This is a genomic window from Pseudomonas sp. FW300-N2F2 (assembly GCF_017351655.1).
GTDB classification, from domain to species: Bacteria; Pseudomonadota; Gammaproteobacteria; order Pseudomonadales; family Pseudomonadaceae; genus Aquipseudomonas; species Aquipseudomonas fluorescens_AA.
The window spans coordinates 749,261-806,931 of sequence record NZ_JACNDQ010000003.1 but is presented as its reverse complement, the minus strand read 5'-3'; the positions used below and the strand labels follow the sequence as shown (position 1 = coordinate 806,931).

The following is a 57,671-nucleotide window of genomic DNA, read 5'->3' as shown; positions in this document are numbered from 1 at the left end:
GCTCCGCTGTAAGGCTGTCTAGGTAGCTCTTCTCATCGGGCTGCGTTGCGCAATGCTCTCGCAGCTTAGCCATGAGACCGAACGTACCCCGCGAATAGAAACGCACCTCTGCGTTCAAATCCCCCGCTAATAGACGGGACGCCTTTTCAAGCTCACTTGAAAGATCGACAACCGTCCACGGCTTGAAATCAGGCTGATTTTTTTTGCACTGACAGCAAATGATCGATCCATCGGCCTTTCCGATAACCACGTCATCAACTAACCAACGAGTGGAGTCAACCTCCAGCCATTGGTACTCGGCATCAGAGAGAATCGTTATAGCCCATCGCATAGCGATCAGTGTCTGATAGCTATCCCCTCGATTTGAACGAACACCGGCAAGACTCATTGGTTACCTAAGGAGTGCATTGATGAAAGACCCTGCATCAGAGGAGTGACCACAGTCGCCATAAAAAAGGTCTATCACGCGATGCAGCTTCAAGCCAAAACTCCGTACCTTTGCTTTTAAACATCGGTGCGGTCCTCAGCGGAGATCAGTATCAGAAAGCTATCACAGACAGCCCACAACGACCTATCATCGAGCGAAGCCCTGCATCACTCTTGCTGACACAAACCCTCCCCCATTGATGTCAGGAGGATAATTTGACGGGTTTTTATTCAGATAAAACTGCCGAATACGCGCTAGTCCCGAAGTTTGCTGAGCTACTCGCACCATTGGGGACCGTGGTTCCTATCGCCTTCTCTGGGCGACGTGAAAATACCCTTTTAGGTCTTGAGTCTATGACAGGTGAAAGCTTTCGCTTAGTCGCGTTCTTCGCTCGGAGACCGAAAATCGATAAGGTTGGATCTCGTCGAATTCACGGAACGATATACGAGAGATTTTTCTGGGTGTCCCACCAAGCAGCACTGATGGGCGTCCCAACCTTTTGCGGCATTTCGCTGACTAACAATATTTTTGATCAAGCCCGCGCTCAGTCGCTCTGGTTTGACATTACCGAATTGCCGCGTAGAGAGGATCAACACTTCATCTGTGAGGTTAACGAGAACCTACAGCTTGAGCGGTTCTGCGGCCAGATTCAGCCAGCAGAGCGAGCGACAATTCAGGCGCGTGTATTGGAGGGCCTAACGTTCGACTGGAAAGAAGCAACAAACATTATGGCTACGCTGCCTGGGATCGCCGATATGTACCCTCAACCCCGTTTCGGCTTTCATTCGCACAATTGGCGTTTGAGACCAGTGTATTTTGCTATTCGCATTACCTGAAAGCTACAACGCGCGTTTCAGAGCGCTGGGATTTTCCAAGGACTGCGCCCTCAATGACTTGAGTACCAAACGACTAGCTGAATGCCCTCCCCGGTACAGAAGTTACCCATACCAACACGCAGGTAGCGCAAGGAGGAAAAACCACGCACGATTTATGTGATACTGATATAGCATTTGGCCAGCCCAGGGAAGGATATGACTGCTAGACATCCGCAACATCCTCAATACATGCCGATTATTAAGTGGCAACAATTTGAGCAGTATGCTCTTCAAGGACTGGATGATCGATTCGTCGAGGCCACTCTCCCCTGCATCGAGGTCCGTAAAACGACTCAACACCTCGATCTTATGCAGGGCCTGGGCAAGTATTGGAGACACCCTGCACTGATCGACTACGCAGACCCTGAGGGCCGGCTCTCAAGCGCCCGAATGGTAGAGTTTGATGCTTTTCTCCGACACGCAGGTGCTCATAGCTATCCCGTCACGCCCGTAGTCGATTCCAGAGACATGACTGAGCTGTCTGATACGCTTCAGCAGGCGCTGAAGCCATTTCAGGTCATCGCGCTACGAGTCCGTGCTCCAGGGCTCGGAGAGGCAGCAGGCGTTCTCGAGCAAGCAAAGAAATCGCTGAGCCTAGCTAAAACATTAGGGGTTTCGGTCCGGCTGATTGTTGACTTGGGCATCACTCCGAGAGAGTGGACACGTAAGGATACTGATCGGCTCACAGGAGTCCTGCGCGAGCTGCAACACGAAGGACTACTAAGTCTGCACCTTGCCTCGGGAGCCTTTCCTATTTCACTAGCGAAAATTCAGGTCGGGGAGTTTGACCGGAGGGACTGGCAACTCTGGAAGGATATTCAGGATAACGCGGAGGACCTGGTAATCGGCTATTCCGACTATGGGGTGATATCACCGGAATGGACGGAGGAGACGCTAACAAAACGTGGGGGCTGGGTTGCTATACGCTACGCTCGCCCTGACGACTGGCTCGTACTGCGTGCTGATGGCAACAGTAAGAAGCACTCCGAAGAGTTATCGGTTCTGTTTTTGACAGTCTACGAAGATAGCTTCAAGGGAAAACGCTACTCAACAGGAGATCACATGATCGCAGTGAGGGCGGATAAATCCACTCCTGCTCGCCAAAAGAAGGCTGGTACCTATCACGTCACTGAAGGCTGGATTCACCACATTGCGGTGGTGATCATAGAACAGTATTGAACAGGTCTGGCTCAAAGTGCTCAATACCTTCCGCTCTGCGAATCAGGTAGCTCCGAACTTGGGTGCGTAGTTCTTCCACACTAAGCATGTCTGCGAGATGCGCGTGGATTAGGTAGAGGCTCTTGCTCTTCCACCCTCGGACCAACCCCAGCTCACCCAGTAGCCTCAACGCCTCGTCCCGCTTCAACAGACTGGCCAGAACCTGGGGCTCATGTCGCTTATTAGGCTTGGCGGCACGAATCATTTTAAACGCACCTTCCTCTGTGCCGGGAACCACCATGATGCCCCACCACAAGGGAAGAAGTGGGAGGGCCTTTTTTAAGTGACGCTCTGCGGTAACCAACGTAATGCGGTCAAAAACGCGCGCATACCGGGAACCTTGGCCGATCAAGCGCCTCAGCGAATCCGTTTCGCTTTTGATCTCATAGCAGTGCATCTCGTGCACATCCACCAAGTCTGCTCGGACCTCTCCACCATTGAGTTCCAACTCTTCCAAGAAAAGGTTGGCCATGCAGGCCTGGGTTGATCCGAGGTGGGTAGTTAGGGCTCGCTTGATCTCGGTTTCACGCATGGTTGATGCTCTTACGTAGTGTCTATGGCCATCCTGGGCAACGTAAAATTTTATATCAAAGCTGTCCAAGCCAGGGGAATAATATCCGCTTCAGGACTTTATAAAAAAATGCTAGGTTATGCGCTTGGAAAAGCACTAAACCCGTTGACAGATGGCAATTGAATTCCGACGCACCTTCGCAGGCCAATGCCTTAACCACCAGCGTAGACATCGTCAACGGTATAGGAATGGGCAGTCCACACCCCATCTGATCCTACTCAACAGGCGAAGGCGTGAAAGCAGGACGCTTCATTCATCACGCAAATATTGAGCTGAATGAGACTTCTCGGCCCCGCAGAGCGTAGGAGTTCTGATGAGCGGAGAGCACAGGCAAGCATGCACGGCGCCTAGCTGACCTGCTTTTTCCCCATACCGAAACCCGTATACGGAAATGAAGCATACCTGAGCAAAGGAGGGGTGTGATGCAAGATACAACTCCTATGTCAGCTAAGGCAGCTTTTGAAACACTAAAAGCCGCAGGTTATCCCCGAGCCTACGTGGAAAAGCTGCTCCCCGAATGGTGGGACAACAGCCTTTTTAAGTCTGCAGCGGGTGTTATGCAATTCGCGCTCATCCTCAAGCAGCGATTAGGTCTGAATGTGCATATCGATACCGGCGGCGGCCTAGTCATAAATGCGGAGCCCGCCCATTCCCGCTTCAAGCATCGCAGCGATACTCGTGAAGCCGAGTTGAATGTGGCTGCCAGTTTGGGAGTTGCCCTGAGCAAACTGGCCCTGTTCTGCACCAAACAGCCGTATTCCCAGTTACCGACCGATCCTCGGGCCGTTCGCGAAAAAATCTTGGCCATTTCGGGTAGAGATTATGTCGACTTCGCTGGCCTGCTCGATCTGTGCTGGATGTCCGGAATACCGGTACTCTTCTTGAGTAGCCTCCCGAAAACCAGCAAGCGAATAACTGGGATGGCTCTGAGCATCGAGGGGCGGCCAGCTATCGTGCTCGGTCTGCAGCATGGTCAGCACTCCCGCCAGCTCTTTGTTCTGGCCCATGAGCTCGGCCATATCCTCTGCGAGCATGTGAATGGAGATAGCGTGCTTATCGACGAGGATCTCATTGAGGTAACTGATACCTTAGCGGGCTCAAAATTTGGACGTAAGGACGCAGAAGAGAAACAAGCGGATACGTTTGCACTATTGCTGATCCGTAATTGCCACAGCGACACGACTGTGGCGATTCGTGCCGACTCCGCGGTGGCGCTGGCTTCAACTGCTGCTTTACGTGGTCGTGAACTCGGCATTGATCCTGGCCACCTCATCCTCTCCTATGCAAAGACTCATGATGACTGGATGCGGGCAAATATGGCACTCGGCTACAGCCGCTCACAAACCAATGCGCTGGAAGTGATTGAGGAAAGGTTTTTAGCCAATACAGATCTTCAGCGTCTCAGCGACGAGAATCGTGAGTACGCCTTGATCATTCAAGGCTTTCACGAGTAAAGCACTTGTATCTACTCGACAGTGATGCAGCCCGAAAGCTCTGCCAATATCTGCTACTGGATGAGTTTGCTGGATCCCTTGATTGCAGCTTCAGAGACTTCGCAATACTTCCCCAGCTAAAATTTCAGTTAGCCATTCAGCACGACCAGAAAGCGCTCAAAAAACTAGGCAGTCGAGAAGCGGTCTTGCTCGCACAAGCGTTAATTTGTGCTGCTGTGGAGATCAATCTAACACCCGACGCCGCTAACAACCTGCTTCAAATGGACCGTCCAGATATCGATTCTGGCGAGGCTGTTCTGTTCGCAGCCCTCTCGCAGGGCAACGACGACAAGATGGTAAGCGGGGATAAGCGGGCGTACATCGCCTTATCCGGTATTGAGGGGCATCCAGTGGTAGACGCGCTATGGCCTCGGCTGATCTGCCTCGAAGAAGCAGTACTGTTGATTTTAAGGCGCTATCCGTTCGAGCTGATCTCGGATCGGGTCAGGGCTCGAAGTGATGTGGATATATCTATGCGGATGGCGTTCGGGAGCTCCGCTGCAAATTCGCAGCAAGCAGTCACACAGGCACTCGAGAGCTACCTGGGAGATCTGAGACGTTCCACAAATGGGAAATACCGGTCTTTTTCAGATCCTCACCCATCTGAACGACTTGCTGGTCAATCTTGAGACGGAGGACTGAACGAACTCGAACGCCCTGCTGAATCAGATTAGGTAAAACAGGTGCTCAAATGTAAATCCAATTCAAACCGGTATTCCAATTGGTATTCCAAACAAAAACAATAAGTCATATTAGCCAATTAAATCAGTAGGTTAATAAGCAAATTCAGATTACCCCGGCCGCCACTTCATCATCTAAAGACGTCCACGGACGTCTTTTTTTGTGCCTGAGATTCAGTAAGCTTTCAGGGATACGGCACTAAACAAGGGTACCAACGCAACTCACTCCCGTGCGGGGACTCTACGCAAAATCAACATCGCAATGAAAACCGCACCCACGATCCCCACCGAGATCATCAGTCCATGCTCGCTGATGTATGACACTGTCGCACCTGTGGCGACGGGCCCCAATACGCTCCCCAAGGTGTAGAACATCGCAATCGCCGTCATTGCGGTGGACACTTGATGTTCGCCAACCCGGTCTCCCGCCTCGATCACGGCCAGGGTGTTCATGCCGCCAATGGCGCCCCCCCAGAGGAACACGATAATCGTCGCCAACCAAGGAAGCGGCTGGCTGAGCGGAATGGCCAGCGTGCCCAGCAAAAGTATCGAGCCGCAGACTAATTGACCGACTTTGTAGGAACTGCGGTCGGCCATCCAGCCGATAGGTAGTTGCAGAACGGTGCCTCCAATGCCGAACACCGATATCAGCAAGGTAGCGGCGGTCAACAGATAGCCGGCCGATAGGCTGTAGCCTGCAAGAAACGACACAGATGAGGTCTCCGAAAAACCTGCGATAAACGCGCCACACAGTGCCGTCGGAATGATGCTGAACAACTTGCCATGGCGTTTTTCCGCCGGGGTTTGCGGTTGCGTATCGTACGCGTTGAGGGTTAGTGCCAGCGCGCCCGACACCAACACGATCGCCGCACTGGCGTAGTAGGGCGCAGCGCTCCCCACGCCAAATACAACCAAAAGCAGCGGCCCGACAGCAATACCCAGGCCCATCAAGGTCTCATGTACGCCGATCGCACGCCCGCGCTCGTCTTTCGAGGCGACCGCGACGATCCACGTATCGCAGGCAATCCAGCGCAGGATCAAGCCAATACCGAGCACGAAGTTCAGCGAAAAAATCAGTACCAAATGGGTCGTCAAGGTCATACCGATCAACGCAGCAATCGTCAGCGCTGCGCTGAGGATATTCGCCTTGACGAGCCCCAGGCGGGCCAGAAAACGCGGAACCCATTTGTAGAGCAGCAGGATCGCCAACCACGAGGCACTGACAATCACCCCGATCTTTGCCGGCTCGACCCCTTGCTGCTCCAGCGAAAGCGACAGCAACGGAGTGACGGTACCAATCTGCACGATCTGCGACAGGGCCGAGAGCGTGTTTATCTTGGTGAGCGCAAACCAGCGTTGTTTGTCGGTGCACTCAATACTGGTATTTTCCATTCGTGCCCACCCGCGGTCCCCCCGGGACTCTCTGTGCCGAGCAGCCAGCTAGATGGCCAGATCAAATGTTTGTGCCGCGGCTAGATCGGTTGCAATGTAGGTGGCGTCGATACGGCCGATGGTTTCGATAACGTCCATAGCCCGCCTGGACAGTCGCCGGTCAGCCCGGTAAACCACTCCGAAACACGTACCACCGATCAGAAGCCCTTGCGGCGCATCGACGAAGCTCAAGCGTTCGACGATACCGTGCGACACGAGGTGGGCCACCACGTCTTCCGCCGCAATGCCCACCAAGTCGGAACTGGTCACCATCTGGATGAGGATATCGGTGTGTTTGCATTCCATATTGATCGGCAATAAATCTCTGCCGGCGCGTTCAGACAGCAGCACCCGTAGCTCGGCGGGCAGTGACGAACAGGCCAGCGGGTAGTCGGCCAGTGCGCGAAAAGACAGGTCATTCGCCGTCTGCAAGGGGTGATGCCGGCGGCAGAACAACTGGAAGCGCCTCGGGCGCAAGGCCTGAGTGACGTAGCCTTTGCTGGTTTCGATATGCCGCAGGTCGGCGATCAAGAATTCGATCTCACCGTTGTCCAGGCACTCCTTGAGCACGTCCGGCGCATCGACGCGTAGGTCTATGCGGGTATCGCGGTTGAGATCAACGAATTCAGCCAGAGCGGCAGGGACCAGGCGAGCGGCAGGTAACGGGCCGCAGCCCAGGCTCAGTAGCGGCGCCGGCTCCTGCTCCAGGCCGAGGATGTCGGCGCGCAAGCTGCTGACCTCGTCGATGATCTCGCGAGCACGGACGCGCAACGCTCGGCCCTGGGCCGTCAGTGCAAAACCACGACCGCCGGTGCCGCGCTCCACCAACTGACAGCCGAGGTTTTGCTCCAGCGCCTGAATGCTGCGACTGAATGCCGACTGGGTAATGAACGTGGCCTCTGCCGCCCGGGTGAAATTGCCATGCTCGGCAAGCGCAAGGAAGTGTCGAAGTTGATGCAGGTCCATGGCCAGTCTCATAGGGAATGACGGTGATGCATAGAATGCGTTTCACAAGGCGTAGGGGTGCGGGCTATATCCCTGACTACAGCAGGCGAGTAGAAAGTACATTAATAACTTTTTGACTTTAAATATCATTTTTTTATAACCATATCCCTCCTTGCCGATTCCGCCGCTTAAGGACCTTATCGACATGCCTTCCCCATTCCGTGCACTGGCGTTTCTGCTGAGCGCCTGCGCGTTACCCGTGGCTGCCGCGCAATCACCTTGGCTCGACCCATCCCACTCCCCGGCCACCCGAGCCCGGCAACTGCTCGGCGCCATGACCCTGGAAGAAAAGTCGGCGTTGCTCTACGGCTATGGCAGCAAAGTCGAGGGCAATCAGCAGTGGCAGGTCTACGTCGAAGGCAATCCGCGTCTAGGTATTCCAGCCATGACCCAGGGCGACACGCCCAGCGGGATCATGATTGGCAGCACGGCCGTGACCCAGATGCCGGCCTCGGTCGCCCTGGCGGCAACGTTTTCCCGACCTTTGGCGCTGGCTTATGGCGAGGTGATCGGTGGCGAAACCCGCGACCTCGGTTACGGCGTGATCCACGGCCCTAACGTCGATGTGCTGCGCGATCCACGTCATGGACGGGCCCACGAATCCTTCGGCGAAGACCCGGTGCTGGTCTCGGCGATGGCTACCGCGTATGTCCAGGGCGTGCAGCGCCATCAGGTACTGGCCGATGCCAAGCACTTCGCGGTCAATACCGTGGAAAAGGACCGGCTGACGGTCGACGCAAGAATTGATCGGCGCACCCTCAACGAGTTGTACCTGGCACCGTTTCAGGACGTGGTGCAGGACGGCAAGGTCGCGATGGTGATGTGTGCGTACAACAAGATCAACGGCGTACACGCCTGCGATGACCGGGACCTGATCGAGAAACTGTTGCGCACGCAGTGGGGCTTCAACGGCATTGTGCGCACAGACGCCGGCGCCAGCCACAGCATGGACTCGCTAAGGATCGGCGTGGATCAGGAGTTTCGCGTCGAGAGCCAATTCGGCCAGCGCCTGATCGCGGCGGTTCGCTCTGGACAATTCCCTGAATCAGCGGTGGACCGGGCGGTGTTGCGCATCCTCGAAACCATGATGCGCTACGGTATTTTCGACCACCCGCCGCAACGCACCGCCACCGATTTGCGAGCCCACGCCGTCCAGGCGCAACAGGTCGCCGAGCGCAGCATTGTGCTGCTGAAGAACAGTCACGATCTGCTGCCACTGGCATCGGACATCGGCACTTTGGCCGTGATCGGAGCCAGCGCCGCCGACACCCGCACGGCCGGTGGCCCGGCCAATCCAGCGGTGGAGGGCAAGGACACGCTGTTGCAAGCGCTGCGCGACAGGCTGCCGTCGACGCGCATTGTGTTCGAGCCGGGCACCGATGCGGTGTCTGCTGTGTCGGTGGCGCCGGGTTATCCGCCGCTGCCAACGGCCATGCTTCAGGCCGACACGCAGGGCACGCCGGGGATTCAGGCGATCTACCGCACGACGGACAAGCAGACGCTGAAACGGATTGACACTTGCCTGTGTTTCACCCCGTCACGGGGGTTTGAGGATTTCGCTTTATCCAGCGTGTCCCGTTATCAACTGCCGCCCGCCAATGTCCGCTCAGTTCAGTGGCAAGGATGGCTGCGGATCAGCGCCGATGGCGACTATGGCGTGGACCTGGTCGGGGCGGGGCAGGCCCGTTTGCAGATTGACGGCGAAACGGTGCTGACGCTCGATTCAACACGTTCGGACGGTCGGGTCCAGCGTTCTATTGCGCTCAGCGCCGGCCTGCATCGGATCGCCCTGGAACACCAGCCGTTGGCCACGGGCAGCCACTTGAAAGTCGGCCTGTTGGCGCCCGATAGTGTGCTGGACTCAAGCATGCAGGCGGCGGTCGAGGCTGCACGGCAAGCGGATGTGGTGATTGTGCTGGCGCGGGATCTGGCCAGCGAAGCCAACGATCGACCGAGCCTCGACCTGCCGAATGACCAGAACCGCCTGATCAAAGCCGTCGCCTCCGCCAACCCGCGCACAGTGGTGGTGCTGACCACGGGCAGTGCCGTCACCCTGCCTTGGCAAGCGCAAGTGCCGGCCGTGCTCGAAGCCTGGTACGGCGGCACTCGCGCGGGCGCGGCCATTGCTCGGGTACTGCTCGGGGAGATCAACCCGTCCGGGCGACTGCCGGTGTCGTTCCCGGTGCGCGATGCGGATCTGGCCACTTCGGCGCTCAGCAGTTTTCCCGGAATCAACGCCGTGGCGCGATATCCGGAAGGCCTGGCCACCGGTTATCGCCACCACAATCGCGACACCGCACCGGCAGCGGCCTACCCGTTTGGCTTCGGGTTGTCCTACACCCGCTTCGCGTATGCCGACCTGACCCTCTCCGCCCCCCGGTTCGAGATCGCGAAGCCCGCTGCCGATGGCACCTTCAAGGGCTTGAAAGCGCTGCAAGTGCGCTTCACCGTGACCAACACCGGCCCACGCGCCGGGACCGTGGTGCCGCAACTGTACCTGCGTCATCCGTTATCGGCGCACCTGCCGACGCCATTGCTCAAGGCTTTCGACAGCCTCTACCTGCAACCCGGTGAACGCCGCGAGGTGGCATTCGAGCTGGATCAGCGAGCGTTCTCGACCTTCGATCCCGACCAGCAACGCTGGCAGGTTCTACCCGGTCGCTACGCCGTGCAGGTGGGTGATTCTTCCCGCGAAATCCTGCTCACGGCCACGGTCAGCGCACGCCTCGAGTAGCGTCAGACGCGCCATGCATGAGGGGCATGCGATTTTCGGCTTGTACAGCCGGCGTGCTCCGCTGCTAAAACAGCGTCCGACGAGAGCAACCGTGCTCCCGCCCACCACCTTGCCTTGCCACTTGACGACCTGACCCGATCACGGGAAGCCACAACACCGACCGTACGCCTTGAGCGTCGGCGAGTGCCTCAGCGGCTGCCATTAGAAAACACCAGGGGATCAGATCGATGAAGCCAATCACCAGCACCCTCCACCGAGGCGCCCTGCTCGGGCTGTTGTGCCTGCCCAGTGCCTACGCCCAGAGCGCCGAGCCGACTGCCGAAAAAGACAGCCAGGCGGCACCGACGCTCAAGTCCGTCACGGTCACCGCCACTCGCCGTGAAGAGTCGCTGCAAAAGGTCCCGGTCGCGGTCACGGTGGTGGATGGCGAACAACTGGAGCGCGACAACCGCAACAGTGTCGGCTCGATCGTTCAGCAGATTCCGACGTTGAATTACCGCACCAGCGCATCCAACAAGGACAGCTCGCTGTTCGTGCGGGGCATCGGCACCATCTCCACTTCCCCCGGCGTCGAGCCGAGTGTTGCGACGGTGATCGACGGCGTGGTCTACGCCCGTCCGGGCCAGTCGACCCTGGACCTGTTGGACGTGGATCGCATTGAAGTGCTGCGCGGCCCTCAGGGCACGCTGTTCGGCAAGAACGCGTCAGCCGGTGTGCTCAACATCGTCACCCGCGACATCCAGGACGAGCCACACGGCTATGTCGATTACTCGCACTTCGGCGGCGGCAACGAAAACCGCATGCGCTTTGGCCTCGGCGGGCGCTTGAACGAAACGCTCAAGGGCTCGCTCACCACCTCGTTTGGCGAGTACGATGGCAATGTCGAAAACGTCGTCAATGGTCACGATACCAACGGTTACGAGCGCAAAGGCGTGCGCGGTAAATTGCAATTCCAGCCCCAGGATGACCTCAAGTTCACCTTGATCGGCGATTACAGCGACGGCGAAAACGATACGCCATCGGTGCTGGTCAAACCCAGCGCCGCAGTGGCCGCGGCAATATCGCCGGTGGTGCCGGGCAACGATAACCGCAAGATCAAGAGCGACTACAAGACCTACGTCGAAGACACCAATCGCGGCTTGTCGCTGCAAGCGGACTGGTCGTTGGCCGATTACACCTTGACGTCGATCAGTGCATGGCGAGGCTGGGACAACACCCAATATCAGGATAACGACTTTCTGGCGGCCTTGCCCGTCTCCGCTGTGCACGACAAAGGCGAGGTGGACTACGATCAGTTCAGCCAGGAGTTGCGCCTGACATCGCCCAAGGGGCAGTTCGCCGAATATGTACTTGGGACCTACCTCTTCCATGGCAAGTCTGAAGAAACCTACCGGCGACTTTCGGTCAACAGATCCGTAGCCAACAGCGGGCGCGCCGACTACAGCGCCACCAACAACAGCTATGCAGTATTTGGCGAAACGACCCTGAACTTTCGTGACGACCTGCGCGGGATCTTCGGTCTGCGCTGGACGCTGGACGAGATCGAATACGCCCATCGACGTGTCTCCACCTCAGCCGTTGAAGTCAACTCCGTGCGCCCATCTTTCGCCAGCAAGGGTTCACATGACGACTCCGGCGTGTCCGGGCGCGTTGGCTTGCAATACGACATCAACGACAACCTCACGTCCTACGTGACGTACTCGCGGGGCTACAAGGGACCGGCCTACAACGTCTACTTCAACATGCAGGCGGTGGACCTCGAACCCCTCGATCCGGAAACCTCCGACACCTATGAACTGGGCCTCAAGAGCAGCGCCTGGAACAATCGCCTGACCGCCAACCTGGCGGTGTTCCATTCCAAATACGACAACTACCAGGCGAACTTTTTCGACGTGGTCGGCACCTCGGTGGTGACTCGCCTGATCAATGCCGGCTCCGTGACCAGTGAAGGCGTCGAACTCGACTATGCGCTGCAGGCGACCCAGCAACTGAAAATTTCCGGTGCGCTGGCCTACACCCGGGCGCGTATCGACGCCTTCGAATGCCCGGCAGGCGCCGCCGCCAGTTGCAACATCAACGGCAAACCGTTGCCCTTTACCCCCGACTGGAAAAGTTATGTACGCGCGGACTACACCATCCCGCTGGACAACGGCTGGGACGTGGAACTGGGCACCGATTACAGCTGGCAGGGCGAGGTGAAATACAGCCTCGACCAGAACCCCAACAGCGTGCAGGGCGCTTTCGGCCTGTGGGGCGCCAGCATCGCCCTCGCGGATTACAACGCCGGTTGGCGCGTAGCGTTCATCGGCAAGAACCTCGCCGACAAGTCCTACTCACCCGTGCTGTCGTCGGGAGCCAGCACGACCCGCGTGGTTCCCCGTGACGATGAACGCTACTTCGGCGTGCAACTGCGCAAAGATTTCTGATCCTTCCAAGGCTGGAGCAACACCATGAGCTTGAACGTGGAACGTGTGAACCCGCTGCTCGGCGCCCGTATCAGTGGCATCGACCTGGCCGCTGTCAACGACGCGACCCTGGCGCAGATCGAAGCGGCGCTGGTGGCGCATAAAGTGCTGTTCTTCGAAGACCAGCACTGGAGCGCCGCGCAACAGAAAGCCTTTGCCGAACGCCTCGGTGAACTGCACGTCCACCCCGTGTTCGAAGCCGACCCGGCGGTGCGCGAACTGGTGGTCTTCGCCTACGACGACAAAAACAAGGGTGCCAACGACACTTGGCACGCCGACGTGACCTTCGCCGAACGACCGCTGAAACTGGGCATTCTCTATGCCGAGGAAATCCCCGAGGTCGGGGGCGATACCCTGTGGATCGACACCGAGGCCGCCTACCGCGCGTTATCGGCGCCGCTGCAGGATGTGTTCGACAAGCTCAGCGCGATTCACGACTTCTGCAACGCAAGAAGCCCGGATACGGCGTTGGACATTGAGGGGCTGGAGCGTCTGCGTCGTGTGATGCCGCGACCGACCCAGCACCCGGTGATCCGCACACATCCGGTGTCGGGCAACAAGTCGATTTACGTCAACCGCGCCTTCACCACGCACATCGCCGGTGTGTCGCGCCTGGAGTCCGAGCACCTGTTGGCGTTACTGCTGCAGCATCTGCAGATCCCGGAATTTCAGATGCGCTGGCGCTGGAAGAAAAATACCGTGGCGATTTGGGACAACCGCAGCACGCAGCACCTTGCAGTGGCCGACTACTTTCCGGCACGCCGTCGGGTGCGACGCGCGGCAGTATTGGAAGAGGCAAGACCTGTATGAAGTTGCGCGGATTGAAATATTGGCTGGTGTTGCCACTGACGGCACTGATGGCGCTGGCGCACGCGGAGGGTTTGACCATTCGCATCGCCGGCCCGGACTTGAGCGCGGGGGCGAAAGTCAGCGGTGGTCCGGTGGCCGATGTGCTGTACACCCGGCACATGCTTGAAGACGCCTTTGCCGCCGATGGCATCAAAGTGCAATGGCACTTCTTCAAGGGCGCCGGCCCGATGATCAATGAAGCCATGTCCAACGATCAACTGGACGTGGCGTTTCTTGGTGACCTGGCCTCGATCATCGGCCGTGCCAGTGGCTTGCAGACCCGTTTGCTCATGGCCACGGGCCGCGCCACCAACGGTTACCTCGGCGTGGTTCCCGGCTCAGGGATTCAGCGCATCGAAGACCTGAAAGGCAAGCGTGTGGGAATTCTGCGCGGCACCGCCGACCATCTCGCCTTGATCGACGTCCTCGCCAGCGCAGGTTTGCAGGAGCGTGACGTTAAGTTGATCAACCTTGATTTTAACGCGGTCAACGGCGCCCTGGCGGCGCGGCAGATCGACGCCAGCTGGGCGCCGGCGCGGCTGTTTGCGCTGAAGCAGAAGGGCTTGATCGAAATTCCGTTGGGCAGTCAGCAACTCAATGGCCGGGGCGCGGGACAAGGCGGACTGATCGTGACTCAGGCTTTTATCGACGCCCATCCACAAGCCACACAAAGGCTGGTCGAGGTGGTGGCCCAGGCACTGGACTGGCTCTCGCAGGAAAAAAATCGCCAGGCGCAGATCGACCTCAGCGTCGAACAGTCGGCTTACCCTCCAGCTGTACTGACCGAGGCACTGGCGGGCGGCGATCTGGGTTTTATCTATTCGCCCCTGCTGGACGAGCACTACCTGAGCGTGCTGCGCAAAGACGTGCAACTGGCCACGGACGCCCGGCTGATCCGCAAACCGTTCGATGTCGACCAGTGGGTCGAGCCCTCCATTCTCAAGCAGGCCCTGCAGCAAACCCGGCTCAGTGATGCCTGGAAACCGGCGAGCGAATACCGTTGGACGACCACCAAGGACACTGCGCAATGAGTCAACCGCTGACCCCTTACACCGCCGACCCGCAACGCTATCAGGGCCGTGATTACCGGCGCGCCGGGCGCAGTGGCTTGTTGTTGCCAGCACTGTCGCTCGGGCTCTGGCACAATTTCGGCGACGACACACCGCTGACGCGCCAGCGCAACATTCTGCGTACCGCGTTCGATCACGGCGTCACCCACTTCGACCTCGCCAACAACTACGGCGTGCCCTATGGCAGCGCCGAAAGTAATCTGGGCCGGTTGTTGCGACAGGACTTCGACGCCCATCGTGATGAATTGATCATCTCAACCAAGGCCGGCTGGGACATGTGGCCGGGCCCTTACGGTCAGGGCGGCAGCTCACGCAAATACCTGCTCGCCAGCCTCGATCAGAGCCTGGCCCGGCTGGGCCTGGACTACGTGGATGTCTTCTACTCCCACCGTTTCGACCCCGATACACCGCTGGAAGAAACCGCTGACGCGCTGGCCAGCGTGGTCCGCCAGGGCAAGGCTCTGTACGTGGGGATTTCTTCTTACTCAGCACAGCACGCCGATGAGATCGCCGTACTGTTGAACGAGCGCCAAGTGCCGCTGGTGCTGCAGCAGCCGCTGTACAACTTGCTGGACCGCAGCATCGAAACCAACGGCGTGCTGCAAGGGGCGCAGGATCGCGGGGCTGGGGTGATCAGCTTTTCGCCGCTGGCTCAGGGGCTGCTCTCGGGCAAGTACGCCAAAGGGATCCCCGCGGACTCGCGCATTGGCAAGGGCAGCCGCTATTTGCCGGAGCAAGCGTTAAACGACAGTCTGCACACGCGTATTCAGTCCTTTGAAAATGTGGCGACTCGCCGCGGGCAGACCCTCTCGCAACTGGCGCTTTCCTGGACCCTGCGCGACCCGCGGATCACCTCGGTGCTGGTGGGTGTCAGCACACCTGAGCAATTGATCGAAAACCTGCAAGCCCTAACCAATCTGGAATTCACAGCAGAGGAGTTAGCACAATTGGCCGATACCTGATTCGGCCCACCAGATCTGCGCGCAATGCCTTCGAAAAGAGTCAAGCAAGCCGCTGGGTGTCGCCCCAGGTGCAGCCGTATTGGCCTAGCCAAATGCTTCTTTGACGAGGCTGTCGAACATGCTGTAGGCCGACAGCGCCTCACGACGGTAATCCTCGTCGCTGGCGTCCAGAGGCGTGACTTGCAAGGTCTGGATCTCGATGACATTGCTGGTCGCGTCATGCTGGTAGTGGAGCAGCACCGAGATACCGTAATTGTCGCCACACAGGCTGTAGCAGACATTCATGTACTGCGGTTTGAGCAGTGCCAGGCCGTGCATCTGGCTATGGATGGCCAAGGCACAGACCCTGGCCTGGCAGGTCGCGGCGAAGGCCGACTTGGGCAGTTTCTCGGCGTAGGCCGCGTCGCCAATCACATGCACATCCGGTACTAGCAGGGATTCCAGGGTCTGGGTGTTGACCGGACACCAGCCATGTTCCGCCGCCAAGCCGTTGTGCCGTGAAAAGTCATCAGCCTGCTGGGGCGCGATGATGTTGATCACCTGGCCGCTGACCGGACCACCCTCGGTCAGCAACTGCCCCTTAGCTTCGTCGAAACCGTGCACGGTCCCCCCCTGCAAGGCACCAATCCACTGGATGTTGGCCTGCTCGCTACCATAGCCATATAAACGTTTCCAGGCCTGCTCGAATTGCGCCTGCTTGGCGAATCGCGGCTTGGCATCCAGGACTATCACCCGCGAATCGGGTTTGTGGGTCTTGAGATAATCGGCAATCAGGCTGGCCCGTTCATATGGCCCGGGCGGGCAGCGGTAATCGTCCACCGGTACCGAAATCAACACATTGCCGCCGTTGGGCATGGCCTCCAGTTGCTGACGAAGCAAGCGCAGTTGCTCGCCGCCGCCCCAGGCATGAGGTACACGACTGGCCACCGCCTCGCTGTAACCAGCGATACTGTCGTACTTGTAGCCAATGCCCGTCGCCACTACGCAGCGGTCGTAGCCGAGCACCGAACCGTCGGCGAGTCTGACCTGCTTGCGTTTGGCGTCGATCAAGCTCGCCTTCTGATGCACCACCTCGATGCCCTCGGCACGTAGCTGTTCGTAACCAAAAATCAGGGTTGCTTCGTCCCGCTTGCCCACCAGGTACTCGACCCCCAGCGGACAGCAGTGATACTGCCGGCTGGGCTCGACCAGAGTGATACCTACGTTCGCATCCAGGCGCCTGAGAGTACGAGCGAAAGTTGCGCCGGCAAAACCACCGCCGATCACCACCACGGCATAAGAGCGGATTGCCACAGGCACCGCCGGTCTGGCCAGGGCCTGGATCGAGGAAGCTCCGATACCGGTGGCCAGCCACTTGAGCAACAGCCTGCGTTGTGGGTTCATCGACATGGAGCCTCCTGCGCGCAACCTTGCAGGAACCCCAGAAGCTGTTGCAATTCCTCGCTTTTGAGAGCGGACATCGCACTGGCCATTTCCTCTGGCATCGCTCGTTGGCCTGTGGCCATATCCTTCAGCACTCCTTGCATATACTGCACACTCTGTCCTTTCACATACGGCGTATCCGCCTGCTTTTCATGGCAACTGGAACAGTGTTGCGCATACAGCCGCTCACCCTGCTCGTGTGCCTGGGGCACGGCCGCCCCCAGCGAGTCTTTCGGCAGCCGGCTGTAATACTCGGCGAACTGTCTGAGCGTCTGGTCGTCGTACCCTTTCATCGCCCGGTTCATGATGGTGCCTTTGAGGGTACCGTCGCGATAAGCCGCCAGGGTCTTGTACAGGTAAGCCTCGGACTGGCCGGCCAGCGAAGGAATCGCCCCCGGCGTGCGCTGCCCCTCGAAACCGTGGCAATTGATGCAACCGTTGCTCAACATGAAGGAGTCGCCACGACTGCCGGCTTGCAGACTGGGAACCGCAAAAACGAGGCCGATCAACAACGACCCGATAACCACGCGCATAGCCTGGACTCTCCCTGTGCCTTGTATCGGCCGCCGCACCGCGTCGGCCGAGTCATCCCATCGATTACTCAGTGAGTACGTTGCTCATGTACACCTTGGTGTGACGCAGGTATTCCTTGGGAATCTGGTAACCGCCATAGGCTTTCACATGGCCGTCGATATAGCCGCTCATGGCCTCGCGCGAAGCAAATATCTGCTTGGCCCGCTCGAAGGTCGCCGAGTCACGGTAGATCATCAGGTGGATCAGCGGCTCGCCCAGCTCGGTTGGGATCAGGTTGATCACCTTGACCCCCTCCTTCGACTTGCCAGCATAGTCCTGCATGTACTTGGCCTGGGAGGTGACGAAGGTATTCAGGAACGCCTCTTCCTGGCCCTTGGGCGGCTCGAAAATGATGGTCATGGCCTTGCTGGTGGGGGTTGCAGCCGGAGCCGGGGCTGTCGGGGCCTGAGTCTGAGCCCATGCCTGGTTGCCAAAAAACCACAGGAGGCCGACCAGGCCAAGACGCGCCGTAAGGTTGTTCATCGCTATCACCTTTATTGTTACTGATGGCTTAATTTCTTATGTCTAGCCAAACACGTCCGGCGAGCAGGCCCGGATGGCAGACTCGAGGCTTTTCTTATTTGTGCAACACAACTGAAATCATTCGTCCTTCCAGGTCCGCCGTCGGGTTGGCGGTATCCCTGGGATCAACCCGCACTGAGCTGATTTCCACCCGGCGATAGTGTTCGAACATCACACGCTGGTACTCCGGCGGCAGCAAGGGCCGGATGCAGAACAGCGACAGGCGCCCGCCATCGCCGAGCAGTGACTGCGCGGCGAACTTGAGGAACCTGAGGTTCTCATCGTCAACCGCCGCCATGTCATCGGCGAACGGATCGAAGAATATCGCCGAATAACGCTGGGGGCCGGTATCAAGCTGCTGCCAGTAGCCGGGGAGCAACTGAATGTTCGTGCGCGCGCCCTTCCAGCGCTCGGCCCGGTCCAGCACCTGTGGATGGGGCTCGACAATGGTATGGGACGCCGGGCCGAACTCCTGCAGGATGCTGGCCGAGATGCCCATGCCGAAGCCGATTTCCAGCAGCCGGTCGTCAGGCGTGAGCTTGAGGTCCTCGACCATTCTGCGAATCAGTGGCCTCTCCCATTCATGCATGACGTACTCGTCGCCGATGCGCAGCGAATCGCCGGTGTAAACCGCCTCTGCCGCCAGATAGTCCTTGCGTTGCGGGTCCATAAGCACTCCTTTTCTCTTCACTCAGCGTAGATTCGGCGATCACGCCAACAGTCTTTTGGCGTCACCTCACCAGTTTCAATTCGGGCCTGCCGATGAACGCTTGCGCCGGCGTTACATTTGATTTCAGCAGCAGGGTCTGGAACCCGCCCTTGAACGGAACCCTGGCGAGGATCGCGATACTCAGTTCTTCGAGGTACAGCGAAAAACCCTGCAACGCCTGCAGGGGCAGACCGGCAAGCACGGCGTAAGCGATTTCCAGCAGCAACTGGTCGAGATAGATCACCAGTGTTCTTTGGCTGTGCCGACGGAGAATCGCTTCCAGTTCGATGGCAAATGCATGATAGAGCGTGTTGAGGCTCGGGCTGCCGTAGCGACCCGCATAGGGATCGAACAACCATTCCGTCTTGTGGGCCCCATGGACCTGCTGCGGATCGTAGTACTCCTGCTCGAGGATGAGGGTCTGGATCCCAAGGCTGTCAGCCAGGGCCAGGACCGGGGCATAGCAGGCCGAGCGGCCGGACAGCATTAGCAGGTCGCCGTGCGCACGCTGCAGCGTCTGCAGATGCTGTTGCAACAACACCTCGTCAGACTGCCGCGCACGACGCATAAGAATCACGTTCATCCCGTCGAACTCCTGAAGCCAGCCTCGCAGGCCGCCAATGCCTCGATATGCCGAGTACGGGTAGCGCCGACGATACAAGCGTCGACCTGCCGATGATGGAAGGCGTAGTCCAGCGCAGGCGCCAGGGGAATATCGCCGCCCGCCAGGCAATGCACGGCGTAAAGGCGCGATCGGGCCTTGATCTGGCGCAAGTAATCGGCGTAAGTCGCGCATTGCATGTTCAGCAGGTTGACCGGCACCGCAGCGCCGGCGAACGATCGCTCTCTCAACACCTGCAAGAAGCCGGCGCTAGGATGGAACCCCAGGAGAATCCGGGAAGCCGCCGGAATGGCCGCCTCCATCTGCCGCAGGATCGCGTCGAGCAACGCGTATTGCTGTTGCGCGAGCAAAATGTCCAGCCAGTCGCCCCCCAGAGTTACCAAGCCAGGCTGGCAGCAGCGGACGATATCGAGGTCTTCGGCTATCTGTTGCGCATCGGCGGCGAAGGTATAGCCAGGGGCGGTGTAGTAATACATCGGGTTGGCCTGGACCTGACGGACACTGACGCTCTGCCCCGTGGTCTGCTCGGTCACCCGCAGCAGAAACCGTGAATGATAGATATGCCGCGTTCGTAGGCCACCCGCCAAGGCACTGCTGACGGCCTTAGCCGTGGGCCAGTCGCCGCTGGCCATGCCCAGGCCGGAACTGGCCAGGACCCAGCGCGCGATCCCCTCGACCTGTTGCGTCGAGTAGGGACTGCCGTAACGCTTGAGAAACCCCCGGTCGCCCAGGTACAGCACTGGCTCACGCATGAGTATTTCCTTGCGCCGGATAATCAACGAGCCAGCTCGCCGAGCTCAATGTCATGCTCCAGCCGGCAACGATGATCCACCAGTACCAGGGTGTTGCCGCTACGCTCGACGTAACGGCGCAACGCTTGCACACGCTCGGCCAGTTGCTCGTCGCGCAAAGCCCTGAACGGCTCATCCAGCAACACCAGATGGTGGCGGTCCTCTGGCAAGGTGCTCAGCCAGGTATCCAGCCAACCACTTGCTCCGAGCTCACCGCCGAGCAGCGCCAGGGCATTGCTGTCCAGGTAATAACGGGGTGATGTCATGGCCTGCGTCACGCCCGCGTCTTCAATGGTCACGTCGGTGATACCGGCCACGCCCTTGAGGTACTCGCTCTTGCCGGAGCCGGAGTGCCCCGATAGCGAATACAACCGGCCCCGTTCCAGGATCAAGGCACGATAGGCACGTTGAGCGACAAAGGGCGCGATGCTCAGGTTCTGCCCGGCGATAGCCACTGCCACCGAACTTTTGGGCCGGGCAAAATATTGCAGGCGCTCCACCGACACCGACTGAGATTTGAAACCCGTGATGGCCAGAAATACATTGGCCAGGTCGGAACGAACTAGCAGCAAAGCCGTGACCGCGAGCACAAAGGCCGAATCGCTAGTGCGGTAGAGACTGCCCATCAAGACCACCAGGACAATCACCAAGTCACTGAGCAAGGTGCAACTGGCCGCCGTGACTGTGCGAGTGATCACACTGCGCATGCGGGTGGTGTAGAAACTCTTCAGCCCCTCGGCTATCGCACCCCGCTGGGTGAGCGCCAGCCATTCACCCAGGCGTTCGAAACCCATGCCACCGGCCCGGGAAATGGAAAATGCCACATGGGCGGAGCGTAGTAGGGAGTCGAATCCCTTGACGCTCTCCACCCGGGTCCGATACAGCTCGTTGATCGAAAGCCGGTACAACACCGCCAGCAGGCCGCTGAACAGCAGCGCCACTGCGATCCCGAACAGACCGAACCCCATCCACAAGGCCACGCCATTGCACAGCAACAGCGCGAAAATCCAGGCAATGTCGTGGGCATACCAGGCGATGCGTTCGAATGTCGTGGTGACATCGCGAGAAACCACCTGCAGCGCATCGGCCAGGCCGGTGACCCGGATGTCCCGCAGACCATCGATGAACAAGCGGGAAAAGCGGCTGCGCAACAGATTCTCGATAAACAGCCCGGCAGCTATTCCTGCCCCTACCCCGGCCACGGCATACAACAAAACCTGCCAGGGTAAGAAACCTGCCTCTGGCAGCGTCAGGTTGGCCGCATAGCTCATCATCAGTGCCGGCACCAACAACATCAGTCCCCCCAAGCAACAATACTTGAACAGATCGCCGAGACTGAAGCGGTCCAGCGCCGGGGGGCCGGCCGGCACCGTCGAAGCCGTCCGCTCAGCGATCTCCGCCGGCGGACCCTCACGCTGCGCTATCGCTCTTGCGGCCGAGGGGCTGAAGCTGACCCAGGACAGGCGTTCCAAGGCCTCTTTCACCGCCAGCGCGGCTGCGGCGTCCAACGCCGAGAAGTCGTGGTCGACACTGAGGGTCCCGTCCTGGATACGGGCCAGAAACACGCCGCGCAGCAGCTGCAGGCGCAGGCGCTGTCCGGCAGATAGGTTGCTCGCGTCCAGCTCGATAGGCAGTTGCAGAACCTGCTGTGGGTCCTGTCCCAGCTCGGGTACCAGCCGGAAAGCGCCCAGCAACGCATGCAGGTCCTCGCGCTGGCTCTCCAGTGGACCAGGAATCAGTTCGGCCAGCGTCGCGGGCCAGATCGGCCAGTCGGCGTCGAACTTGATCACGCCGCGCGCCTGATCGGCGACAGCGGGTAGCAATACCGGATGCCTGGAGGAATTCTGATACAGGCCATTGAGTGCTTCCAGGGAGCGACCGACGGCCTTGTAACTCACATAGGAGCGGGGCAACGCGAGCACCGCCGCCAGCAACGGAATGCTTAGCCAGAAAATCGCCCCGTCCCAGACCATGGCCGATTCCGAGGTACCCAACAGCCCCAGCAAGACAAAAGGAATCAAGCGGCCAAAACCGATGATGTAGCTGTCGGCGCCGCGCAGCAGCGTATCCAGGTTGCGCAGGGAGCGTTCGTCCACCAGTGTCCGCTCGATGCTCTGCAAGGCCGTATGGTCAGCGAACTGTTTGAGCCACGGTCCTTGGCGCAACCATGCCGAACATTGTTCGATACGCTGCGCCGTCATATCCATGATTCGCTCGTAGTTGCGGTCCGAGAGCCTGGACAGCAGATAGGAAAGCGGCAGGAACATACCGATCACCGCAACCGCCCAGAACCCTGCCGTGCCGAAGACCAGCAACGCCAGCAGGATTGAAAGCAGCAGGAAAACCGGAATAGCCAACAGGTTAACGCTAGCACCGATACCATCGAGAATGACGCTGAAATCCCGCGACACCACCCGTTCCAGCACCGACACCTCTACCCCGGGCTGCATCTTGCGCACCAGAAGGCGCTCGAACTCGCGGCATAACCTCAGGGAGATGTAGCGCTCCAGATTGAGTTCACTCACCACCAGCAAGAACCCGCTGATGGCCAGGAACGCCAGAAGCGCCGTATCAGCCAGCACGATATCGGCAGCGCCTTGGGCCGCCACCAGGGTGCTCAGCTTGTAGATGAACAACAGCGGCACGCTGTATTGCAACAACGACACAAGTACATAAGCGCTGACCGCCCAGGGCGCAAGGCTGAAGGCCAGGCCGAAAAAACCATCGACGAAGGCTCGCCCTTCGGAGCGAGCGACCGTCCGATAGCGCAATGCCGGGGTAAAACAATACATCCAGTTCACGGCCGCGCCTCCTCGCAGTACACCCGACCCGGCTCCAGGGCCTGTACGCGCTGCAGGCAGTCTCGGATTTTCTGCAGATCGTAATAGTGGGCGGGAATCTCCCGGCATTCGCAGTAATGGGCCACCCATTCCTCCAGAGTCCATGAAAATGCCGAGCCCGCCCCCAGGAAGCGGCTCAAGGACAAGATGTCGAACCAAACGCTGCGCTGCAGGGAATGAGTCTCCAGGTCGAGGACACGCACGCCATCCACGGTAACAAGCAGATGCTCCGGCTTGCAGTCACCGACGCTGATGCCCTGCAGGTCGAACGAGGGGAAACGGCAGCGGGACGCCAGGCAGGGATCGATAAACTCAGGGGTACTGCGGTGCCCCATGACGCGCTGGATATTCGCCAGGGCCGTGGCATGCATCGCCGCGTAGGCCGCAATCACTTCAGGTAGATCGGCCGGACCGGGCAAACGGCCCTGGAGAAACTCCAGCACCAGTACCTGATGCCGCGCATCCTGATATCGCATACCTGCTATCGGCCCCGAGCGGAAGAGCAAATAACCGCTGGCTTCGGCGGCATAGGCCTCCGCGTCGAAGTAACGCTTTATCACCACCTGCTCGCCCGAGGCCATGCACAGGCCCGAGCAGACCAGCGACTTCACCGACTGGCCGAGTACCCGCAGAACCTGATAACGCTCGGCCAACAACTCGACGAGCGCCTGTTGCTGCAACTGCAGCTGGGCGGCGCCGAGGAGCTCCAGATGCACATGGTCAAAGGCTATTTGCCCGCTCATGGCGCGGTCGCCAGGGACATTTCATAACTGCGCAAGGCACGTCCATAGTCCACTTGCTCGTTGTAATACTCGAGCCAGAACGCAAGCGGGCTGTCATAGCGATCGCAGACATACCACTGCGATGCCGACAGATTGAGCAGCTCCCATATCTGCAACTCGCCGAGAAGCAACTGGCAGAAATCGTCATGGTCGACACGGATGCCGTAGGGATAACGCTTGATCGCCCCCGCGCCTTCGTCCGGCACCTCGACGAACTCGACCCTGGACACGTCCAGCAGCCATTGTTGGCCGATGCCGTCGTCCCGGGTCAATTGCAGCACCGCACGGCACGGGCCAACGGGGCGCCCCAGGTAGTTGCTCTGGGTCATCAGCACCTGACCGTAGCGGGTAATCATCCAGGTCCTGGCCATTTCATCGAGATGTGCCTTGATCCGCTGTGTGTCGAGCGAGACCGTCCGGCGTCGCCCTTTCGCCGGACGGAACCCTGCCTGTTCCTCGGATGCGCAGATCCAGTCCGCCGGTTCACCCGACCGTGCCGGCGCCACGTCGAAGCTTTCGCCGGGCATCAGTGAGTGCACCGCCCGTAACAACGACAGTTCACTGCAGATCTGCGCCAGTTCGAGGTTCGACCAGGGGTGATGCATTTTGCCAAAGGGATCGCGATAACCATTGCCCGCGAGGATCAGGGTCGGCACCTGGTTCAGTCGGCGCATCGGTTTGTGTACGATTTCGTCCAGCAGACGCAAGCCGGACACCCGGGTGTAGCGTTGGTCGGGTACCGGCAACAGGTTGTCCAGGCCGATCGGCCCTTGCGCCCCACTGCCCTGGAAATTATTGGTCATCACCATGACCTGAGGCCAGGCAACGGCTCCACTATTGACATCGGCAAAGTAAGCGTCGGCGATGCGGGTATCGGACTGGATGAACACCGCCTCGCGCCCCCGATGCTCGACATGCAGCGATGCTACCCGGCTGTCCCAAAACAGTACCTCTGTGCAGGGCATGTAGAAGCGCAGGCTCAGCGAGCCGATGAAGAACTCGGCCTGAGTATCAACCCGCCGCACCTCGTAACCGCAGGCGCGGGCAATCGCCTCGGCCGCGCCGGGAAACAGTTCCGGGACATAGACCACTCTGTGTTTGAGCAAGTGTCCGTAGTCCGATGATAAGCGGCGCAAGGAGGCTGGGTGAAAGTGCTGCAGGTGCTCGGTGGTCAAGACAATGCCGTCCACCGCCGGCATGCGCTGCAGATCGACGTTGCGCGCCGGGACTATCGTGAACTGCCGGTCGGCATCGGAACCGAAGCCACCACCCAGCACCGGGTCGATCAATACATGGCTATCGCCAGCCCGCAGCGACCAGCTTTCGTGGCCGATCATCGTCAGCTTCATGGGCAAACCTCCAGGTTACGCATGCTGCGCCCGATGATTTTCGCCAATAGCTCAGGGCTGCCGTTCTCGCCGTAGTAGCTGTAGAAGAACGGGATCAGGCCGTCGAAGATACCGTTCTCGAACCATGACTGGACCGAAACGCCCACGATGTCCCAGATCTGCAGATCCCCCTCGACCATGCCGATGAAGTCCACCAGGGGCAGGCATACGCCGAAGGGATACTGCGCCACCAGCGATTCAAGCTGGTTGTGCGCCTCAGCCTCGAACTGGCCGCTGATGAGGTTCAGCGCATAGCTGTCCTGACGCCCCAGAGCATGCGAGGCAAAACTGAAAACGATTCTTTTCGGCCCGAGCTTGCGCCCCTTGTAATGAGACATCGCCAATACCTTGCGCCCGGTGATGAACAGCATCAGGCTTTTCGCCAGGCGCTGCAGCTCGGCTTCCGCGCGCCGCAGCAGCTCGTCATACGACTCGGCGTCCTGCACGTCCGGGCGCACCGAAGCGACCACCTCGACGGTCTTGCGCGCCTCGATGAACTGGTCCAGCTCCTCGATCAGCAAGTTGTGCTGCACCTTGTCCACCTGGACCCAGTCGATAACCGCCTGCGACCCGGAACAAGGATCCAGGGCAAAAGCTTCGCCTGGCAGCAGGCCGACAATATTGGTGTCCAGGCTGAGTCGATTGGCCAACCGGCTCAATGTCGGCTGGTCGGAAAACGGGAAAGCGGCGAACCCGCCCAGGCGTTTGATGAACCCGCCGCCGCAAAGGGCGATGTTCTCGGGCTGCACCGGAAAATCATCCATGTAGCTGGTCAGCACGGCGCTCAGCACACCGATCCCCAGCGGACCGACCTTACGGTTGCTGTCACTCGCGTTCTTACCCCAGTTTTCCAGGGACTGAAAAGCTCCCGGAGGCGATACCCTGGAGTTGTTCGAGACGATCACCAGCTTAGGCGGTGTCAATCGTCCTTCGACGATATCGGTCTTGAACACTTCGGACACCAACGCGTCCACGGCAATGAAGATGCCAGTGCTCGGCTGTTCGGCCTCCTCGATATGCACCTGGGTGACCCGGCTTTCCCAGAAGGCGGTCTTCGGATCCGCCGGGTAGAAGCGCAGGTTCAGGTCGCCAACCCGCATCGGCTCGGTGTCGTTGACTTGCGTAAGGGTGAACCCGAGGTCGCGGATGCATTGCTTGACCGGTTCGACAATGGTCGCCCCCACCACAAACCGGGCGGAACGTGGCAACAGGTTCAGCGACTGGATATCGAAATGATCGGAATGTTCGTGACTGAGGAAAATCAGGTCTACATCGGACAGTGCCGTGGCATCGACAGTACGCGGAGGATAGATCTCGATCCGGTGCTCGTCGACCAAACCGAAGTCTTCACACAATAGCGGGTCAATCAGGATCCTGGTGCTTCCATGCTCCACAAGCCACGTTTGATGGCCGATAAAGATCGCCCGCATGTCCACCTCCTCCCTGGATGACAACTGGATACTCACTGCCCGAAAAGCGAAAAAGCAAGAAAGGACTTTCTTGCTTTTTCGGGGTCAGCTCAACGGTGGTATGCGCAGCTTGCAGCCTTGGTTTCGGATACACGGGTCTTGGACTTCTGAATGGCGTCGCTCAAGACCTGTAACTCTTCCTTGCTGAAAAGTACTTTTTCGCTGTCTTGATGGTTGGGCGCGGTCGCACCCTGCTGGATCTTCTGGCTCATGACTTGCTCCTTGTCTAGCTGTTTCCAGGTACGCCAAGGCGTAATGGCGTCCTGTCGCGAGCCAATATAACCGAGGACTCCGACTTTTCAAGAAAGAAAAGCTCCCGGAAAAGTGACGCAACCGCGGTCTCAGGCCCGGAGTAAACTTTTGATACAAATCTTCTGAAAACCACCAGCCCTTGTCCGACCTGCGGGAGGGTTCACCGAAAAGAGGTTGCCCTGTTGATGCCTAAGGCGACGACACATAAACCGACGCCCCCACCGACGTCGGCAACGCATAAGTCGCCTTCATCCTTTCAATCTCCGCCTGTGGCGTGCGACCAAACAGGCGCTTGAACTCGCCCAGTCGGTGCGAAACGAGCCCGGTGCCGATCACCCGATGGCCCGCCGCAAGCGCTTCCCACGCCAGGGCATTGCCCAGGCCGCTGCTGACGCCGGTGATGAATAGGGTTTTTCTGCTGCTCATGGCGAGCCTCCAATCAGATGGGAACGAGGCCATGCTATCGACGCAGAACCTCGGCACCTATGCCGGTTTGCCTTGCAGCATTGCCTATTCCTATCAGGACTCGGATGCCAAGGCCGGTCTCGAGCGTCGGCTCCCGCACATTGCACTGACGTCAGCCGCCTGAATATAATGCGATTCATTATCAATTATGTATGTTTCCGGGATGCTGATGCGCAGCAACGACACACTGGGCGATGCCGACCTCACCCTGCTCTATCGCAGCCATCATTCCTGGTTGCACAGTTGGCTGAGCCGGCGCCTCGGCTGTCACGAAAGCGCGGCGGACCTGGCACAGGACACGTTTGTACGTCTGCTCAAATCGCGTCAATTGAGCCCCTTGCGCGAACCCCGGGCGTATCTGAGCAGCATCGCCCGTGGGCTGATGATCGATCGGTATCGCCGTCGCGAACTCGAACGCGCCTACTTCGAGAGCCTCGCGCTGCTCCCTCCACAAGCGGCCCCCTCTGAAGAAGAACGCTTGCTGATTCTTGATAGCCTCGAGCGGATCGACCGCCTGCTGGACCTGCTCAAACCGAGGGTTCGCGAGGCTTTTCTACTCGCCCAACTCGACGGTCTGACCTGCCTGCAAATAGCCGAAAAACTGTGCGTTTCCCGCTCTACGGTTGAACGCGACCTGGCCAAGGCCCTGCAACACTGCTATCGCTTGCGTTATGCCGAACAGTGAAGCGCAAGCGCTGGATCCGGCGGTGGTCGACCAGGCGATCCAGTGGCTGGTGCGTCTGCGCTTCAATCCTGCCGATGAGCAAACCCAGCGCAGTTTCGAGCACTGGCTGCAGCAGCGGGCGGAGCATCGGTTAGCGTGGCAGCGTGTCGAAACGCTTGGCGATGACTTCGCGGGCGTGCCACCTGATTTGGCCCGGCACACCCTCAAGGGCGCCCGCTCAGGCATGCATCGGCGCCAAAGCCTCAAGCTACTGGGTGCATTGGCCACCTTGGGTGGCGCAGCCTGGCTGGGCCGCGACTACACGCCGCTGCCGGCCATGCTTGCCCAACAGCACAGCAAGACCGGCGAACAAAAGCGCTTCCAACTCGATGATGGCAGCCTTATCCAGCTCAACAGCGACAGTGCAGTCGACAGCTATTTCAACCCACAGCGACGCCTGATCGTTCTGCGGCGCGGCGAAATCATCGTCAATACCGGCCCGGACGCAGGCTCGGCTCAACCGCGTCCGTTCTGGGTACAAACGCGCGACGGCCTCATACGCACCCTGAATGCCCGGTTCCTGGCGCACGAGCGGGACGACGGGACGCTCATCGCGGTGCAGGGCGGCGCCGTCACGGTGTTTCCTGGGTCCACTCAAACCCTTGCGGATAACAACACGGTCCAGGCCGGCAATCAGCGGCTGTTCACCTCAGATGGCGTTCGTGAGTTCAAGGATAACGGCCTGGATGTATGGAGCTGGAGTGACGGGGTGATCAGCGCACGCAACATGCGCCTCGGTGATTTCATCGGGGCCTTGTCGCGCTATCGTCCGGGCCTGTTGCGCTGCGCCGAAGAGGTCTCGGGCCTGCGGGTTTCCGGCACCTTTCAGCTCGCCGACACCGATCAGGTGCTGGCATTGGTTGCTCAGTCACTGCACCTGCGGATCGATTATCGGACCCAATATTGGGTGACGTTGAACGCCGCCAGCTAACAGTTTTCCTCGCCATACATCAACCTCAAATAAAAATGAGGTGATTTCTCATTCTCGTTCGGCATGTAAGAAAAGGCCGACCTACAGGCCGATCTGCCGATCCCCTTTTACGGAGCGAGTCAATGAGTGCGTCCCCGGTTCCCCAGCGTCATCTACTGAATCGTGCCATCCACGGTGCGGTCTTCGGCATCATCGTCAGCAGCTATGCGCTACCCACCCTGGCGCAGCCCTCGACCGTTGAGCAGACCCACCCGGTGCACCAGTGGAACATTCCCGCCGGTCCCCTGGCACCGGCGCTTGACCGCTTTGCCCGCGAGGCGGGTATCAGTCTTTCCTTCGACGCTTCAAGCGTAGCAAACCGCAACACCCGGGGCGTGAGCGGCACACTCGATACGCCCGAAGCCCTGTCGTCGTTGTTGCAGGGGAGCGACATCGCCATACAGCAGCAAGGCCCGAACGCTTACTTACTGACGCCGCAACCCAAGGCGGATGCCGACCTCGAGGAGTATCGCCTTGCGCCTATTCTCGTCAACGCCAAGGCCAGGATCGACGGCACCGAGGACAGCAACTCGGTGGTGGCCCAGGAACTCTGGGTCGGCGGTAAGGTGGCCACCAGCATCCTCAATACGCCCGCCTCGGTTTCCGTGGTGACCGACAAGGAAATGAAGCAACGCAGCGTGAGCACGACCGAAGAACTGCTGCAATACACGCCGGGGGTCATTACCGACTATTACGGCACTGACGACCGCAACGATTACTTCCAGATCCGCGGCTTCCAGGCCACGACCTATCGGGACGGCCTGACCCTGGGTTCGATGCGCGGTGTGCGCGAAGAACCTTTCGCCTATGAGCGCGTCGAGGTGATACGCGGCGCCAACTCGACGCTGTTCGGCCCGGCCGACCCGGGCGGCTCGGTGAACTTTGTCAGCAAGAAGCCACGCTTCGACAAGTTCGGCCAGGGCTACGTCACCTACGGTTCTTTCGACCATGTCGAAACCGGCATCGATGTCGGGGACTCGTTGAACGAGGACAAAACCGTGGCCGGCCGCTTCACGGCAAAGATGCAAGACAGCGATCGCGAGTACGACCACTCACGGGATGACAACAAATTCCTGATGGGCGGCCTGACCTGGTCACCCACGGATTTCACCTCGGCCTCGGTGATCGTGGACTACCTGAAAACCCAAAGCTCGCCCAACAGCGGCGGCTACCCGCTGGACAAGGAATACGACCGTGACAAGTTCTACGGCGAGCCCAGCTACAATTTCCACGATGTCGAACGCACCAACATCAGCGGCACCTTCAGCCATGATTTCGACAATGGCTTCGTGTTGCGCAGCAACCTGCGCTACAGCGAACTGACCGATGATTTCGGCTATGTGTTCCTCAGCGACTCCCCTACCCGCACCGGCACCACGGTCCCGCGTTACATCTTTGGCACTGACAGCGACGCCGAGCAACTGAACGGCAACTTGATGCTGCAATACGATGCCCGCTTCGAAAACATCGACAGCAGTACGTTGGTAGGCGTGGAGTACGGCGATTCTTCGACCGAGGAACGCTCCGTGTATGCCACGACAGGCTCCATCGACCTGGCCAACCCCGTGTTCACGGGTGTACCCAGCGGCGTAGCGCCCTATAGCAACGACAAGCTCGACACGAAAACCAAGGCCGTGTTCCTGCAACAGAACCTGTCCTTCTATGAGCGCTTTATCGTCACCGCCGGTGTGCGCAACGACTCGCTGGATCTGTCCAGTACCGACATCAACAACGTAAAAGCGTCGGATAACTTCTCCGAAACGTCCTATCGCGGCGCGCTGACTTATATCGTCAACGACGAAGTGTCCACCTACGTCAGCATGGTCGAGTCGGTCTCGCCACCCACCGTCGGCGTTGTCCCCAAGACAGGCAGGCAATATGAAGTGGGCGTGAAATATGCGCCCATCGGTATGGACGCGCTGTTCTCGGCGGCGGTCTACGACCTGACCCAGGAAAATGTCAGCATCGCCGTCGTACTGCCCAGCGGTGTCATCGAGCAGCAAACCGTTGGCGAATCACGGGTACGCGGCCTGGACCTGGAAGCCAAGGCTGAGCTGACCCCCAACCTGAGCCTGGTGGGTGGCTACTCCTACATGGAGTCCGAAGTGTTGCGCGGTACTTTGTACGACGGCAGTTCACTCAAAGGAAATGAGTTCGCCACCGCCCCCAAACACTCCGCGTCGCTGTGGAGCTATTACAACATCCCCGACACCGATGTCAGCGTTGGCCTGGGTGCACGTTATGTGGGCTCCTATTACTTCGACGCAGCCAACACCGGCACCAGCGATGGCACGACGCTCTTCGATGCGGCCTTCAACTACAAACTCTTCAAAGACACTGACCTGGCGGTTAACGTCAGTAACCTGCTGGATGAGCAGCACGTGGTGGGCTCGGGGACCGCGAACTACTACAACCCGGGCCGTGAAGTCACCGCGAAGTTGAGTTACAACTGGTAAAGAGCTGGTCGTTCATGATTGGGGCTCGGCCTGATGCGGGTCAGTCATCGAACGGTGTAAACCTGTGGGAGCACAACTTGCTCCCACGGGTTTGAACCTACAGAGCAAGACTGCGGCGAGCATCAAATACCCGGGCCGCTGACGCGAGCCGGCAACCTGGCCAGCCGATCCCAACCCTCGGCACTGATCCCTGAACAGTTCAGCAACGCCAATGTGTGCAGCGGCAGTTGCTCCAACACCGGCACTGCGGCTGAGGTAATCCGCGATTCCCCGGGATCTGCCGAGATCGTCAGATCACTCAACGGCAGCCGAGCAAGGTGGGCCACTCCGGCGTCGGTGAGCCAAGGGCTGTCATACAAACCCAGGCGCTGCAACGGCAGATCGCGCAAGCAGGCCAAGTCAGCATCGCGCAGATCCAGGCCGCTTATTTCAAGTTGCTCCAACGGCAAGCCCAACTCGACGAGCTTGCGCAGAACCTTGCCATCCACGCCGCAACAGAAGCTGAGACTCAGCCGCTTCAGTGGCAGGCCAGCGAGTTGCTTCAACGCCTTCCAAGTGATGTCGTTCAATGACAGGTCCAGAGACTCCAACTCCAAACCGCGCAGATCACTCAACGTACTTGCATCAATGCCTTGCACATCGGAGAGCCCCAGGCGCTTGAGTGGAAACCCGTGCAGCACATCGAGCCGCTCAATTGTTTGACGTGAAGATTTGAGATTCAGGTCGGCGAGTGGCATGCCTTCCAATATCTCAAGGTCGTCCTCGCAAACATACGAAGAGGGAAGCGAAAGCCGTTCGATGGGCAGACCCGCAAGGGCGTGCAGCGTGGCGTCTGTTGCGTAACATTGATCCAGGCTCAGGGAGCGCAACGCGCTCAGGCCGGAGAGCCATGCAGGGTCCTTCAGGATTGCGCTGCTCCAACCGAGGGACAATTGCTCAAGGGGGTGACTGCCTAAGTGCGCCATCCCACGGGACGTCAGCTCGCCGACGCGTTCCAACGTGAGTGATCGCAACCTGAGGTTTGACAGCCCGAGAAGGCCATCGTCGGTGACGTCATCGCAACGGTTCAACGACAACTCCTGCAGCGGGCTATTGCCGAGGTGTTGAAGGATTTTGTCGTCGAAGTCTTCACCGTAGGTGCTTAACTTCAGCCGGCGCAGCCGTTCGAGGGAAGGCAGGCTGGTGGCGTTATCGTCTCGGGAGAATCCGCTGATTTCCAGGTTCTCGAGAGCGAGGTCTGGGAAGCGTTGCCATACACTTTGATCGCAACTGAAACGTGGGCTGTTGAGCACCAGCGTGCGTAAAGGCAGCCCCGCCAGGGCGTCGCACCACGCCGGCTCGGCGTTATCCAACTCCAGATGATCGACCGGCAAGTTGCGAAGCTGCTCCAGCAATGGTCCGGGGCGGTTGGCATGTGCCGTGGTGTTCAACTGAGCAATCACGACGTTAGCGGCCGGATCGCACAGGCCTGCGGCGAGGCGTACGCCGTCCAATGAAACCTCGGCGGTGTCGAGCAGATCGCGGTAAAACGCGGCACGTGTGGTGATGTCATCGGGGTGGGTGGCGAGCTGGGTGGTCAGCGCGTTGCGGGTGGGGTTGTGCACGGTTTGTGAGTCCGAAGTGGGCGAGCGCTGGGCAGGCTGCGAAAGAGAAAAGTGGCCATAAGGGAAGCACAAAAAAGAGCCTTGCTGAAGAGGATGTTGAGACGGAAAACGAGGTACCCCGGCCTTGTTCCGAATTACAGATTTCTAGCAGAAGATCAACGACGGCGCCCCTCAGGACAACTCACCCACCTAAAGGCTGTACAAATCCCCTGTGGCGAGGGAGCTTGCTCCCGCTGGGCTGCGCAGCAGCCCCCCTCTATGAACGCTCCTCCCCCAAACGGAAGCAAACACCTCGCCGCCGCCGACAGCCCAACCCCACGTAACGAATACCACCACAGACAGGCTAAACGTCCTACATCAAGCTCGGAAAGCGGCGTCTTGTAGCACCCGGACAAGGCGGCCTATATTCCGTCGTCGTCCTAATGGCGACTCGGGTTTGGCGACTCGATTAACGAGGTAGCTCCTTTCAATTGAATGAGGTACTACCGATGAAACGATACATGCCCATCACCGGCATCGATTGCATCCCCGCCACCCTGCTCATCGACACCGAAGCCCCGCTCGACGTCCTCTTCGAAACCGCCGACTACCGCATCCGTACCGTGACTCAACTGCTGGAAAACATCGCGTTCCGCTCGGAAATCAGCTCCGACACGCTGGTGCTCTCCGACTTTTGCAAAATGCTGACGATATCGCTGCGTGATGGGTGTGATGTGATGGATGTGATTGGGAGGCGGTTGCGGGCGCAGGCGGCTGAGTAAATGAAAACGGGCGACCTTTGGGGTCGCCCGTTTCACGATCCGTTAGAGACACTGCCACTGCTGTCATCGATGATGTGGTGAAGGACTGGAAGCGCTGGGGAGTCAATCTGCTAGGTTGCTCGGTAACCCAATGCCACCCATTTAAGCGGGGTAGCATTGGTTTTATTTGTGGCCATAACGTAGTCCATCTGCTGCGATGAGCTGTGGCGCAGTTCGTCAAGAACTGCGCCACAATTGCGCCAAAATCTCCTCAAACAGCGCCAACACAACCATGCCTTCGCCACGACCGGAATCGATCACGGTTCCCAAGACCTCGGCACCCCGATCAAAAAAAGGGGACACTCTGCATCTCATAAAATAAATCTGTCCCCTTTTCCCTTACGCCCGCCGCCCTTACGGCAATCAGTTTTGGCAACCCACAATCTCTGAAGGAGCATGAGTTTTGTACAAGAAATTTACAGCGATCGTTTTGCTGCTATTGAGCGGCTGTTCACTGCATCCGCATACCAAGGACGAGCTGCTGAACACTGGAAAAACCAGCCCCGAATACTGCCTGACGCAAGAGCGGGCAGTGGTGGAAGAACGGGTACAAGGCTACCTGAACCACTGCTTTCACCCACAAGTGACCGAGCTCACGACGGGTGGGAGACTCGTCAATACCATCCAATTGGAAGTCGACAGCAATGCCGAAAGAAGCGACATGGTGCTATGGGCGCCGACAATCTACGGCAGCCAGTTCTATATGAACGTGATCGTCTCGGAAAAGAACCCCGCCTGCAAAACCACCATGACTGCCGTGGCTTCAGGCTGGGCCTTTGAGCGAAACTTTCCGAAGATCCTGGAAAGCGCGAAGGGGGGAGACCCGTGGTGCCCGCTGTAAACTCTTAGTACGCGAACCTGGGACACCCAAGGCGCGACAGGAAGAAAAAGAAGGGGACAGCAAAATAACCTGCCCATGGTGAGGGATCAGCAATCTGACTACTGTGGCGAGGGAGCTTGCTCCCTTGCCACAATGAAACTATTGGACCGCCTGCCCGGCTGAGCCAGAAGGCGTCGTCGTAACAGCTGGCTCTATAACTTTCGCAGAACGCCCTGTCTCGACATCGCGAACTTCGTAGTACCACCACTTCATCGAAGAAACACCATAAAGCCCATAGGTACGGCCACCGACCAAATCCACGGTCATTTCAATTGGGCGTGTGTATTCGGTTCCAATGGCGTACTGAACGGAAAGTTTATGCCTTCCTGCCCCGAGTCGATACTCGGTTTGACGGGCTAGCCAATACAACGATGTATCGTCATCGATTTTGTCTATAGACAAACTCTTGTCGAACTGCCGAATTATCGCAATTTCGTCCGAGGGTTTTCCTTCTGCGCTTTTATGCTCGTAATGGATACATCCTGTCATTGTGAAACAGAAAAAAATCATCGCTATAAAGCGCAAAACAACATCGTGCCGCATCAACAGCCCTCCAAGGCACATAGAAAAGGTAGAAAAAATAGGACCGTTGTTTAGAACACCAAACAAACCAAGAGGCCTACTTTCTCTGCAACCTTAAAAACAAATCCATCTCCTTTTATTGCGCCATCTAATCCACTAAGAATGACGAGAAATAAAATGATATTTTTTTATCCTCAAGATCGCTCAATTGATAACGCATTCTGTCAAACCCAGAATCCAGCTTACTCACGCTCATATGCATTAGCTGAGTCAACCCACCGCCAAAGTCACGGGACGCAAATTGACTAATATCAATGAATCTGATACGCACGACATCAGCCTCTGCCTTTTCAGAGGTTGAAATCGATAGAAATAAATCATAGGCCAACCCATCGTCATTCAACTGAATGCTAAGGGCATGCAAGCAGTTGTGAGCAACAAGCAACTCATTCAACTCCGACACTTTAATCATCGTTTATCCTCGTCTCCTTCCCCTTGGATCCATAACCAGGACCATATTCGTATGTATGCCAAAGAAAGGGGACAGATTTATTTTAGAACACCGAGCAAGCCCTAACCTCATAAAATAAATCTGTCCCGAATGGCACTTACTTAACAGCTAACTAGCTGATACGACTGCGAAAAAATGAAAAAAGGCTGGCCTTGGTCTACGGTGATAGTTGCGAACACACACCGATCAAGCAAGGACACAGCCCGAGTGAATCGTAGACGCCAAATCGTCCGACATCAACAGCACCGTATGCGCCAGCACGCCACGAACAGCAATGCTCATGCTTTCTTCAAGCTGCTCTCCGATCCTGAGTTATTGCGGGGTGTCGAGTCGTCGATACCCAAGCATCGCCAGCGGCTATTTCCCCCGACCGAAACGCTGTCCATGTTTTTGTCCCAGGCAATGAGCGCCGATCGGTCCTGCCAGAATGCCGTGAATGATTTATCCATCAAACGCTCCTGCGAGGGTTTGAAACCCAACAGCGTTCATACCGGTGCCTACTGTAAAGCCAGAGCGCGGTTGCCGGTGGAGATGGTTTCAACCTTGTTGCGCTCCACGGGGTCATCAATGAGCAACCGGGGTCCGTCATCGTGGCGTTGGATGGGGCGACCCGTTCGTCTCGTGGATGGCACTACGGTGACCCTGCCGGATACGCCGGCCAACCAAGAGGCCTACCCGCAATCTCGTGGGCAGAAGGCCGGACTGGGCTTTCCCATCTGCCGTTTAGTGGGGATTGTTTGCCTCGCCAGCGGTGCTGTTTTGGACGCCTCGTTGGGACGTTTTCGCGGTAAAGGAGGCGATGAACAGACGTTACTCAGAACCATGCTTGATACCTTGGAGCGAGGTGACATTGTGCTGGGCGATGCCTACTACGCCACCTACTTTTTACTGTGTGAACTGCAGCATCGAGGCGTGGACGGGGTGTTCGAACAATATGGCGCTCGACGGCGTAGCACGGACTTTCAGTTGGGGAGGTCCTTGGGGTCGGAAGATCATTTGGTTGAACTGAAAAAACCAAAGGCAAAGCCGTCCTGGATGAGTCAGGCCTATTACGAAAGGGCACCTGAAACGCTGACGGTACGTGAGTTGAAGGCCGGAGGGAAAATCCTGGTCACCACTTTGAGTTGCCCGCAGCAAGTGCCCAAAGCGTCCCTCAAATCCCTGTTCAAGGATCGATGGCATGTGGAGTTGGATCTGCGCAACCTCAAGACTACGCTGGGGCTTGAAGCACTGAGCTGCAAGACGCCGGATATGGCCGTCAAAGAGTTATGGATTTACTTGTTGGCGCACAACCTGATACGGATGCTCATGACGCAATCAGCTCTGTTAGTCGACTGCCTGCCTCGCGAACTGAGCTTCAAGCATAGCCTTCAGCTGTGCCTTGCGTTGAGGCAGTACGGGGCTCAAGAGCAAGAGGACAAGATGCTCAATCTGCTTGAGCTGATTGCCCAGAAGCGCGTCGGTAGGCGTCCAGGCAGAATTGAGCCGCGAGCCATAAAACGAAGACCCAAGCCTTACCCCATGCTGATGAAAACACGTCGATCAGCAAGGGGCGAGGTCAGGAAGAATGGACACCCGAAGAAGGTTAAGTAAGTGCCATTCAAATCTGTCCCCTTTTCGGTCCCTTTTCGAATACCGACACCTCTCTTACTTCACCGCTGCAGTGTTAGTGAAAAATCTTCAATGGTTTTATTTTTCTCTTTCAGCAGAGACATAACAAAGTCAGGCTCAAACTCCATTAAAAACTCAATAGCATCGTAAATTTTCCACCGATGTATTTCCGGATGATCAATTATCGACCTGAGATACTTCTTAAAAAGCGGAATATATTCCAGATACCTTTCACGCTTCACAAAGGCAAGGGCATCGGATATTTCAAAGGGCTCATCACCTGCAAACTCTATAATTTTAGATAAAGGTAGGAAGACTTGAGCCCTCGCCACGTCCCTTTCCCCCCTACCAGCCATGTTGGCAAAATACATAGTTATAGCCATCAGGATCTGACGATAAGTATCATCGTACCCATGCAATCTATGAATATAAAAATCCTTGATGAACGCAGGCCTTTCCATACTTTCCTCTAAAGCAAGCAGGCCTTCAACGACCCCCCAACTAGTCAACAACTTCGCAGCTTGGAAGCGCACCGCCTCATCATCTGAGTTGATAAGTAAACCCAGCACAGCACTCATTCTCTCCTGCGGAATATCCTCAGGATCCAGCTCTCCTGCTTCAGCGGCATAATCTGCTTGTTCCGGGATGCCATTGAGCAGTTCGTTAGTTTTCCGATCCATCATAAATCCTATTTCTGGATAAATTTGATATAGCCGGCCGGTACACAGCCCTTTATCAAGCACTCACCATCACGCTTTACGTTTACCAAGTCTGCCTCTGCCCTGTTCAATGAGGTCTCATTTTTCGGAGAGGGATTATTCATAAATTTATCCCTCGCGGCATTTACCCTAGCCTGCAGCTCGGCGGTGACCTCACGATTGCTCAAAAATTTGGTGTCTGGCAATACACCAGAATCGATATCTTCCTGCAATCGCTTCACGTCAATTTCTATTTTTTGAGTGCCATAGTCTTTAGGGTTCGATGATACCCTCGGGTCGGTTACAGAGATGTACGGAGAATTTTCAGAACCGCCTCCACGCACATGTGTTTGAATGCTGCCCGTCCCCTCAAGGTTAGGAGGTACCAAATCGCCATTCTCATCGATGTATGCCTTTGGTTTCCCATTTCCTCCTACAGCTAAAGAAAAATCATTGTCGCTGCGCACTACTACAGGGTCACTTGGAGTTTTGGCACCTACGCTTGTACTGCTTCTTCCCGAAGAGCCGATCTTTGGAATCCCAAGGCTCGCAGCATTCATGGCTCCAACGACGATATTGCCGATGCCATTCCATGTATCACCGTCGTAGACTTGGCCCGCGCCGTGGCCTGCCTGGAGTACACCATTGGCCGCAGCGGCGACCCGAATCGTAGTGCCGAGATTACCGGTGAGAAAATAGAGAGCTGGTGACCCCACGTCACTCATCGCCTGCATTTCGCGATTGATGCGCAGGTAACCTTGAGCATCGCGATACAACATTTCGCTGGAGCTCTGGTCTCTGGACCAAAAGATATTGGCAACCGACACACCATCCTGAGCTCTCAAGCCATCGGCGTAAGCAATTCGCTCCTGTGTAGTACCACCTGCAAACGGGTAATCCCGATAAGGAACCGGTCCGTTCTTAAGCAAGTTGTCGATGCTGGTCTGAGCTGCCTCGTTCCCATACTTGAGGCTTTGCTCATAGCCGTACACCTGAAGGTAGGCGGCCAACTCGGTTTTTTCTGAGGACGACAGTGACTTGGGATCGGTGTGAAAACGCTCCAACAGCCCATCGCTACGTTGGTCTGCGCCTTGGAGCACCATCATTTTTTTGGCGGCATCCAGGCTCTTGGTTTCCTCATACTCCTTGAGAGCTCTGTCTCGCTCTGCTTGGGAGTGATTGCCCAAGAAGTTGTAACGCGTGCCATTTTCAGCCACTTGCGCCGCAACTTCGAGATCCCCATTCGAGGCTGCGGCGCCAAGTACGCCGACGACCTTCGAAAGTGCGACCAGATTCTCTTGAGCCCGAACGTATTCAGCTGTACCAGGTTCCAGATGCGAGGGCAGTAGCGTATCCCCCAGCAAGCCGATCAGAACCTCGTTTGCCCCGCCCGCTATTGCCCCTGTACGGAAGTCTCCTCCCATGACTTCAGCCATCAATCCGCCCAAGGCCGAATGAAGGAGAATTTTCTCCAGGCCACCTTCGGTTAGCGGTAGGTCACCTATTTTTCCTGCGCCGTATGCGCCCCCAATGCTTGCCGCCGTTCCGACCAATGAAGTTGCAAAATTATCTTTGAAGCTGCCCCCGTACACGGCTGTTTTAATCGCAGCATCCGCGGCCACTTTCGTAGCCACCGTCCTCACGCTCTCGGCGTTGAACCCAACCGTGCTGGCGTCATAACCAAGCCCTTGTGTAACCCCGGCCGTAGCCATCGAGACGGCATACCCTTTCAGGCTGTCCTTGGAAGTAACGTCCTTGGCAATCGCGCCGAGATTGCCCCGGTTATCGATGGTGCTGACCGTCGCCTTGGTCGCGACACTGATGGCTCCAGCCTGAAGCATGGTATTCATGCCAGCCATCATCGGCCCCATCACGGCCGCGAGGGCAATGGCAATGATCAACTGCGAAGCCGGCCCCAAGCCCGACGTGTTGTATTTGAAGGACTCGTGGATTTCCTTCACTTGCCGCCAGTCGACGTCACCGCGCCGCTCGGCTTCCTTGATCCAAGCCAGTTGCGGATCGGCTTTTACCATCGCGTCGATGGTCTGGCTAACCGTTTGCTGATCGACGTGCTTGATATCGATCTTCAGGCCTTCGACTGCCTTGATGGTGATATTGCCCGCCGCCACCATCTGCGTCTGACGCAAGGTTTCATCGGTATTACCCTTGCCCTTGGCGGAGTTCCAGAACGCATTGTTATTGGTCTTGGTATGGCTTTCGTCGTGCAGATCCTTTACGCCTTCGAAGAAGATGGCGCCGCCACTGTCCAGTATCAGATCCTTTCCACTTTGCAGCTTGGCGACTTGGTAGCGCTGGTCATCGCCACTCTTGAGCACCAGGTTGCCTCCCGTCTGGATCTGGCTGCCGACATGGGTGATTTGTGTCACCTCATCGCGCCGCATCTTCAAACTGCCCCAACCGCCCTTCTTTTTCATGTCATACAGCGAGTAATCACGATTCTGCTCAGCCAGCAGACTCAACTGCTTACCCGCCACCAAGTAGGCTTCATTACCCGCCGCAATCTTGCTCGCAACCATCAACAGATCATTGCGTGCACCAACCCTTACATCACCTCCAGCCGTGAGCGTGGTCGCCTGCTGCGAGACATGGTCTTCTTCCTTGTTGATCTTCTTGCCGCTGCGCTTGTAGCGGTATTCGCTGGAGTCCTGGTTAGCCGCCGAGATCAGGGCGACATCGTTGCCGCTCAGGTTGATGTCGCCTTTGGCCCCGAGATGGCTGGCGACCACGGTCAGGTTGTTGCCAGCAGTGGCATTCAGGTCGCCGCCTGCCTGCACTTCACTGGCATGCTGTACGGTCTGGCTCTGTTCCCAGAAGTGACGTTTGTCCTTACGCATCGAGCCGCTTTCTTCGCGGGCCGCGGAGATGACGATGTCTTTTCCTGCGCGCAAATCAACGTCATTGCCCGCCGTAATGGCGCCGCCCACGTTCAATAGATCGCCGGCTGCCTGAACGCTGACGTTGTTGCCAGCCTCGATGCGCGCCGCATTGTCGACCACCGAGGTTTTCGAACTGAAACCGTTGCCACTGTTCTCGATCGTGGTAATGGTCCGGTCATTGCGGATGTCACCGGTCAACGTCGACAGCTCGACATCCTTGCCCTTGAGGATGCCGCCTTGCATGTTGACCAGGTCTTTGCCGGCGACCAGCTTGAGCCGCTCGCCCGCCTCGGCCAGGCGCGTGTTGAGCAGATTGTTCCCTGCCGCCGCCGAGAGGTTCTCGCTGGCACGCAGCGTCCCGGCGTTCTTCAGGTCGGTGCCCGCAATCAGAGTGAGGTTCTTGCCCTGGATCAGCGCACCATCGGCCGTCAGCCGGTTGTTGGCCTGTGCCAGGTAGAGCACCGGCACCAAGACATGTTGACCATTGACGACCTGATCTTCCATCCAGACGATATCGTGGGTCAGTGCGGCGACTTGCTGCGAAGTCAGGGTCACGCCAACGGCCAGGTCCAGAACATCCTTGCTGGCGATGGCGTTGTTCATCAGGTACTTGAACATGCCTTCATCGCTGCTCTGTCCGGCAATGAAACGCTGCCCAGTGCGGGCCAGCACCGCTTGCTGAATCAGGCGTTGCTCGTACAAGCCATCGCCCAGGCGCTTCCAGCTGGTGTCGGGGTCATAACCCAGATTGCCCAACAGGTAGTCCGAGCTCATGAACTGCTTGAGGTCGGTCAGCGCAGGGTTGGTTTCAATCAGATATTTGGGGCCGGTGATAACCCGGCTTGCATCCGAGCCCTGCACAGTGGCCCGGCTCTGGTCGTGGCTGTCTTGCGCTGCGGCCGCGCTGTCGACGACACGGAACAAGCCATTTTCGCCCGTCGGCAGGGTGAACCCGGGCATGGTGGTCGGGTTGACTTGTTGTTGGGCCAGATCAGGCGGCAGCTGCGGGTTGAGCACCACAACCGCTGGCTGTGCGGCGTTGGCAACCTCGGTTGCCGCTGATTTTGCCGTACCCGCCAGGGGTGCCTGGAACTGCACGACACTGCTGTTCGCCAACTGCTGCGTAGCCTGGATGCTGATGTTGCCGCCCGACTGAACAACCGCCGGTGCCAGCGACTCCCCTGGCGTAACGATGGTGATATCACCGACCTGACGGAAGCTGTTGAGCGCGTCGACGGGGACTTGTTTCGGGTTGCCCTGGGCGTTGTAGGGGACGATGAACCTGCCCCGGAAACGCTCGTCGGTTCCGTCGGTGACCCTGCCGGTGTTCCAGGTCCGCGTTCTGACGCTGGTGCCGGAAGCGGCGCCAATGTTGGCAAAATTGTCTGCCGTGATCTGCAGGTCGGCAGCCGAGGCCATCACGCTGTATTGGTTGGTCACCGCAGAGCCATCAACGGTCAGCTTCGCCCCACTCATCAGGGTGGCACTGGCCGAGTCTTCAAGCACTACGCTCTGGTACGTTTCATTGGCTATGTAGTCGACGTTGTGATAATCGCCGCCGCAGTCATAGCATTTGACACTGATGGAGCCTGACACCAGCTCATCGGTGGTGGTAAAGACGTCCTTGCGATTGATCAGGGTGTCGCTGCGCAGCGACATGTCCTTTGCCGACTCCAGGGTGCCGGAGATGTTCTCCAGCAGCACGCTGCGAGCGACGCCATCTCGTGCCGCGACATTAAGTGCCCCCAGGCTGTAGACGTCCGCGCGATAGTTGGTGAAGCGGTTGAAACGCAGGGCCATGTCCGCGCCGCTGAAGATCAGGCCGCGATCGTTACGGGCCTCGTTGGCAACCAGTTCGACGGTGTCGGCGCCACCCAGCGTGCCTGTATTGACCAGGCTCGTGGCGGCGAGGGAGAACTTGCCGCCGCCGGTGATCCGTCCGGCATTGTTCAATGCACCGAGACTGGTGACGGTGGTAGCGCCACCGCCAGCCAGGCGCGAACCGCTGGATAGGTCGAGGCTGGCGGCGCTCAAATCGAATTTATTGACACCACTGACACGGCTGTTTTCGGTACCGACATAAGCGCCGGTCAGTTGCAGATCCAAATCAGCGTCGCTGCTGATGGTACCCGCGTTGTTCCAGGTACCGCCCGTGGCCAGCAAGCTTCGCACCGCGATCAACTTGCCGGTGCTGGTCTGATTGAGCTGGCCCACCTTCAGGTTCAGGACATTGGCTTGGATATCCGAGCTGTTGTCCCAACGCGCCGCGTCGACAGCCAGGGTGCCCGAGGTCATCAGGCTGCCGCCGATGTTGCTGAACCTGGCGAGGTCCACAGCTAAAGTGCCGGTGCCCACATGACGAACGTTGCCGCCAGCATTCTTGAAGCCTGCCATCTGCAAGGACAGGTCCTGGGTGGCCGCTTCAATGACGCCGCTCTGGTTGTCCAGCAGTTGGTCAACCGTGAGGGTCGCGGTACCCAACTTGCCTACAGACCGCAACTTGCCGCCCTGGTTGTCAATCGACGCGGCGCCGATCAGCAGGCCATTGGCGCCCTCCACCAAGCCGTCCTGGTTGGTCAGTGCGCCGGTAAGACCGAAATCGATAGTGTCCGCCGCAACCCGTCCGCCGCTGTTATCCAAGTCATGGGCACGTACCGTCAGGGCCTGTTTGGCAAGCACTGCGCCGCTGCGGTTTTCGAGTGTGGCAGTAGTGATTTCAGCGGTCCCGGACAAGGCCGACACCTGCCCGCCATTGTTGAGCACTGCTTGCTCTGCACCGACTTTGACGGACTGCGCCTGGATCAATCCGGCATCGCCGCCTAAGGTGAGCGACTTGCCGTTGTTCAGGACCTTGTCGAGGGTGGTTTTCAGCCAGCCATCGACACTTGCCAAGACCCCACCACGGTTATCGAGGCTGCTCGCCTCGACATCCACATTCCCGGCCTGGGTGATGACACTGCCATCCTGGTTGACGAGATCGCCAGTGATATCGACTATCAGGTCTCCCTGGCTGAGCAGACTGCCATTGGCGTTATCGACAGCACCACCGCTGATCGTCAGTCCCTGCTCGGTGCTGATAATCGCCTTGCCGGTATTGAACAGTTGTTGGTGAGCCGTCAGGCTCATGGCCTTGACCGAGGCGATATAGCCATCGTCGCTGTTGCGGATGCTGTCTGCGGTCAGGGTCAATTGCCCCTGGCTAACCAACTTGCCGTTCTGTTGATTGAAGCTTTTCAGGGTCGCAACGAGATCACCCTGGCTGGTGATTTGACCTCCGTTATTTTCAGCATTGCCGCCCCCAAGGGTTAGTGCAGCGTCGGACGCAATTTTGCCGCCGCTGTTATCCAAGGTTTTCGCTTCGAGCTTCAGGAGGTTGTTACTGCTGATGACGCCTGCGCTGTTTTTTAGCGTCCCGGCGACCAGGGTCTGCTCACCGTCGCTGGCGATGATCCCTTTATCACGGTTATCCAACGTTCCAGTGGCCAGCGCTTGAATTTTGCCTTGGCTAACCAGCGTGCCGGCACGGTTGTCGATGGCCTTGCTGTCGAGCGTCAGGGTCTTGCCGGCGGAAAAAGTGCCGCCGCGATTGTCGAGGGTCTGCGTGGTCGTAACTTTCAGGTCGCGACTGGCGATGACGCTCTGCCCGCGGTTGTCGATATTCGCCGCGGTCAGCACCACGTCGCCAATCTGGTTGCGGGTGTTATCGACGTTGACACCCGCTTCGATGATGCCAAGGTTGTTGAGCTGGCCGTCAGTGGTCAGCGTGACATTCTCGCGCGCGGCGATGGCTTGTTGGTTGCTGAGGGTGCCCTGGGTCGTCGCCTGGACACGGCTGCCGGCATAGATCGTCCCTTGGGCATCCAGGCTCTGAGCCTTGATCTCGAAGGCGCCTGCCGCCGTGGTCTGCGCCAAACTCAAATGCCCATTGGCATCCAGCTGAATATCCCCCCCACTGGCGACCATCTTGCCGTCCAGCTTCACCCCGACTCCGGCCTCGGTACCCACCAGCTTGATCGCCCCGGCGTACATACCACCCAAGGCCGAGGAATCGATGGCCAATTCAGGTTTGGCACTGCCGTCGTCGGCGCGGGCGGTGGCATTCAGGGTGCCTGCATTGACGTCATTGCGCCCGGCCACGATGGTCAGGTTTTTCGCCTGAATCTCAGCGTTGATCCTGGCGCTGCGGGTGATGATTTCGAAGCGGTCGACGTTGTTCGCGTTCAGGCCTGCGCCTTCGATGGCGACGCTGCCCTGGTCCACCTGATAGCGACCCACCTGGCCGTTTTCGATGATCGGCTTGCCCGTGGTCAGGGTCGCCTTTGGGGTATTGATGAAACCGCAGCCGTTACAGCTGATGCCATAAGGGTTGGCGACGATGACGTGGGCCGACTGCCCCGCCACTTCGGTGTAGCCGCGCAGTTGGCTGGGGTTGCCGCCGTTGACTTCGTTGAGGATGGTGGTGGCGGCCGTGCCCTGGAGGTTCGGGTTGCCGAGGATGATCCCGCCCAGTTGCGTGGCCTGGGCCGGGTTGGTGGCGTTGTTGAGGATCACGCCGTTGCTGCCGACGTTGTAGTCCTTGAACTGGTTGTGAGACAGCCCGCTGCCGTTGGGCTTGGCGATGTTGACCACCGGCACGCCGTTGCCGGCCTGGCCGAGGCTGGTGCCCGGGGCGCTGACCACGATGCCGTCGGCCTGGGCCCACATCGGTTGCCAGAACATGACGTTGGCCAGCAGGAACGCCAGGCCACGCTTGGGCATGCCCCAGAAGGCGTCGCGGGTTTTCAGGGCAGCAGAAGGCTGGCGGGCCAGGAAGGCGTGTTGGCGGTCGTCCATGATCAGGTCTCGTTACAGCAGCGTTAAATAGATACATCCAAGCGGAAGTAGATCGGCGCTTCGCGCTCGGTCAGGGCATCCGGACGTTCCAGGGAATGGGCGAAGGTGACGCTGGCGTTCAGGTGCTCACCGCGGGCGAACAGCTCCAGCGAGTTGCTCGACATGCGCCCGTGCTCGCTACCGTTGTAGCGATTACCGCGAATCACGCCCTGGTCATAACCGAGGCTGGTGCCATATTCGGCAAACACCGGACGCAGCCACTCCGTGGTCACCGGGCGGCTCCAGCGCAGGTCGTTGCGCCAGTAGCCGCCGCTGTCGCCGGACAGCGTCTGGTCCTTGTAGCCGCGAACCGACGACAGGCCGCCCAGGCTCATGCGCTGGGGACTGAACAGCACGTCCTCGCTGCGCTGGCCGGTCATCAGGCTGCTGAAGCTGAAGGACTCGCCCCCCAGCATGAAAGGCTGCAAATAGCTGAGGGTGGCGGTGTACTTGCGATAACGCGCGTCCGGCAGCCCAGGCCCCGGCTCATGATCGCCCTGGGCATCGAGAGCGCCGATACCTTGTTGCAGGCCCAGGTCGAGGTTGACGAAGGCATTGCCGATCCGCCGGCCATGGTTGATGCCGAACTGCGCCTCGCTGATGCGATTGCTGCTTTCGGCAAGCTTGCTGTCTTCGATGAAGTTGTTGGTGCGCAGGTACGAAAGGCCGGTGTTGAGTGAAGTCTTGCTCACGGCATCGCGATGGACCACTCGCTCCAGGCGCACCTGATGGTTCTGGCTGTCGCCACTCTGCTTGAAATTGAAGCCGTTGGCCTGGCCCAGCGCCCGGTACTCGCTCTCGCTGTAGGTGTAGCTCAGGTTCCACCAGCCAAACGGCAGGTTGTAATAGAGCATGCCATTGCGTGAGGTTTTCTGATGGTCGCTGACGGCATCGTGGCCGCCGCGCAAGGCCAGTTGGTCAGCCAGGCCCAATGGGCTGTCCCAATCCAGGGAAGCGCCCCATTGCTGCTCGCCGGTGCTTTTCTGCCCATCGTTATGCCGTGACAGGCCGGCGCGCCAGGGTTTCTGCGGGGTGTTGTTGACCCGCACTTCGCTGCCTCCGATGTTTTGCCCGGGGGTCAGCTCCATTTGCGCACGGTTGGACGGCAAACGGTTCAGTTGATCGACCATCTGCTCCATCTCCCGCAGGTTGAGCAGATCGCCGGTTTTGCCGGGAAACGCCATCGCCAACTCACGATCCGACAACTGACTGTTCTCGGCACCTTTCAGGCCTTCCAGGCGGCCCTCGACGACCAACACTTGCAGGTGACCGCTGGACAGGTCCTGTTGCGGCAAATAGGCGCGACTGGTGACCAGGCCCTTCTCCAGGTAGTGGTCGGTAATGACCTTGAGCAACTGGTTAAGCTGCGGCACGCCCAGGCACTGGTCGAGGAAAGGTTTGAGCAGGCGTTGGCGCTCGCCCTCGGACAACGCATCGGCGCCCTTGAGCTCGATGGTCTTGATCGGGAAGCAACGGGTATCGGCAGGTGCAGTGGGCTGGGCCGGCTTCGCGTCCTTGCCGGGCAGGTCCTTGAGCTCTTCCAGACGCCGACGCTGCTCTTCGAGCAGACGGTCCTGGCGCTCACGAATCAGGTCCGTGTCACCGGGGGTTGGCGCAGCATAAGCAAGTGTTAGCGGAGACAGGCACAGCAAAGCCAGGCACGACCTCGCCCACAGGGCGGGTGAGAACATGTTCGATCCCTCGATGCAGAAAATGACAGCAAGCTCGTGAGCGGACGAAGAGCCGAATGCCGGCTTACCCCCATGAAACACCCACGTTGCTGATGCGCAAAACCACGCGCACACCAGACCCTGCATATCGCTTTCGGTTCAAGAGAGCGGGAATTTTCCATTCAAAAAAGAGACGCGTCTCACAGGACGCGTCGAAAAACACTACACAAAACGACTGCTCGGATTGCGCAGACGCCTACAGACACTCATCCAGGAAACTCACCACGGTTCCCATGCAAGCCATCCGCTCCTCGATATGGGGCATATGGCTGGAGTGTTCGAACAACGCCCAGCGAATGTCGGGAACATGATCCACATAGGGTTTGACCACCAACGGCGTCGCTTCATCGTATCGGCCTGAAATCAGCAGGGTCGGCACGCTGATCCGAGGCAAGCGATCGGTGATGGACCAATCCTTCATGCTGCCGATCACATGGAATTCGGTGGGGCCATTCATGGCGTGATAAACGGTAGGATCGGCATCGATCTGGGCAAAGGTACGGGCGACTTCATCGGGCCAGGGCGTGACACGGCAGACATGACGGTCGTAGAAAACCCGAGCGGCCTCAAAATACTCGGTAGACGTCAAGGTTCCAGCCCGCTCGTGCTTGAGCAGTGTTTGCTGCACCTCTATGGGTAGAAGCTGGCGCAAGCGATTGACTTCAAGGAGCCACGTGGACATGTCCGCCGGGGAGTTGGCGACAATCAACGCGCGCAAGCCCGCGGGCTGGAGCACCGCATGTTCGCTGGCCAACATGCCGCCCCAGGATTGCCCCAACAGTGCGTAATTGTCGCGAATGCCCAGATGATCCAGCAGGTTCTCCAACTCATCGAGAAAGAGCGCCACGTTCCAGAACGAGGGAGCTTTTTCCGGAAGATGGGTGGAACGCCCATTGCCCAGTTGGTCGTAATGAATCACCGGATAGCCACTGTTGGCAACATCCTTGAAGGCATCGACATAATCGTGTGTACAGCCCGGGCCGCCATGCAGGATCAGCAGCGGCGTACGGCCACTGCTGAAGTCGCCAGTGATGCGATACCAGGTCTGATACGGACCAAAAGGCGCAAAGCCTTCGTGCGTTACGGGAAGATCCATTTCGTGCCGCTCCCTAGAAATACTGCGGAACACGATACCGGGGACTGGACGGCGGAATAACTAGAGAAACAGATAGGTTTTTACCCGATTTCAGCTATCGAGCAACCGATAGTGCACCGCCCTGACCACGGCCTGGACCCGATTCCTGGCGCCAAGCTTGTGCATTGCAGAAGTCAGGTGGAGGGTGATGGTGGCCAAGGAACGATTCAGTTGCCTGGCGATGTCCGCCGCCGTCAACCCTTCAGCGGCTAATCTCAAGCACTCACGCTCGCGTTTGGTCAGGCGAACCGGGCATGCGCGGGCTTCCTTGCCGAGCAGCGGAAAAGCCGCCTCTTGCAGGGCATGGGAAATCAGACTGAAGTCGCCCAGCGTTTGCCGCACATCCTGCAGGGTGCTCCCCTTCGTATCGGTGCGCAGCCCGGTCAATGTCGCAAAGCCACCTTTGGGCAAATGCATCGGCACCGTCACGCCACAGGTCATGCGCGAATCCTGCAGGTAGCTCACGACCGGTGCATGACTCTGGCCGATGAACGGCTGCAGCACTGTGTCGGCCTCCGGTCGATAGGACCAGACAAAAGGAGATATGGCATTGATTGCCAGATGCTGGACGGGGTCGATCTGGTAATAACCTTCTTCACACCAGAGCGAGTGCCAATCACGGGGGGTATTGCGCAACTTCAGCACAGTCGGGGTGATCAGTGCCCCATCATGATCCAGCGGCACCGGGCTGTAGTCGTACACCAAGGCATCAAAGCCTAACGCCTGGACCATCCCCAGGGTGTTATCCATCTGTTCGTCCAGGCTCCTGCCAGACAAAAGACGAGTATTGAAGTCAGACAGCTTGGCCTGCATCCATTCAGCTCCCTTATTAATTTCAATCCTGAAATCGTGCAAGTAGAATGCCACGCCTGAGCGAGGGAATGCCAGAGATCAAACCTATAAGAATTGCTAGCTTATGGGCGCGTAGCTTCCTCGGTAAGGTTTAGCCAACGGGCGCACCTGAGCAGGAGAGCAATGATGTGGCGTGAGATCGAGCCAGACCAGCGGTACGACGTGGAAGTCGATGGTCATCGTCTGGTGGCCTATGGCTTTGGCGACGGCGACGACGTGCTGTTGTGCCTCAATGGCGGGCCGGGATTGCCTTGCGATTATCTGCGTGACAGCCATGGCTGGCTCAAGGAAAAGGGCTTGCGGGTCATCGCTTTCGATCAGTTGGGTACCGGCGCCTCGGCCAGGCCTACTGACGAATCCCTGTGGGACATCACCCGCTATGTGGCGGAGGTAGAGACCGTCCGCCAAGCCCTCGACCTGGGCAAAGTGCACCTGCTGGGGCACTCCTGGGGTGGCTGGCTGGCGATCGAGTACGCCATTCATCACCCTCAATCGCTGAAAACCCTGATCCTGGAAAATACCGCCGGCGATATTCCTCATCTGTCCCTGGAACTGGAGCGTCTGCGGGCTGCCCTGGGCAGTGAGACCGTCGCGATGATGCAGCGCCATGAAGCCTTGGGCACCCTGGATCATCCGCAATACCAGGCGGCCATCACCCTGCTCAACTATCGCCATGTCTGCCGTCTGGACGAGTGGCCAGCACCGGTGACACGTTCCCTGGGCGACTGGAACATGGGGCCTTACATGACCATGCAGGGCCCCAACGAATTTCTCTATACCGGCAATCTCAAGGACTGGAATCGCATCGAGCAGATGGCCGGCTTCGAAATGCCTGTGCTGATCACCACCGGTCAACATGATGAACTGACGCCAGCCTGTGCGATGCGCATGAAAATGGCGCTCAAGGATGTACAACTGAATGTGTTCCCCAACAGCAGCCACATGCCGTTCTACGAAGAGCCCCAAGCCTACTTCCCAGTCCTGCTGGACTTTCTGCACCGCCATCGGAACTAGCCCATGAACCTGGCGCGCTACCGTTTCATACTGTCGCGCCCGCTACAGCTATTGCCGGTGCTGTTTGGCATCAGCATGATCACCTTCGTGCTCGTGCGCTCGATCCCCGGGGACCCCGCCAGGGCGCTGCTGGGCTCGCGCAGCACGCCGGAGGCGCTGATCAGGATTCGTGCCCAGTACGGTCTCGACCAGCCCTTGTGGATGCAGTACTTCTACTTTCTCAAGAACCTGCTCAAAGGCGATCTCGGCCAATCGCTGCTCTACAAAGTCGATGCCTTGCAGCTGATCAGTACCCGCATTGAACCAACCCTGTTCCTGGTGCTCGGCAGCGTACTGCTGGCGCTGCTGATTGCCGTGCCACTGGCCACGGTAGCGGCACGCAACAAGAGCGGTTGGCAGGATCATCTGATTCGCCTGTTCACCACGGCAGGGCTCGGCATGCCGGCGTTCTGGCTAGGCATCATGTTGATCCTGCTGCTCAGTGTGCAGTTGGGACTGTTCCCGGTCTCAGGCTATGGACGTACAGGGTGGGACAAACTGCATCACATGGTTTTGCCGTGCCTGACCATTGCCTTGGCACTCTCCGCCGTTCTGGTGCGCAATCTGCGCGCCAGCATGCTCATGGAGCTACAAGCCGATCATGCCACCGCCGCACGGGCCCGGGGCTTGTCCGAGCGGGCGATATTTCGCCGGCATGTGCTGCCCAACTCCCTGGTACCGGCGGTCAACCTGCTGGCGGTAAATATCGGCTGGTTGATCAGCGGCACGGTGGTCATCGAAAGTCTGTTTGCCATTCCCGGCATCGGTCAATTGCTGGTACGCGGCATCTTTACCCGCGACTACATGGTGGTCCAAGGCGTGGCCATGGTGCTGGCCCTCGCCACCGTCACGGTCAATTTCCTCGCCGATGTGCTGACCGTGATGATTGATCCGCGGGTGAACATGCGATGAGCGGCCAGACCCTCAATCCCGCCTGGCGTCTTGCGCTGCGTTTCGGCTTGCGCAACGGTCGCCTGGCCACCGTGCTAGGCCTGGCGATTCTGTTTGGCTGGCTGTTGCTCGCACTCTTGGCACCCTGGGTCGCACCCTTCGATCCGATTGCCCAGAACACCGATATTCGCCTGCTGGGGCCGAGCCTGGCCCATCCGTTCGGCACGGACAATTTCGGTCGCGACGTTCTTTCCCGAGTGATCTGGGGTGCGCGCATCGACTTGCAGATTTCCGTGATCGGAGTGGTTTTCCCGTTCTTGATCGGCACTTGCGTCGGCGCCTTGGCCGGCTATATCGGTGGCCGGTTCGACACGATCTGCATGCGCCTGATCGATATTATCCTGGCCTTCCCCTTCCTGGTGCTGATGTTGGCAATCATGGCCATCCTCGGCCCCGGCCTGAGCAGCTTTTATATTGCGATGGCCCTGGTGGGCTGGGTGTCCTATGCACGACTGATCCGTTCTCAGATCCTGGTGCTCAAGCAAAGCGATTTCGCCTTGGCGGCCAAAAGCCTGGGCTTCGGCCATGGACGCATACTGTTCCGGCACCTGTTGCCCAATGCCATGTTCGGCTCGATCGTGTTTTCCATGTCCGACGCGGTGCTGGTGCTGCTCAATGGGGCGGCGGTCAGCTATCTCGGCCTGGGGGTTCAGCCACCCACCGCCGAGTGGGGCACGATGGTCGCCGAGGGCCAGAGTTTCATCACTAACGCCTGGTGGATCTGCACCTTCCCGGGACTGGCGATCGTCACCTTGGCCATGGGCTTCAGTCTGCTGGCCGACGGTGTCGCCGAGCACCTCGGAGAACGCCCATGAGCACACCGGTGTTGCACGTCGAGGACCTCAGCGTGATCGCCGGCCACGGTGAGGACGAGGTCACGCTGGTGGATCGCGTGTCATTTGACTTGGCCGAAGGCGAAATCCTCGGTCTGGTGGGTGAAAGCGGCTCAGGCAAGACGATGGCCTGCCGGGCCTTGATGCGCTTGCTGCCCTCTGCAAACCTGCGGGTCCAAGGCAAGGCCGTGCGCCTTGCCGGCAAGGACCTGCTGACACTGGATGAAGCCGACATGCGAAGCATACGGGGTCGGCAGCTAGGGATGATTTTTCAGAATCCCGGCAGTCATCTTGACCCGTTGATGCGTATTGGCGAACAGATCGGCGAGGGCATACGCCTGCATCAGGGGGCGTCCAAGCGTGAAGCACGGGCGAAGGCCATTGATGTGTTACGCCAGGTGGGCATTCCCGATCCGCTAACGCGGGTCGACAGTTATCCCCATGAGTTTTCCGGTGGCATGCGTCAACGCGCCATGATCGCCGTGGCATTGGGTTGCAACCCCCAGGTGCTGATCGCCGATGAGCCGACCACTGCCCTGGATGTCACGGTACAGGCACAGATCCTGCGCCTGCTCCTGGATTTGCGCGACCAACGTGGGCTGTCAATCATCATGATCACCCACGACCTGGGGATCGTCGCCCAGACTTGTGATTCCATCGCGGTGATGTACGCCGGTCGGCTCTGCGAGCACGGCAACAAGCTTGATCTGCTGGCTCACCCACGACATCCCTATACGGCGGCCCTGATCGACTGCCAACCGGCTACCAGCGCCGGCCATGCCATGCTCAAAACCATCGCCGGCCAGCCTCCTCTGCTGGATGCGCTGCCCACCGGTTGCCGCTTCAATCCTCGCTGCCTTCAACAGGGCAGCCAGTGCACGCGGCTGTTGCCACAGATGCAAGTCACGACAGAGGCACACCGAGTCGCCTGCCATTACCCGCTGCCTGTGGGAGCTTCGTCATGACCCTGTTGCACGTGAAAGATCTGCAGGTGCGCTTCGCCACCCCTGGCAGTGGTCCGTTCGGAATCAACAGGCAATGGGTGAAAGCCGTCAACGGAGTGTCGCTGAGTCTGGCCGCCGGAGAGGTGCTTGGGTTGGTGGGGGAGTCGGGCAGCGGCAAGAGCACCCTGGGTCGGGCCATCTTGCGCCTCACTGAGATCAGCGCCGGACAAATCCTGTTCGATGGCGTGGATATGGCTCAAGGCAAGCGGATCGACATCGAGCGACTGCGCCACGAAACCGCGATGATTTTCCAGGATCCTTATACCGCCCTCAATCCACGGATGAGCATTGGCGACACCCTGGCTGAAGTGCTGCGAGTGCGCTGTGCGATTCCTGCATCGCTGATTCGCCAGCGGGTCGATGAACTGCTGAACCTGGTCGGCCTGCGACCGGAGCTGGCCCACCGCAAACCGGGTTCGTTGAGTGGCGGTCAATGCCAACGTGTGGGGATCGCTCGGGCACTGGCCATCGAGCCACGGTTGATCATCGCCGATGAATGCGTGGCCGCGCTGGACGTTTCCATCCAGGGACAGATCATCAACCTGCTGCTGGAGCTGCGGCAGCGCATGAACCTGGCGATTCTGTTCATCGCTCACGACCTGGCGATCGTTCGGCGGCTCTGTGATCGGGTCGCCGTGATGTACCTCGGCGAGATCGTCGAGCAAGGCCCCACGGAGGCCGTGTTCAGCAGCCCGCGGCATCCTTATACCGTCGCGCTGATCCAGTCCATTCCACACATCGACCCGACTCGACCGTTGCTGAGCGCCCCCCTGCCTGGCGAGCCACCCAGCCCCCTGAACCTTCCATCCGGCTGCGTTTTTCACCCGCGCTGCCGGTATGCACAACCCATCTGCGCGAAAACGCCGCCCCCCAGCCATGACATCAATGGACATCGTTATAGCTGTGTGCTCGGAGAGCCATTGCTCTAAAAAACATTCATCAATAGGGAGTTTGACCATGCGATCGAAACACTTGAAGTTGCTGACCGCCGCGACGTTGACCGTTTGCACACTGGCGGCCGGTGTCGCCCAGGCAGCAGGCGTGCTGACCATCGGTTGCCGTGAAGAAAGTACGACGTTCGACCCGATCAAAAGCGCACAGAACCGTGATAACTGGGTGTTCTCCAATGTCTACGACGTATTGGTGCGCGTCGACAATACCGGCACCAAGCTGGTACCGGGGCTGGCCGAGAGCTGGCAGGTTTCCGACGATGGCATGACCTATACCTTCAAACTGCGCTCGGCCAAGTTCTCCGACGGCTCAGCGATTACCGCCAGCGATGCAGCGTTCAGTCTGTTGCGCATCCGCGACAACAAAGGGTCGCTGTGGAGCGACTCCTACAAGATTATCGACAAGGCCCAGGCAACCGACCCGCAGACACTGGTGGTGACACTCACGAGCCCTTCAGTGCCCTTCCTCGCGCAGCTGGCGTTGCCCAACGTCTCCATCCTGTCGCAAAAGGCCATGGAGAAAATGGGTGAGGAAGCCTATGCCCAGGACCCCGTTGCCTCTGGCGCCTTTATCGTCAAGGAGTGGCTACGCGGTGATCGCGTGGTGCTGGAAAAGAACCCCCACTTCTGGCAGGCCGACAAGGTGAGCCTGGATGGCGTGGAATGGATCTCCATCCCGGATGACAATACGCGGATGTTGAAGGTACAGGCCGGTGAACTGGATTCGGCGATCTTCGTGCCCTTCTCGCGCGTCGAAACCCTGAAGAAAGATCCCAACCTGGTCGTACACATGGATCCCTCCACCCGTGAGGATCATCTGCTGATCAACCATGAGCACGGCCTGCTGGGCAAGCCTGAAGTACGTCAGGCCCTGGACCTTGCGATCAACAAGAAATCCCTGGTCGATACCGTGACGTTCGGCCATGGCCAGGTGGCTTATTCCTACATTCCTAAAGGAGCGCTTTATCACAATGCCGATAATCTGCAGCGCCCGTACGACCCGGAAAAAGCCAAAAAAATGCTGGCCGATGCAGGCGCTTCAGGCCTGAAGCTCAACTATGTGGTCAATGCGGGCAATGAAGCCGACGAGCAGATCGCCGTGCTGGTCCAGCAACAGCTCGCAGCAGTCGGCGTGACAGCCACCTTGCAGAAAGTCGACCCAACCCAGAGTTGGCAGATGCTGATCGACGGCGACTACGATCTGTCCGTGATGTACTGGACCAACGACATCCTCGACCCGGACCAGAAGACCACCTTCGTGCTGGGACATGACACCAACATGAATTACATGACCCGCTACAAGAACGACAAGGTCAAGGATCTGGTCGCGGCCGCGCGGGTAGAAGTGGACCCGACCAAGCGCAAGCAGATGTATACCGACCTTCAGGCAATCGCCAAGCAGGACGTCAACTGGATCGATCTCTACTACAGCCCGTACATCAATATCTCGCGCAAGAACATCGAGCACTTCCAACAAAACCCACTGGGACGCTTCTCTCTTGAGGAAACAGTGAAGCGCTAGCGAGTAGTGGCAACGCCTTGATCACGAATCGAGGCTTGCCACTTGATGGCCGAGCAACATCGGCCGCTCCCCGGTCATCTCACACAGCAGCGCTGTGACGGCGTTCCCTTCAACCGTGCCATGCTCTTGCAGAAAGCCCGCCACGGCGCTGACAGCCGGCCAGTAACGGTGCACCAGGCAACTGCAACGAGCGATGGCCTGGGCTTGGGCGTCGAGCAGCTTGCGCGGTGGCAGCAGGCTGATCAGCTCGTGCCCCCGGTCCAGGTCACCCCGGCCGCTGCCCCTGAACAGCCGGTCGGACCTGCGGTGCCGGTAGACCGCTTCGGCCACAGGCCCGGCGAAACAATGGAGCAGGTCACGCTCGATGGCATCGATCATCGAGGGCAGGTATTCAGCGATCCCCGGCGCGTCGAAGGCCGGGCGCGAAACAAGGTAGTCGGCTTCGACCAACCCTTCTGCGTATTGCGGGTTGCCGTGCAGGTCGAACAGCGGCCCCGCCCAGGCTTCGACCTTGGTACGCACGGTGATGCGCTTTATCGGTAGGCCATTCCACCAAAAGGCCAGGGCATGACCGGCTTCGTGGAAGGCCGTGCTGCGCGGGCATTTGTTCATGATGGGGTCCGTCACGGCAGGCGCCGTTCATATCATCTGCCTCACCGCCGGGCGCCGATAAAAGATTATCCCTATCGACCGTTAATACTGCGCCTATTAGCTATCTGGCAAAGGAGGACTAGCCTGAATTCAGGCTGGTGTAATCCGGCCCGTGAAACCTGACAAGAGATACGAAGCGTTCAGAAACGTACTGGGCTTGCCGTGGGCCACCGTACTGGCAATTAGATGTTGCCGCGTAGCCAAACATGATCAGTTGAGCGAACTGTGAGCCCTGCGCCCTGTGTCATTTATTTCGCCTGTCGCTATTCGAAGCCCGCCGGGCTGGATAGCTGGATGAATACGACCAAAGGTAGCTTCTCATGGCAAACGAATCGAAATGCCCGTTCAATCACGCCGCTGGCGGTGGCACGACGAACCGCGACTGGTGGCCGAACCAACTGAATCTGAAGATCCTGCACCAGCACTCCTCGCTGTCCGACCCAATGGGCGAGGATTTCAACTATGCCGAAGCGTTCAAGCGCCTGGACTTCCAGGCCTTGAAACAAGACCTGAATGCGCTGATGACCGACTCGCAAGACTGGTGGCCAGCGGACTTCGGCCACTATGGGCCGCTCTTTGTCCGCATGGCCTGGCACAGTGCAGGCACCTACCGCACCGGTGATGGGCGCGGTGGGGCGGGTTCCGGCCAGCAGCGGTTTGCACCGCTCAACAGCTGGCCCGACAACGTCAGCCTCGACAAGGCGCGTCGGCTGCTGTGGCCGATCAAGCAGAAGTATGGTCGCAACATCTCCTGGGCCGACCTGATCGTCCTTACCGGCAACGTCGCGCTGGAGTCCATGGGCTTCAAGACCTTCGGCTTTTCCGGTGGT

Annotated in this window: 47 protein-coding genes and 2 pseudogenes (2 of these 49 running past the window's edge); 23 read left to right on the top strand and 26 right to left on the bottom strand. The window is 58.6% G+C overall.

Annotation, left to right across the window (positions count from 1 at the left end):
• Positions 1-388, bottom strand: the beginning of a protein-coding gene (locus J4E63_RS24225) for an AAA family ATPase (RefSeq protein ID WP_207283584.1). It extends 4,175 nt beyond the left edge of the window; only the first 388 of its 4,563 coding nucleotides appear in the window; the start codon lies at positions 386-388; the stop codon falls past the left edge of the window.
• Between the two features lie 254 nt (positions 389-642).
• Here J4E63_RS24225 and J4E63_RS24220 point away from each other — a divergent pair, with 254 nt between their 5' ends.
• Entirely contained in the window at positions 643-1,263 is a 621-nt protein-coding gene (locus tag J4E63_RS24220) for a hypothetical protein (RefSeq protein WP_207283583.1), read from the top strand.
• Between the two features lie 195 nt (positions 1,264-1,458).
• The gene (locus J4E63_RS24215) at positions 1,459-2,481 is read left to right on the top strand and encodes a beta family protein (RefSeq protein WP_207283582.1); all 1,023 of its coding nucleotides are present in this window, start codon (positions 1,459-1,461) and stop codon (positions 2,479-2,481) included.
• Here the strand turns inward: J4E63_RS24215 and J4E63_RS24210 are convergent.
• On the bottom strand, positions 2,465-3,052 hold the full coding sequence (locus J4E63_RS24210; protein WP_207283581.1) for a sce7726 family protein: 588 nt from the start codon (positions 3,050-3,052) through the stop codon (positions 2,465-2,467). The genes J4E63_RS24215 and J4E63_RS24210 overlap by 17 nt on opposite strands.
• A gap of 461 nt (positions 3,053-3,513) precedes the next feature.
• Here J4E63_RS24210 and J4E63_RS24205 point away from each other — a divergent pair, with 461 nt between their 5' ends.
• Positions 3,514-4,545 carry an ImmA/IrrE family metallo-endopeptidase gene (locus tag J4E63_RS24205; protein WP_207283580.1) on the top strand — a complete coding sequence of 344 codons (1,032 nt, stop codon included), beginning with the start codon at positions 3,514-3,516 and terminating at the stop codon, positions 4,543-4,545.
• Between the two features lie 5 nt (positions 4,546-4,550).
• Positions 4,551-5,213, top strand: coding sequence for a hypothetical protein (locus J4E63_RS24200; protein WP_207283579.1), 663 nt, complete (start codon positions 4,551-4,553; stop codon positions 5,211-5,213).
• 273 nt (positions 5,214-5,486) lie between these two features.
• Here J4E63_RS24200 and J4E63_RS24195 read toward each other — a convergent pair whose 3' ends face one another.
• Complete coding sequence (locus J4E63_RS24195; RefSeq protein WP_207283578.1) at positions 5,487-6,656, bottom strand: MFS transporter; 1,170 nt, start codon at positions 6,654-6,656, stop codon at positions 5,487-5,489.
• 48 nt (positions 6,657-6,704) lie between these two features.
• Positions 6,705-7,661 (bottom strand): LysR family transcriptional regulator, encoded by a 957-nt coding sequence (locus J4E63_RS24190; protein ID WP_207283577.1) that lies wholly within the window; start codon positions 7,659-7,661, stop codon positions 6,705-6,707.
• Between the two features lie 184 nt (positions 7,662-7,845).
• Here J4E63_RS24190 and J4E63_RS24185 point away from each other — a divergent pair, with 184 nt between their 5' ends.
• The 5 genes from J4E63_RS24185 (at position 7,846) to mgrA (ending at position 15,780) form a co-directional block, all read left to right on the top strand.
• Positions 7,846-10,434: a glycoside hydrolase family 3 protein gene (locus J4E63_RS24185; protein ID WP_207283576.1), complete on the top strand. Its 2,589-nt coding sequence runs from the start codon at positions 7,846-7,848 to the stop codon at positions 10,432-10,434.
• A 227-nt stretch (positions 10,435-10,661) separates the two neighbouring features.
• Positions 10,662-12,860: a TonB-dependent receptor gene (locus J4E63_RS24180; RefSeq protein ID WP_207283575.1), complete on the top strand. Its 2,199-nt coding sequence runs from the start codon at positions 10,662-10,664 to the stop codon at positions 12,858-12,860.
• A gap of 24 nt (positions 12,861-12,884) precedes the next feature.
• Positions 12,885-13,709 (top strand): TauD/TfdA family dioxygenase, encoded by an 825-nt coding sequence (locus tag J4E63_RS24175; RefSeq protein WP_207283574.1) that lies wholly within the window; start codon positions 12,885-12,887, stop codon positions 13,707-13,709.
• Positions 13,706-14,779 (top strand): ABC transporter substrate-binding protein, encoded by a 1,074-nt coding sequence (locus tag J4E63_RS24170; RefSeq protein WP_207283573.1) that lies wholly within the window; start codon positions 13,706-13,708, stop codon positions 14,777-14,779. Before J4E63_RS24175 ends, J4E63_RS24170 begins: the two co-directional genes overlap by 4 nt.
• Positions 14,776-15,780: an L-glyceraldehyde 3-phosphate reductase gene (gene mgrA, locus J4E63_RS24165; RefSeq protein WP_207283572.1), complete on the top strand. Its 1,005-nt coding sequence runs from the start codon at positions 14,776-14,778 to the stop codon at positions 15,778-15,780. Before J4E63_RS24170 ends, mgrA begins: the two co-directional genes overlap by 4 nt.
• An 84-nt stretch (positions 15,781-15,864) precedes the next feature.
• Here mgrA and J4E63_RS24160 read toward each other — a convergent pair whose 3' ends face one another.
• The 13 genes and pseudogenes from J4E63_RS24160 to J4E63_RS24100 all read right to left on the bottom strand — a co-directional run.
• On the bottom strand, positions 15,865-17,169 hold the full coding sequence (locus tag J4E63_RS24160; RefSeq protein WP_192262975.1) for an FAD-dependent oxidoreductase: 1,305 nt from the start codon (positions 17,167-17,169) through the stop codon (positions 15,865-15,867).
• A complete protein-coding gene (locus J4E63_RS24155; RefSeq protein WP_207283571.1) occupies positions 17,160-17,735 on the bottom strand; it encodes a cytochrome c in 576 nt (191 codons plus the stop codon). Before J4E63_RS24155 ends, J4E63_RS24160 begins: the two co-directional genes overlap by 10 nt.
• 64 nt (positions 17,736-17,799) lie before the next feature.
• Entirely contained in the window at positions 17,800-18,258 is a 459-nt protein-coding gene (locus J4E63_RS24150) for a hypothetical protein (protein ID WP_207283570.1), read from the bottom strand.
• Between the two features lie 94 nt (positions 18,259-18,352).
• Positions 18,353-18,967 carry a hypothetical protein gene (locus J4E63_RS24145; protein WP_207283569.1) on the bottom strand — a complete coding sequence of 205 codons (615 nt, stop codon included), beginning with the start codon at positions 18,965-18,967 and terminating at the stop codon, positions 18,353-18,355.
• 61 nt (positions 18,968-19,028) lie between these two features.
• On the bottom strand, positions 19,029-19,589 hold the full coding sequence (locus J4E63_RS24140; protein ID WP_207283568.1) for a hypothetical protein: 561 nt from the start codon (positions 19,587-19,589) through the stop codon (positions 19,029-19,031).
• Positions 19,586-20,380, bottom strand: coding sequence for a hypothetical protein (locus tag J4E63_RS24135; protein WP_207283567.1), 795 nt, complete (start codon positions 20,378-20,380; stop codon positions 19,586-19,588). Before J4E63_RS24135 ends, J4E63_RS24140 begins: the two co-directional genes overlap by 4 nt.
• Before the next feature lie 23 nt (positions 20,381-20,403).
• Positions 20,404-23,220: an ABC transporter ATP-binding protein gene (locus tag J4E63_RS24130; RefSeq protein ID WP_207283566.1), complete on the bottom strand. Its 2,817-nt coding sequence runs from the start codon at positions 23,218-23,220 to the stop codon at positions 20,404-20,406.
• On the bottom strand, positions 23,217-24,002 hold the full coding sequence (locus J4E63_RS24125; RefSeq protein WP_207283565.1) for a hypothetical protein: 786 nt from the start codon (positions 24,000-24,002) through the stop codon (positions 23,217-23,219). Before J4E63_RS24125 ends, J4E63_RS24130 begins: the two co-directional genes overlap by 4 nt.
• Positions 23,999-25,390, bottom strand: coding sequence for an MBL fold metallo-hydrolase (locus J4E63_RS24120; protein WP_207283564.1), 1,392 nt, complete (start codon positions 25,388-25,390; stop codon positions 23,999-24,001). The genes J4E63_RS24125 and J4E63_RS24120 overlap by 4 nt, the downstream gene beginning before the upstream one ends.
• Positions 25,387-26,859 (bottom strand): MBL fold metallo-hydrolase, encoded by a 1,473-nt coding sequence (locus tag J4E63_RS24115; protein ID WP_207283563.1) that lies wholly within the window; start codon positions 26,857-26,859, stop codon positions 25,387-25,389. The genes J4E63_RS24120 and J4E63_RS24115 overlap by 4 nt, the downstream gene beginning before the upstream one ends.
• A gap of 89 nt (positions 26,860-26,948) precedes the next feature.
• Positions 26,949-27,110, bottom strand: coding sequence for a hypothetical protein (locus J4E63_RS24110; RefSeq protein ID WP_170842363.1), 162 nt, complete (start codon positions 27,108-27,110; stop codon positions 26,949-26,951).
• A 229-nt stretch (positions 27,111-27,339) separates the two neighbouring features.
• Positions 27,340-27,450 (bottom strand): annotated as a pseudogene (locus J4E63_RS24105) (AraC family transcriptional regulator); the annotation flags it as partial.
• A gap of 24 nt (positions 27,451-27,474) precedes the next feature.
• Positions 27,475-27,576, bottom strand: a pseudogene (locus tag J4E63_RS24100) (short-chain dehydrogenase/reductase); the annotation flags it as partial.
• 31 nt (positions 27,577-27,607) lie between these two features.
• On the opposite strand from J4E63_RS24100, the gene J4E63_RS30980 reads away from it, so the two are divergent.
• The 4 genes from J4E63_RS30980 (at position 27,608) to J4E63_RS24085 (ending at position 31,765) form a co-directional block, all read left to right on the top strand.
• Complete coding sequence (locus J4E63_RS30980; protein ID WP_259334192.1) at positions 27,608-27,739, top strand: hypothetical protein; 132 nt, start codon at positions 27,608-27,610, stop codon at positions 27,737-27,739.
• 45 nt (positions 27,740-27,784) lie between these two features.
• Complete coding sequence (locus J4E63_RS24095; RefSeq protein WP_207283562.1) at positions 27,785-28,300, top strand: sigma-70 family RNA polymerase sigma factor; 516 nt, start codon at positions 27,785-27,787, stop codon at positions 28,298-28,300.
• Positions 28,287-29,270: a DUF4880 domain-containing protein gene (locus tag J4E63_RS24090; RefSeq protein ID WP_207283561.1), complete on the top strand. Its 984-nt coding sequence runs from the start codon at positions 28,287-28,289 to the stop codon at positions 29,268-29,270. The genes J4E63_RS24095 and J4E63_RS24090 overlap by 14 nt, the downstream gene beginning before the upstream one ends.
• 122 nt (positions 29,271-29,392) lie before the next feature.
• Positions 29,393-31,765, top strand: coding sequence for a TonB-dependent siderophore receptor (locus J4E63_RS24085; protein WP_207283560.1), 2,373 nt, complete (start codon positions 29,393-29,395; stop codon positions 31,763-31,765).
• A 122-nt stretch (positions 31,766-31,887) separates the two neighbouring features.
• Here J4E63_RS24085 and J4E63_RS24080 read toward each other — a convergent pair whose 3' ends face one another.
• The gene (locus J4E63_RS24080; protein WP_207283559.1) at positions 31,888-33,369 is read right to left on the bottom strand and encodes a leucine-rich repeat domain-containing protein; all 1,482 of its coding nucleotides are present in this window, start codon (positions 33,367-33,369) and stop codon (positions 31,888-31,890) included.
• A 488-nt stretch (positions 33,370-33,857) separates the two neighbouring features.
• On the opposite strand from J4E63_RS24080, the gene J4E63_RS24075 reads away from it, so the two are divergent.
• Positions 33,858-34,130: a hypothetical protein gene (locus J4E63_RS24075; RefSeq protein ID WP_192262949.1), complete on the top strand. Its 273-nt coding sequence runs from the start codon at positions 33,858-33,860 to the stop codon at positions 34,128-34,130.
• A gap of 442 nt (positions 34,131-34,572) precedes the next feature.
• The gene (locus J4E63_RS24070) at positions 34,573-35,010 is read left to right on the top strand and encodes a hypothetical protein (protein ID WP_207283558.1); all 438 of its coding nucleotides are present in this window, start codon (positions 34,573-34,575) and stop codon (positions 35,008-35,010) included.
• 138 nt (positions 35,011-35,148) lie between these two features.
• Here the strand turns inward: J4E63_RS24070 and J4E63_RS24065 are convergent, their stop codons facing one another.
• Together J4E63_RS24065 and J4E63_RS24060 are read right to left on the bottom strand one after the other, a co-directional pair.
• Complete coding sequence (locus J4E63_RS24065) at positions 35,149-35,592, bottom strand: hypothetical protein (protein WP_207283557.1); 444 nt, start codon at positions 35,590-35,592, stop codon at positions 35,149-35,151.
• Positions 35,593-35,719: 127 nt separating this feature from the next.
• Complete coding sequence (locus J4E63_RS24060; RefSeq protein ID WP_259334187.1) at positions 35,720-36,043, bottom strand: hypothetical protein; 324 nt, start codon at positions 36,041-36,043, stop codon at positions 35,720-35,722.
• Positions 36,044-36,289: 246 nt separating this feature from the next.
• On the opposite strand from J4E63_RS24060, the gene J4E63_RS24055 reads away from it, so the two are divergent.
• Positions 36,290-37,675 carry an IS4 family transposase gene (locus tag J4E63_RS24055; RefSeq protein WP_207281278.1) on the top strand — a complete coding sequence of 462 codons (1,386 nt, stop codon included), beginning with the start codon at positions 36,290-36,292 and terminating at the stop codon, positions 37,673-37,675.
• Between the two features lie 59 nt (positions 37,676-37,734).
• Here J4E63_RS24055 and J4E63_RS24050 read toward each other — a convergent pair whose 3' ends face one another.
• The 5 genes from J4E63_RS24050 to J4E63_RS24030 form a co-directional block, all read right to left on the bottom strand.
• Positions 37,735-38,373, bottom strand: coding sequence for a hypothetical protein (locus tag J4E63_RS24050; protein ID WP_192262938.1), 639 nt, complete (start codon positions 38,371-38,373; stop codon positions 37,735-37,737).
• An 8-nt stretch (positions 38,374-38,381) separates the two neighbouring features.
• Positions 38,382-46,121, bottom strand: a complete 7,740-nt coding sequence (locus J4E63_RS24045) for a DUF637 domain-containing protein (RefSeq protein ID WP_207283556.1) — start codon at positions 46,119-46,121, stop codon at positions 38,382-38,384.
• Positions 46,122-46,144: 23 nt separating this feature from the next.
• The gene (locus J4E63_RS24040) at positions 46,145-47,851 is read right to left on the bottom strand and encodes a ShlB/FhaC/HecB family hemolysin secretion/activation protein (protein ID WP_207283555.1); all 1,707 of its coding nucleotides are present in this window, start codon (positions 47,849-47,851) and stop codon (positions 46,145-46,147) included.
• 235 nt (positions 47,852-48,086) lie between these two features.
• Complete coding sequence (locus tag J4E63_RS24035) at positions 48,087-48,986, bottom strand: proline iminopeptidase-family hydrolase (protein WP_207283554.1); 900 nt, start codon at positions 48,984-48,986, stop codon at positions 48,087-48,089.
• A gap of 90 nt (positions 48,987-49,076) precedes the next feature.
• Entirely contained in the window at positions 49,077-49,838 is a 762-nt protein-coding gene (locus J4E63_RS24030; RefSeq protein WP_192262932.1) for a LuxR family transcriptional regulator, read from the bottom strand.
• Positions 49,839-50,003: 165 nt separating this feature from the next.
• On the opposite strand from J4E63_RS24030, the gene J4E63_RS24025 reads away from it, so the two are divergent.
• The 6 genes from J4E63_RS24025 to J4E63_RS24000 are packed head-to-tail and all read left to right on the top strand — an operon-like array spanning position 50,004 to position 56,190.
• Positions 50,004-50,891 carry a proline iminopeptidase-family hydrolase gene (locus J4E63_RS24025; RefSeq protein ID WP_192262930.1) on the top strand — a complete coding sequence of 296 codons (888 nt, stop codon included), beginning with the start codon at positions 50,004-50,006 and terminating at the stop codon, positions 50,889-50,891.
• A 3-nt stretch (positions 50,892-50,894) separates the two neighbouring features.
• Positions 50,895-51,842 (top strand): ABC transporter permease, encoded by a 948-nt coding sequence (locus J4E63_RS24020; RefSeq protein ID WP_060739260.1) that lies wholly within the window; start codon positions 50,895-50,897, stop codon positions 51,840-51,842.
• Positions 51,839-52,696, top strand: a complete 858-nt coding sequence (locus J4E63_RS24015; protein ID WP_103308583.1) for an ABC transporter permease — start codon at positions 51,839-51,841, stop codon at positions 52,694-52,696. The genes J4E63_RS24020 and J4E63_RS24015 overlap by 4 nt, the downstream gene beginning before the upstream one ends.
• Positions 52,693-53,679 (top strand): ABC transporter ATP-binding protein, encoded by a 987-nt coding sequence (locus J4E63_RS24010; protein ID WP_207283553.1) that lies wholly within the window; start codon positions 52,693-52,695, stop codon positions 53,677-53,679. The genes J4E63_RS24015 and J4E63_RS24010 overlap by 4 nt, the downstream gene beginning before the upstream one ends.
• Complete coding sequence (locus J4E63_RS24005; protein WP_207283552.1) at positions 53,676-54,647, top strand: ABC transporter ATP-binding protein; 972 nt, start codon at positions 53,676-53,678, stop codon at positions 54,645-54,647. The genes J4E63_RS24010 and J4E63_RS24005 overlap by 4 nt, the downstream gene beginning before the upstream one ends.
• A 28-nt stretch (positions 54,648-54,675) precedes the next feature.
• The gene (locus J4E63_RS24000; protein WP_207283551.1) at positions 54,676-56,190 is read left to right on the top strand and encodes an ABC transporter substrate-binding protein; all 1,515 of its coding nucleotides are present in this window, start codon (positions 54,676-54,678) and stop codon (positions 56,188-56,190) included.
• A 21-nt stretch (positions 56,191-56,211) separates the two neighbouring features.
• On the opposite strand, the gene J4E63_RS23995 is transcribed toward J4E63_RS24000, so the two are convergent.
• Entirely contained in the window at positions 56,212-56,802 is a 591-nt protein-coding gene (locus J4E63_RS23995) for a hypothetical protein (protein ID WP_103308586.1), read from the bottom strand.
• A 359-nt stretch (positions 56,803-57,161) separates the two neighbouring features.
• Here J4E63_RS23995 and katG point away from each other — a divergent pair, with 359 nt between their 5' ends.
• Positions 57,162-57,671, top strand: the start of a protein-coding gene (gene katG, locus J4E63_RS23990) for a catalase/peroxidase HPI (protein ID WP_207283550.1). 1,755 nt of this gene lie beyond the right edge of the window; the window shows 510 of its 2,265 coding nt (coding positions 1-510); the start codon lies at positions 57,162-57,164; its stop codon lies beyond the right edge, outside the window.

What these genes read in the sequence shown, in the direction of transcription:
- J4E63_RS24175 (WP_207283574.1), top strand. Translation starts at nt 12,885, where the DNA reads ATGAGCTTGAACGTGGAACGTGTGAACCCGCTGCTCGGCGCCCGTATC.
- J4E63_RS24135 (WP_207283567.1), bottom strand. Translation starts at nt 20,380, where the DNA reads ATGCGTGAGCCAGTGCTGTACCTGGGCGACCGGGGGTTTCTCAAGCGT.
- J4E63_RS24185 (WP_207283576.1), top strand. Translation starts at nt 7,846, where the DNA reads ATGCCTTCCCCATTCCGTGCACTGGCGTTTCTGCTGAGCGCCTGCGCG.
- J4E63_RS24075 (WP_192262949.1), top strand. Translation starts at nt 33,858, where the DNA reads ATGAAACGATACATGCCCATCACCGGCATCGATTGCATCCCCGCCACC.
- J4E63_RS24160 (WP_192262975.1), bottom strand. Translation starts at nt 17,169, where the DNA reads ATGTCGATGAACCCACAACGCAGGCTGTTGCTCAAGTGGCTGGCCACC.
- J4E63_RS24000 (WP_207283551.1), top strand. Translation starts at nt 54,676, where the DNA reads ATGCGATCGAAACACTTGAAGTTGCTGACCGCCGCGACGTTGACCGTT.
- J4E63_RS24115 (WP_207283563.1), bottom strand. Translation starts at nt 26,859, where the DNA reads ATGCGGGCGATCTTTATCGGCCATCAAACGTGGCTTGTGGAGCATGGA.
- J4E63_RS24015 (WP_103308583.1), top strand. Translation starts at nt 51,839, where the DNA reads ATGAGCGGCCAGACCCTCAATCCCGCCTGGCGTCTTGCGCTGCGTTTC.
- J4E63_RS24145 (WP_207283569.1), bottom strand. Translation starts at nt 18,967, where the DNA reads ATGGACCCGCAACGCAAGGACTATCTGGCGGCAGAGGCGGTTTACACC.
- J4E63_RS24040 (WP_207283555.1), bottom strand. Translation starts at nt 47,851, where the DNA reads ATGTTCTCACCCGCCCTGTGGGCGAGGTCGTGCCTGGCTTTGCTGTGC.
- J4E63_RS24140 (WP_207283568.1), bottom strand. Translation starts at nt 19,589, where the DNA reads ATGAACGTGATTCTTATGCGTCGTGCGCGGCAGTCTGACGAGGTGTTG.
- J4E63_RS24110 (WP_170842363.1), bottom strand. Translation starts at nt 27,110, where the DNA reads ATGAGCCAGAAGATCCAGCAGGGTGCGACCGCGCCCAACCATCAAGAC.
- J4E63_RS24095 (WP_207283562.1), top strand. Translation starts at nt 27,785, where the DNA reads ATGCGCAGCAACGACACACTGGGCGATGCCGACCTCACCCTGCTCTAT.
- J4E63_RS24190 (WP_207283577.1), bottom strand. Translation starts at nt 7,661, where the DNA reads ATGGACCTGCATCAACTTCGACACTTCCTTGCGCTTGCCGAGCATGGC.
- J4E63_RS24195 (WP_207283578.1), bottom strand. Translation starts at nt 6,656, where the DNA reads ATGGAAAATACCAGTATTGAGTGCACCGACAAACAACGCTGGTTTGCG.
- J4E63_RS30980 (WP_259334192.1), top strand. Translation starts at nt 27,608, where the DNA reads ATGCTATCGACGCAGAACCTCGGCACCTATGCCGGTTTGCCTTGCAGC.
- J4E63_RS24035 (WP_207283554.1), bottom strand. Translation starts at nt 48,986, where the DNA reads ATGGATCTTCCCGTAACGCACGAAGGCTTTGCGCCTTTTGGTCCGTAT.
- J4E63_RS24205 (WP_207283580.1), top strand. Translation starts at nt 3,514, where the DNA reads ATGCAAGATACAACTCCTATGTCAGCTAAGGCAGCTTTTGAAACACTA.
- J4E63_RS24030 (WP_192262932.1), bottom strand. Translation starts at nt 49,838, where the DNA reads ATGCAGGCCAAGCTGTCTGACTTCAATACTCGTCTTTTGTCTGGCAGG.
- J4E63_RS24180 (WP_207283575.1), top strand. Translation starts at nt 10,662, where the DNA reads ATGAAGCCAATCACCAGCACCCTCCACCGAGGCGCCCTGCTCGGGCTG.
- J4E63_RS24025 (WP_192262930.1), top strand. Translation starts at nt 50,004, where the DNA reads ATGTGGCGTGAGATCGAGCCAGACCAGCGGTACGACGTGGAAGTCGAT.
- mgrA (WP_207283572.1), top strand. Translation starts at nt 14,776, where the DNA reads ATGAGTCAACCGCTGACCCCTTACACCGCCGACCCGCAACGCTATCAG.
- J4E63_RS24210 (WP_207283581.1), bottom strand. Translation starts at nt 3,052, where the DNA reads ATGCGTGAAACCGAGATCAAGCGAGCCCTAACTACCCACCTCGGATCA.
- J4E63_RS24060 (WP_259334187.1), bottom strand. Translation starts at nt 36,043, where the DNA reads ATGATTAAAGTGTCGGAGTTGAATGAGTTGCTTGTTGCTCACAACTGC.
- J4E63_RS24120 (WP_207283564.1), bottom strand. Translation starts at nt 25,390, where the DNA reads ATGAAGCTGACGATGATCGGCCACGAAAGCTGGTCGCTGCGGGCTGGC.
- J4E63_RS24170 (WP_207283573.1), top strand. Translation starts at nt 13,706, where the DNA reads ATGAAGTTGCGCGGATTGAAATATTGGCTGGTGTTGCCACTGACGGCA.
- J4E63_RS24065 (WP_207283557.1), bottom strand. Translation starts at nt 35,592, where the DNA reads ATGCGGCACGATGTTGTTTTGCGCTTTATAGCGATGATTTTTTTCTGT.
- J4E63_RS24125 (WP_207283565.1), bottom strand. Translation starts at nt 24,002, where the DNA reads ATGAGCGGGCAAATAGCCTTTGACCATGTGCATCTGGAGCTCCTCGGC.
- J4E63_RS24155 (WP_207283571.1), bottom strand. Translation starts at nt 17,735, where the DNA reads ATGCGCGTGGTTATCGGGTCGTTGTTGATCGGCCTCGTTTTTGCGGTT.
- J4E63_RS24085 (WP_207283560.1), top strand. Translation starts at nt 29,393, where the DNA reads ATGAGTGCGTCCCCGGTTCCCCAGCGTCATCTACTGAATCGTGCCATC.
- J4E63_RS24045 (WP_207283556.1), bottom strand. Translation starts at nt 46,121, where the DNA reads ATGGACGACCGCCAACACGCCTTCCTGGCCCGCCAGCCTTCTGCTGCC.
- J4E63_RS24005 (WP_207283552.1), top strand. Translation starts at nt 53,676, where the DNA reads ATGACCCTGTTGCACGTGAAAGATCTGCAGGTGCGCTTCGCCACCCCT.
- J4E63_RS24090 (WP_207283561.1), top strand. Translation starts at nt 28,287, where the DNA reads ATGCCGAACAGTGAAGCGCAAGCGCTGGATCCGGCGGTGGTCGACCAG.
- J4E63_RS24050 (WP_192262938.1), bottom strand. Translation starts at nt 38,373, where the DNA reads ATGGATCGGAAAACTAACGAACTGCTCAATGGCATCCCGGAACAAGCA.
- J4E63_RS24010 (WP_207283553.1), top strand. Translation starts at nt 52,693, where the DNA reads ATGAGCACACCGGTGTTGCACGTCGAGGACCTCAGCGTGATCGCCGGC.
- J4E63_RS24020 (WP_060739260.1), top strand. Translation starts at nt 50,895, where the DNA reads ATGAACCTGGCGCGCTACCGTTTCATACTGTCGCGCCCGCTACAGCTA.
- J4E63_RS24150 (WP_207283570.1), bottom strand. Translation starts at nt 18,258, where the DNA reads ATGAACAACCTTACGGCGCGTCTTGGCCTGGTCGGCCTCCTGTGGTTT.
- J4E63_RS24215 (WP_207283582.1), top strand. Translation starts at nt 1,459, where the DNA reads ATGACTGCTAGACATCCGCAACATCCTCAATACATGCCGATTATTAAG.
- J4E63_RS23995 (WP_103308586.1), bottom strand. Translation starts at nt 56,802, where the DNA reads ATGAACAAATGCCCGCGCAGCACGGCCTTCCACGAAGCCGGTCATGCC.